This is a genomic window from Hymenobacter sp. YC55 (assembly GCF_029433095.1).
In the GTDB taxonomy this organism is placed as follows: Bacteria; Bacteroidota; Bacteroidia; order Cytophagales; family Hymenobacteraceae; genus Hymenobacter.
This window is the reverse complement of the sequence record NZ_JARNTX010000009.1, coordinates 56006-109992: the sequence shown is the minus strand read 5'-3', so window position 1 is coordinate 109992 and position 53987 is coordinate 56006. Positions and strand designations below refer to the sequence as shown.

At 57.6% G+C, this 53987-nt stretch carries 61 protein-coding genes (2 of these 61 running past the window's edge); 36 read left to right on the top strand and 25 right to left on the bottom strand.

Features of this window, described 5'->3' with window-relative positions; genetic code table 11:
• From P1X16_RS29480 to P1X16_RS29445, 8 genes are all read left to right on the top strand, one after another.
• A protein-coding gene (locus P1X16_RS29480; protein WP_089334411.1) for a hypothetical protein crosses the window boundary here: on the top strand, window positions 1-223 show its 3' portion. Its footprint begins 101 nt before the window's first position; only the last 223 of its 324 coding nucleotides appear in the window; its start codon lies off the left edge, out of view; its stop codon occupies window positions 221-223.
• Between the two features lie 27 nt (window positions 224-250).
• Window positions 251-577 carry a hypothetical protein gene (locus P1X16_RS29475; RefSeq protein ID WP_089334410.1) on the top strand — a complete coding sequence of 109 codons (327 nt, stop codon included), beginning with the start codon at window positions 251-253 and terminating at the stop codon, window positions 575-577.
• Window positions 578-657: 80 nt separating this feature from the next.
• Window positions 658-927, top strand: a complete 270-nt coding sequence (locus P1X16_RS29470) for a hypothetical protein (RefSeq protein WP_089334409.1) — start codon at window positions 658-660, stop codon at window positions 925-927.
• Between the two features lie 6 nt (window positions 928-933).
• Entirely contained in the window at window positions 934-1194 is a 261-nt protein-coding gene (locus P1X16_RS29465; RefSeq protein WP_143437258.1) for a hypothetical protein, read from the top strand.
• Window positions 1195-1243: 49 nt separating this feature from the next.
• Complete coding sequence (locus P1X16_RS29460) at window positions 1244-1492, top strand: hypothetical protein (protein WP_089334407.1); 249 nt, start codon at window positions 1244-1246, stop codon at window positions 1490-1492.
• Between the two features lie 49 nt (window positions 1493-1541).
• Complete coding sequence (locus P1X16_RS29455) at window positions 1542-1934, top strand: hypothetical protein (protein WP_089334406.1); 393 nt, start codon at window positions 1542-1544, stop codon at window positions 1932-1934.
• 14 nt (window positions 1935-1948) lie between these two features.
• Window positions 1949-2749, top strand: coding sequence for a hypothetical protein (locus P1X16_RS29450; protein ID WP_089334405.1), 801 nt, complete (start codon window positions 1949-1951; stop codon window positions 2747-2749).
• Between the two features lie 14 nt (window positions 2750-2763).
• Window positions 2764-3000 (top strand): hypothetical protein, encoded by a 237-nt coding sequence (locus P1X16_RS29445; RefSeq protein WP_089334404.1) that lies wholly within the window; start codon window positions 2764-2766, stop codon window positions 2998-3000.
• On the opposite strand, the gene P1X16_RS29440 is transcribed toward P1X16_RS29445, so the two are convergent.
• Window positions 3001-3318: a hypothetical protein gene (locus P1X16_RS29440; RefSeq protein WP_143437257.1), complete on the bottom strand. Its 318-nt coding sequence runs from the start codon at window positions 3316-3318 to the stop codon at window positions 3001-3003. It lies immediately after the preceding gene.
• A gap of 43 nt (window positions 3319-3361) precedes the next feature.
• Here P1X16_RS29440 and P1X16_RS29435 point away from each other — a divergent pair, with 43 nt between their 5' ends.
• The 9 genes from P1X16_RS29435 (at window position 3362) to P1X16_RS29395 (ending at window position 12564) form a co-directional block, all read left to right on the top strand.
• Complete coding sequence (locus P1X16_RS29435; protein WP_089334402.1) at window positions 3362-3784, top strand: hypothetical protein; 423 nt, start codon at window positions 3362-3364, stop codon at window positions 3782-3784.
• A 56-nt stretch (window positions 3785-3840) separates the two neighbouring features.
• Window positions 3841-4545 (top strand): hypothetical protein, encoded by a 705-nt coding sequence (locus P1X16_RS29430; RefSeq protein ID WP_089334401.1) that lies wholly within the window; start codon window positions 3841-3843, stop codon window positions 4543-4545.
• 274 nt (window positions 4546-4819) lie between these two features.
• Window positions 4820-5131: a hypothetical protein gene (locus P1X16_RS29425; protein WP_089334400.1), complete on the top strand. Its 312-nt coding sequence runs from the start codon at window positions 4820-4822 to the stop codon at window positions 5129-5131.
• Window positions 5132-5133: 2 nt separating this feature from the next.
• A complete protein-coding gene (locus tag P1X16_RS29420; RefSeq protein ID WP_089334399.1) occupies window positions 5134-6093 on the top strand; it encodes a hypothetical protein in 960 nt (319 codons plus the stop codon).
• Between the two features lie 5 nt (window positions 6094-6098).
• Window positions 6099-6701 (top strand): recombinase family protein, encoded by a 603-nt coding sequence (locus P1X16_RS29415; RefSeq protein ID WP_346771275.1) that lies wholly within the window; start codon window positions 6099-6101, stop codon window positions 6699-6701.
• 10 nt (window positions 6702-6711) lie between these two features.
• Window positions 6712-7647 carry a helix-turn-helix transcriptional regulator gene (locus P1X16_RS29410; protein WP_179225614.1) on the top strand — a complete coding sequence of 312 codons (936 nt, stop codon included), beginning with the start codon at window positions 6712-6714 and terminating at the stop codon, window positions 7645-7647.
• A 97-nt stretch (window positions 7648-7744) separates the two neighbouring features.
• Window positions 7745-8767: an aldo/keto reductase gene (locus tag P1X16_RS29405; protein ID WP_089334396.1), complete on the top strand. Its 1023-nt coding sequence runs from the start codon at window positions 7745-7747 to the stop codon at window positions 8765-8767.
• 171 nt (window positions 8768-8938) lie between these two features.
• Window positions 8939-11959: a Tn3 family transposase gene (locus P1X16_RS29400; RefSeq protein WP_277236358.1), complete on the top strand. Its 3021-nt coding sequence runs from the start codon at window positions 8939-8941 to the stop codon at window positions 11957-11959.
• A gap of 101 nt (window positions 11960-12060) precedes the next feature.
• Window positions 12061-12564 (top strand): M50 family metallopeptidase, encoded by a 504-nt coding sequence (locus P1X16_RS29395; protein ID WP_179225613.1) that lies wholly within the window; start codon window positions 12061-12063, stop codon window positions 12562-12564.
• A gap of 107 nt (window positions 12565-12671) precedes the next feature.
• Here the strand turns inward: P1X16_RS29395 and P1X16_RS29390 are convergent, their stop codons facing one another.
• The 4 genes from P1X16_RS29390 to umuD all read right to left on the bottom strand — a co-directional run bounded on the left by P1X16_RS29390 (window position 12672) and on the right by umuD (window position 15097).
• Window positions 12672-12872: a hypothetical protein gene (locus tag P1X16_RS29390; RefSeq protein WP_089334393.1), complete on the bottom strand. Its 201-nt coding sequence runs from the start codon at window positions 12870-12872 to the stop codon at window positions 12672-12674.
• Between the two features lie 90 nt (window positions 12873-12962).
• Complete coding sequence (locus P1X16_RS29385; protein ID WP_089334392.1) at window positions 12963-13223, bottom strand: hypothetical protein; 261 nt, start codon at window positions 13221-13223, stop codon at window positions 12963-12965.
• Window positions 13224-13269: 46 nt separating this feature from the next.
• A complete protein-coding gene (locus P1X16_RS29380) occupies window positions 13270-14622 on the bottom strand; it encodes a Y-family DNA polymerase (RefSeq protein ID WP_277236355.1) in 1353 nt (450 codons plus the stop codon).
• A 4-nt stretch (window positions 14623-14626) separates the two neighbouring features.
• The gene (gene umuD, locus P1X16_RS29375) at window positions 14627-15097 is read right to left on the bottom strand and encodes a translesion error-prone DNA polymerase V autoproteolytic subunit (RefSeq protein WP_089334285.1); all 471 of its coding nucleotides are present in this window, start codon (window positions 15095-15097) and stop codon (window positions 14627-14629) included.
• Window positions 15098-15329: 232 nt separating this feature from the next.
• On the opposite strand from umuD, the gene P1X16_RS29370 reads away from it, so the two are divergent.
• On the top strand, window positions 15330-16358 hold the full coding sequence (locus tag P1X16_RS29370; RefSeq protein ID WP_089334284.1) for a hypothetical protein: 1029 nt from the start codon (window positions 15330-15332) through the stop codon (window positions 16356-16358).
• Window positions 16359-16979: 621 nt separating this feature from the next.
• On the opposite strand, the gene P1X16_RS29365 is transcribed toward P1X16_RS29370, so the two are convergent.
• Window positions 16980-17609 (bottom strand): DUF305 domain-containing protein, encoded by a 630-nt coding sequence (locus P1X16_RS29365; protein WP_089334283.1) that lies wholly within the window; start codon window positions 17607-17609, stop codon window positions 16980-16982.
• Window positions 17610-17808: 199 nt separating this feature from the next.
• On the opposite strand from P1X16_RS29365, the gene P1X16_RS29360 reads away from it, so the two are divergent.
• The gene (locus P1X16_RS29360) at window positions 17809-18255 is read left to right on the top strand and encodes a DUF2141 domain-containing protein (RefSeq protein ID WP_089334282.1); all 447 of its coding nucleotides are present in this window, start codon (window positions 17809-17811) and stop codon (window positions 18253-18255) included.
• 95 nt (window positions 18256-18350) lie between these two features.
• Here P1X16_RS29360 and P1X16_RS29355 read toward each other — a convergent pair whose 3' ends face one another.
• From P1X16_RS29355 to P1X16_RS29340, 4 genes are all read right to left on the bottom strand, one after another.
• Complete coding sequence (locus P1X16_RS29355) at window positions 18351-18980, bottom strand: AraC family transcriptional regulator (protein ID WP_245855406.1); 630 nt, start codon at window positions 18978-18980, stop codon at window positions 18351-18353.
• 6 nt (window positions 18981-18986) lie between these two features.
• Window positions 18987-19364, bottom strand: coding sequence for a cupredoxin domain-containing protein (locus P1X16_RS29350; protein WP_089334281.1), 378 nt, complete (start codon window positions 19362-19364; stop codon window positions 18987-18989).
• A 6-nt stretch (window positions 19365-19370) separates the two neighbouring features.
• Window positions 19371-21644: a heavy metal translocating P-type ATPase gene (locus P1X16_RS29345; protein ID WP_089334280.1), complete on the bottom strand. Its 2274-nt coding sequence runs from the start codon at window positions 21642-21644 to the stop codon at window positions 19371-19373.
• A 220-nt stretch (window positions 21645-21864) separates the two neighbouring features.
• Entirely contained in the window at window positions 21865-22710 is an 846-nt protein-coding gene (locus P1X16_RS29340) for a hypothetical protein (protein WP_089334279.1), read from the bottom strand.
• 372 nt (window positions 22711-23082) lie between these two features.
• Between P1X16_RS29340 and P1X16_RS29335 the strand changes: the two genes are divergently transcribed.
• From P1X16_RS29335 to P1X16_RS29275, 13 genes are all read left to right on the top strand, one after another.
• Window positions 23083-23565 carry a hypothetical protein gene (locus tag P1X16_RS29335; protein ID WP_089334278.1) on the top strand — a complete coding sequence of 161 codons (483 nt, stop codon included), beginning with the start codon at window positions 23083-23085 and terminating at the stop codon, window positions 23563-23565.
• A 129-nt stretch (window positions 23566-23694) separates the two neighbouring features.
• A complete protein-coding gene (locus P1X16_RS29330; protein WP_262490744.1) occupies window positions 23695-23826 on the top strand; it encodes a hypothetical protein in 132 nt (43 codons plus the stop codon).
• A gap of 64 nt (window positions 23827-23890) precedes the next feature.
• Window positions 23891-24838, top strand: coding sequence for a heavy metal-binding domain-containing protein (locus P1X16_RS29325; RefSeq protein ID WP_089334276.1), 948 nt, complete (start codon window positions 23891-23893; stop codon window positions 24836-24838).
• 37 nt (window positions 24839-24875) lie between these two features.
• Window positions 24876-25604 carry a DUF305 domain-containing protein gene (locus tag P1X16_RS29320; protein ID WP_089334275.1) on the top strand — a complete coding sequence of 243 codons (729 nt, stop codon included), beginning with the start codon at window positions 24876-24878 and terminating at the stop codon, window positions 25602-25604.
• Window positions 25605-25644: 40 nt separating this feature from the next.
• Window positions 25645-26205 carry a heavy metal-binding domain-containing protein gene (locus P1X16_RS29315; protein WP_089334274.1) on the top strand — a complete coding sequence of 187 codons (561 nt, stop codon included), beginning with the start codon at window positions 25645-25647 and terminating at the stop codon, window positions 26203-26205.
• A 105-nt stretch (window positions 26206-26310) separates the two neighbouring features.
• On the top strand, window positions 26311-27546 hold the full coding sequence (locus tag P1X16_RS29310) for a TolC family protein (RefSeq protein WP_089334273.1): 1236 nt from the start codon (window positions 26311-26313) through the stop codon (window positions 27544-27546).
• A gap of 1 nt (window position 27547) precedes the next feature.
• Window positions 27548-28156 carry a hypothetical protein gene (locus P1X16_RS29305; protein ID WP_089334272.1) on the top strand — a complete coding sequence of 203 codons (609 nt, stop codon included), beginning with the start codon at window positions 27548-27550 and terminating at the stop codon, window positions 28154-28156.
• Window positions 28140-29285 (top strand): efflux RND transporter periplasmic adaptor subunit, encoded by a 1146-nt coding sequence (locus P1X16_RS29300; RefSeq protein ID WP_089334271.1) that lies wholly within the window; start codon window positions 28140-28142, stop codon window positions 29283-29285. Before P1X16_RS29305 ends, P1X16_RS29300 begins: the two co-directional genes overlap by 17 nt.
• A 20-nt stretch (window positions 29286-29305) precedes the next feature.
• Window positions 29306-29803: a nuclear transport factor 2 family protein gene (locus P1X16_RS29295; protein ID WP_089334270.1), complete on the top strand. Its 498-nt coding sequence runs from the start codon at window positions 29306-29308 to the stop codon at window positions 29801-29803.
• 87 nt (window positions 29804-29890) lie between these two features.
• On the top strand, window positions 29891-33112 hold the full coding sequence (locus P1X16_RS29290) for an efflux RND transporter permease subunit (protein ID WP_089334269.1): 3222 nt from the start codon (window positions 29891-29893) through the stop codon (window positions 33110-33112).
• Between the two features lie 4 nt (window positions 33113-33116).
• On the top strand, window positions 33117-33758 hold the full coding sequence (locus P1X16_RS29285) for an AraC family transcriptional regulator (RefSeq protein ID WP_143437243.1): 642 nt from the start codon (window positions 33117-33119) through the stop codon (window positions 33756-33758).
• A gap of 43 nt (window positions 33759-33801) precedes the next feature.
• Window positions 33802-34137 (top strand): four-helix bundle copper-binding protein, encoded by a 336-nt coding sequence (locus P1X16_RS29280; RefSeq protein ID WP_089334267.1) that lies wholly within the window; start codon window positions 33802-33804, stop codon window positions 34135-34137.
• Between the two features lie 184 nt (window positions 34138-34321).
• The gene (locus tag P1X16_RS29275; RefSeq protein WP_089334266.1) at window positions 34322-34531 is read left to right on the top strand and encodes a heavy-metal-associated domain-containing protein; all 210 of its coding nucleotides are present in this window, start codon (window positions 34322-34324) and stop codon (window positions 34529-34531) included.
• Between the two features lie 81 nt (window positions 34532-34612).
• Here P1X16_RS29275 and P1X16_RS29270 read toward each other — a convergent pair whose 3' ends face one another.
• From P1X16_RS29270 to P1X16_RS29260, 3 genes are read right to left on the bottom strand one after another with little or no spacing between them, the layout of a single operon-like run.
• Window positions 34613-35617 carry a tyrosine-type recombinase/integrase gene (locus P1X16_RS29270; RefSeq protein WP_089334288.1) on the bottom strand — a complete coding sequence of 335 codons (1005 nt, stop codon included), beginning with the start codon at window positions 35615-35617 and terminating at the stop codon, window positions 34613-34615.
• Between the two features lie 8 nt (window positions 35618-35625).
• Window positions 35626-36030 (bottom strand): hypothetical protein, encoded by a 405-nt coding sequence (locus tag P1X16_RS29265; protein WP_089334265.1) that lies wholly within the window; start codon window positions 36028-36030, stop codon window positions 35626-35628.
• Window positions 36030-36266, bottom strand: a complete 237-nt coding sequence (locus P1X16_RS29260) for a hypothetical protein (protein WP_089334264.1) — start codon at window positions 36264-36266, stop codon at window positions 36030-36032. Before P1X16_RS29260 ends, P1X16_RS29265 begins: the two co-directional genes overlap by 1 nt.
• Window positions 36267-36462: 196 nt before the next feature.
• Between P1X16_RS29260 and P1X16_RS29255 the strand changes: the two genes are divergently transcribed.
• The 4 genes from P1X16_RS29255 to P1X16_RS29240 all read left to right on the top strand — a co-directional run bounded on the left by P1X16_RS29255 (window position 36463) and on the right by P1X16_RS29240 (window position 41280).
• A complete protein-coding gene (locus P1X16_RS29255) occupies window positions 36463-36756 on the top strand; it encodes an antitoxin VbhA family protein (protein ID WP_143437242.1) in 294 nt (97 codons plus the stop codon).
• Between the two features lie 65 nt (window positions 36757-36821).
• Complete coding sequence (locus P1X16_RS29250) at window positions 36822-38249, top strand: Fic family protein (protein ID WP_277236342.1); 1428 nt, start codon at window positions 36822-36824, stop codon at window positions 38247-38249.
• 52 nt (window positions 38250-38301) lie between these two features.
• Entirely contained in the window at window positions 38302-38694 is a 393-nt protein-coding gene (locus P1X16_RS29245; protein WP_089334261.1) for a hypothetical protein, read from the top strand.
• 201 nt (window positions 38695-38895) lie between these two features.
• A complete protein-coding gene (locus P1X16_RS29240) occupies window positions 38896-41280 on the top strand; it encodes a hypothetical protein (protein ID WP_089334260.1) in 2385 nt (794 codons plus the stop codon).
• Window positions 41281-41451: 171 nt separating this feature from the next.
• Here the strand turns inward: P1X16_RS29240 and P1X16_RS29235 are convergent, their stop codons facing one another.
• The 12 genes from P1X16_RS29235 to traN all read right to left on the bottom strand — a co-directional run.
• Window positions 41452-41772, bottom strand: coding sequence for a hypothetical protein (locus P1X16_RS29235; RefSeq protein WP_089334259.1), 321 nt, complete (start codon window positions 41770-41772; stop codon window positions 41452-41454).
• Window positions 41739-41891 carry a hypothetical protein gene (locus P1X16_RS29230; RefSeq protein ID WP_179225602.1) on the bottom strand — a complete coding sequence of 51 codons (153 nt, stop codon included), beginning with the start codon at window positions 41889-41891 and terminating at the stop codon, window positions 41739-41741. The genes P1X16_RS29235 and P1X16_RS29230 overlap by 34 nt, the downstream gene beginning before the upstream one ends.
• An 87-nt stretch (window positions 41892-41978) precedes the next feature.
• Complete coding sequence (locus P1X16_RS29225) at window positions 41979-42770, bottom strand: transporter (protein ID WP_245855405.1); 792 nt, start codon at window positions 42768-42770, stop codon at window positions 41979-41981.
• Window positions 42767-43147, bottom strand: a complete 381-nt coding sequence (locus P1X16_RS29220; RefSeq protein ID WP_277236338.1) for a DUF3703 domain-containing protein — start codon at window positions 43145-43147, stop codon at window positions 42767-42769. Before P1X16_RS29220 ends, P1X16_RS29225 begins: the two co-directional genes overlap by 4 nt.
• A gap of 2 nt (window positions 43148-43149) precedes the next feature.
• Window positions 43150-45243, bottom strand: coding sequence for a heavy metal translocating P-type ATPase (locus P1X16_RS29215; protein WP_277236336.1), 2094 nt, complete (start codon window positions 45241-45243; stop codon window positions 43150-43152).
• Window positions 45244-45294: 51 nt separating this feature from the next.
• The gene (locus P1X16_RS29210; protein WP_089334256.1) at window positions 45295-45909 is read right to left on the bottom strand and encodes a hypothetical protein; all 615 of its coding nucleotides are present in this window, start codon (window positions 45907-45909) and stop codon (window positions 45295-45297) included.
• Window positions 45910-45991: 82 nt separating this feature from the next.
• Window positions 45992-46414 (bottom strand): transcriptional repressor, encoded by a 423-nt coding sequence (locus tag P1X16_RS29205; RefSeq protein WP_089334255.1) that lies wholly within the window; start codon window positions 46412-46414, stop codon window positions 45992-45994.
• A gap of 93 nt (window positions 46415-46507) precedes the next feature.
• Entirely contained in the window at window positions 46508-46840 is a 333-nt protein-coding gene (locus P1X16_RS29200) for a YnfA family protein (RefSeq protein WP_218823223.1), read from the bottom strand.
• 47 nt (window positions 46841-46887) lie between these two features.
• Window positions 46888-48078 (bottom strand): efflux RND transporter periplasmic adaptor subunit, encoded by a 1191-nt coding sequence (locus tag P1X16_RS29195; protein WP_089334254.1) that lies wholly within the window; start codon window positions 48076-48078, stop codon window positions 46888-46890.
• A gap of 24 nt (window positions 48079-48102) precedes the next feature.
• Window positions 48103-52497 (bottom strand): CusA/CzcA family heavy metal efflux RND transporter, encoded by a 4395-nt coding sequence (locus tag P1X16_RS29190; protein WP_089334253.1) that lies wholly within the window; start codon window positions 52495-52497, stop codon window positions 48103-48105.
• Between the two features lie 777 nt (window positions 52498-53274).
• Window positions 53275-53562 (bottom strand): hypothetical protein, encoded by a 288-nt coding sequence (locus tag P1X16_RS29185; protein ID WP_089334252.1) that lies wholly within the window; start codon window positions 53560-53562, stop codon window positions 53275-53277.
• 86 nt (window positions 53563-53648) lie between these two features.
• A protein-coding gene (gene traN, locus P1X16_RS29180) for a conjugative transposon protein TraN (protein ID WP_089334251.1) crosses the window boundary here: on the bottom strand, window positions 53649-53987 show its final stretch. Its footprint extends 711 nt past the window's final position; 339 of the gene's 1050 nt are visible here — the last part of the coding sequence; the start codon falls outside the window, past its right edge — the gene reads right to left on this strand; the stop codon is at window positions 53649-53651.

The window sequence follows — 53987 nt, the reverse complement described above, 5'->3', positions numbered from 1 at the left end:
GCGGCCAGGGGTGCAGGTGCTGCTGAGCAACGGCGAAGACCTTAGCGGATTCAGCCCCCAGGAAGCCGACCAGTTTTTGCAGCCGTTGGGGCCTACGGGCCTGACCTATCAGTTTCAGAACGTGACCCAGCTAGCCCGCGACTACGAGCGTGGCGTTTTTGGCCAAGCGTTCCACAACGCCCAGGTGCTCCAACTAACGCAGTCGCTCAACCCACCCGAGTAGCTTTTCCCCTTTTGTTCCTTCTTCGCTATGAGCACCAGCTACCAGAACAGCCAGAATAGCGCCGGTTTTGCCCCACAGTGGGCTTATCTAGCCGTAGAGCACCAACCGGCAGACGAGGCCGAAGCCGAGCGCCTAGAGCAGCTACGGCGGCTTATTGACGCGGCACCCGATGTAGCCGACCTACGCGACTTTGCCGAGCAGGCCCGCGAGGTAATGGGCAGCGGTTACACCATCCATTGCGGCAGCTCCCACGTCTGGCTGAAACGCGACGACCAGGCCGAACGCCTAGCAGTTATTGCAGACCGGCACACCACGGCTTACCGGGAGTGGAACGCCCCCACTGCAAATAGTTAAACCTTCAGCAAGCAGCGGGCCGTAATGTTGCTAAAATTGCATAGATTATTTTGCCTCATTACACCTAACGCTGCTGAAAAATGCCTAAGAAATTGCCTTTCGACAACATTGCCGAGTTTGTTCATTCACTTGGCGAACGCGGCAAAACGGCCAAGGCCCTCGACATTAACCCGCGCACCTTGACTACCCGCTTGGCGGACCCGGCCACCTTCACCTTGGCCGAGCTGCAACGAGTAGCCGAGTACGGGCACACCGACCTTATCACGGTAACAATGATGGCTGAGCACCAGATGAAAAACCCGATTGAGCCGCCCGCGCCCGCTTTGGGTCGGCCAGCTCGTCAGCACTAGCTGCCCATGAGCATCTTACCTGAGTATGCAGCCCCTACCGGCGTTCGGTCGATGCTCTATCAAATGGCTGAGCTACTGCTACGCTACCCCGACGAGGCCCAGCGGCTAGCCGCCGCTGAGGCCCTACCTACGCCAAACCCTTTTCTAGCCGAAGCCCCCGACCTTGAAACCGTGGCCCAATGGCTGCAATTTACCGGGGAGGATATAACCGCCGACGAACTACGCACGAAGTACCAGCAGCAGGGCTGGCTATTACGCCTATCCTAGCGCAATTTCTTAGCCAGTTGTCTTATTCTCTGTCTATAGCCGCCCGCGCATGAAGTACGCTCCCCGCCGCCGCCGCAATTCGCCGCCACCTATCGACTACATCATGCGAGAGCTACACGCTTCTAGTAAACGGTGCGATGAGCTGCTAGGCCCGGCCCTTCAAATGATTGACGAGCGCCGCAAGCTGAGCGAGAGGTTCACCACTGGCTTACTCGTCGTGGGTGTGGCCATCGTCTTTTTCTTGCACTGGCTGCATCCTGAGTGGCCGTGGCCAGTTCGTATAACTATCCCGTTCTAAGGCGTAGGAGCACACTTTCACCGCACCTTTTTGCAATTGTAAAGCCTTTATGAAAAACGAGTGGGATATGTTCGCCGCCGTGCAGCAGCAGTTAGCCGCAGGGGCCGAACTGGTAACAATCTATATGACCAGCGCCTCGACCAACCTGACCCCCGGCCAGAGTGAGCCAGTCCAGGCGCTCGATGAAGAAGGCCAAGCCTATGAGTTAGGGCCGGACTTCATGCAGGCGCTGCGAGTGTGCATCTTCGACAAGCGGATACCGCATAAAATCCACCACGGCAGCAAAACCCTAGCTTTTGGCCCAGGGCTACGCACTCTCCCGCCCACAGTGACGCTACCCGGTGAGGTCACGCTTGACCTACTCGATGAAAAGAACCTTGATACTCTCGATATGCTGAGCGACGACGACAGCAACGATGATTGGTGGAAGCCTAAGCCGTAACCTGCTACTTTACTATGGATAACATTTGGGGAAACATCGCGGAGATAGCAACTGCTGGTGCTACAATTGCAGCCGTAGTAGTGGCTATACGCACTATTCAGGCGAAAAGAGTAGACGACCGTCGGACAGACAGATTAAATCGCATCAACCAACAACTCAACCAACTTTACGGTAAGCTCTCCATTCTCTATGAAACTGGAATGAGAGACTGGTGCTCCTTTATAGAACAGCACGGAAACGACTCTAAACTATTCGCCAGAGAGTTTGTGGATTTTTTTCCCAGCGGGGAGAATGTAGATAACCTGCCTTCACCTACTGCTGAACAATTAAAAGCTTATCGTAAGTGGCTCAAAACACTTTTCACAAAAACCAATGAGAAGATGTTAGAGGTGATTTACGCTAACGCAGACTTAGTAATTGGAAAAAGTATGCCGCAGGTCCTTATTCTTTTCGCGCAGCATGTTTCATCCATGAGATTACTACAAGTCACATTAGACGAAGAGGAACATAAAGAAGAAGCTGGCTCAAAAAGCGCGATTCTTGATGATTGGAGAGAATATGTAAAACTCATGGCGCCGTACCCAGGGGATACAGGATTTTACATCGGAGCATGTTTTGAAGTGTTGAAGGAAGAACAAGAGAGGTTACTATCAACCTATGAAACTCCCCTTACAGAGATGGAAATAGCTCGAAAAATAGAAGATGCCCAACGGGGTAAAGCGAAGTTTTGGAATGAGCGCGGAGTAGAAATAAGAGCAAAGAGAGCAACATCTTCTGCTATAAGTTCAAATGCGACTTTTGAACCAAAATTGTAACCAATATCTATCTTATGGAAGTCTATTTTGCCAGTCCCGGCCCCGGCTCCCATGCCACCAGTGTTACCGTAACGGGCGCTAGCAGTGTTGATGAAGCAGTGAATGCAGCGCAGAACCGCATCTATGCTGAGTATGGGACGGACCGCTACGAGGTTGTAATCACACCCCCCAGCGGAGCCCCAGCCGAGGCAGACCGCTACGAAATGAGCGTGAGCATCACCGATTCACAAAACGGCAACGAGGCTAGCTAGCTATTCTGTTGGCGGCACTGCCTCAGCACTGGCTTCCTGTATCAGCTCCGAGCTTACTTCTGTCACCGGGAAAAAATCACTACGGAACAGGTTTGATTCCCGCTCTGCAATTGGAAAACGCCTTGCAATGGCTTCATAGGCAGATTCGGAAATCTTGAGATAGGCCACCTCACCCGTAGTGCCTTGGCCCCTGTCACCGAAGATGCACAGCAGCCGGTCGAATTGATTAAGCGGCGTGTACTTGAAAGTGCGGATATACGCCTTGTGTGCGCGGTAAGACCCTAATTCGTCAGGCGTAGAAAGCTTTTTTGAACTCATAGCAGTACAGGTAAGCCCGAAGGTACTCATTCACCGAATTTCAATGAAGAAGCCTGCTAGCGCCCCGGTTTTACCTCTCTATAATCCGGCTTTGCCTAGCTTCAACCGCTTAGTAGGGCCGGAAGAAGCCGCTACTTTCTGTCAGTATAAGTTTCAGGAGATGGGCGCGGAGCTGCCCGAGTGGGCCAGCCGCCACAACTTGAATGTAGAGCAGGCAATGCTTATGAGTACGCAGCCGGTTACCGTTCACGACCCTACCCGCAATAAGAGGATTTGGAAGTTCAAGCCCGAGTTCGCCCAGGCCGCACTTTCTGAGCTTGGCTTTCCCACGGAAACGATTTGGATTAAAACACCCGATTCCTGCGCACTAGAAGTCGTATTTGTCTTGCCACCACGTTCTGTAAAACAGTACCGCCAGGAGCAGCAAGAATACAGGCAACGCACAAGGCATACTGAGCAGGACTAGCACCAATTCACTACTTATAGGGTAGCTTTGAAGGAGGCAGTTCAGTAACAGATTATATGAAAACCAGCGAGATGCCAATCAAAATGCGCTTAGCAAATAAATTACTCTTGCTCGTTTTAATTCAACTGCTTCATATTGGCGTTTTTGCCCAAACTCCCAAAGCCATCAGGTACAGGATTACTGAAGTAGGGCTTATATCAATTGCACCTGAACTAGAGTTGATTGCCGGTAAAAACAAGAAGCTCGAAGATTCAGCTCAACTGAGTATGAGCCGCTTGTATGACTATGATATTTATGATAGTAGAGCTGTCTTTCAACAAAAAGGATTGAACGAGAGCCAACCCTCAAGCCTTCAAACTTATGTGCGAATAATCATCGAAACCTTTGTTGGCAAGCCCGGTGAGTATCCAAAATCAAGCAGTAGACCAGCGTTTAAGCCTGATGAATTGGCTGCTTACGATGCCAATTTCAAGCAGGAGGTTGTTGCGGGATTCAAAGAACAACGAACTGCCAAGACGAATCTATCCCTTGTAAAATGGTTGGGAAGCAATACTGTAATTGTTAATGACAAGGCTGCAATACAAATTACTTACATCCGGCAGTTGAATGATAGGCCGCCTGTCAAAGTGGAGATGTACCAATTCTTCAATAATGACAGGATGCACCAAGTCATTTTATCATACAGGATTAAGGATGAAAAACAATGGAAGCCGATACTGGCAAAGGCTCTATCAAGCTTCCAAATTACTAACGTTAGATAACCAACTTCCAAACTCTATTCTAAAGACGAGCCCCGCTAATGACAGCGGGGCTTTTTTCAGCAATTGTAAACAGTTAAGGCGGTTTTGTAGGTGTTGTAAAGATGTATTTTTTACAACTTTAACCCCTGTTTTTGCGTTAATAGTAGTGTAGTTTACTTCCCGTTAGAAGCCTATTATTATGCCTGGTCTTTCTCAATCACGCTCCTTGGCTAAGCGGCAGCATCGCCGGTTGTCGAACCCTGCTATCTTGCCGGTAAATCAACCTACTTTAGCTATGGGTCAGACCCTTGAAAAAGTGGCGCTTGTCGAGAAGCTACCGGATTCCCGCACGGCCCATTTACAGCCCATTATTGATTTTCTGAAAGCCCAAGGCAACGACCCCGCCAGCGGCGACGAGTTCACCTACAACCGGGATGGCTTTGGGGAATACCTGTTTCACCAGTCCCTCGACGTGGAGGCCTTGCGCCAACGGTTTACCTTCCCCCCAACTATTCTGCTGACCAAAGACGCGGTGCAGGATACCCGTAATTTTGTGGCCATTACCCAGGCCCTGCCGCCAAGCGCCCCGCTGACCTTTAATCTGTAAGTGTGGCCACGTCGATACCACCCGTTGATACCCCAGCCCGGAAGGCGTTTCTTGACCAGGGCACCAATCTATACCCCGGCGTTGACCAGTGGCACCACCCGCAGCAGGACTTGCCCGCTGGTACGCTGCTAGTGCAGTTTGACTTTCGGCCCGAGGCGGACATTCGGAAAGGAGAAGAAACTATTTCGCCTTACTTCACCGATGCCGCCACGCTGCTAAAGCACCTAACCCCGGACTTAGAAGTCAACGCTCGTAGTTTGGCCGAGGCCCTACAAGTAAAGCCGTATCGACAGGCTGATGCAGGCGAGCATCTTTACAGCCCCAGCGTAGCGATATACCGACTAATCCGGCCCATCAAAGCGGAGAACATCCAAGTAGCGCAACCGGCCGAGTTCGGCCACGGCCTGACCCGCAACAACCTTCAGTACGGAGAAGGGGTAGGGGCTCAATTCTTTCTGACGGAACCCAAGGATTCGATTCTGAAAGGGGTGAACCGGGCCTTAGAAGTTGCCGATGTGATGCCGTGCATTCAGCGGGAGCACCGCTTGGCTTGGTTACGAAAGCTGGAGGTAAGCCAGGTCGATAACAAAGCCATCGAAGCGGCCATTAAGCCACTCTTTCAGGATAAGGTAAATGAGATGCTGCGCGGCACCCCAGGAGAGCAGAAGCACGGCCGCGAGATAGCCGAGCTATACCAAGCCAACCAGGAGCTAAAGATGATGCAGCTGAGCAGCCCGATTGCGAAAGTGCCACCGCCTGATGCCACTACACGGGGTAGCACAAGAGTAGGAACAGAAAGTATCGGTAGGGAAAATCTGCGCAGGGAGCTGTCTCGCGAAACGGCCGTTTTAGCGGCCCACCTGCCTCGGCTGCTTAGCGCCCTGAAAAGCTACCACAGATTGTCTCATTTCCTGTTCTCAGTAATCAACGACTCGCTATCTTCGCCCTCGTTGACTTCTTGAGAAAAATGGCGATGATTTTCGGCTATGCCCGCGTGAGTACCTCCGACCAGCACCTGCATCTGCAGACTGATGCCTTGCAAGCCTACGGCTGCGTGGAGGTGTCCCAGGAAAAAGTGTCCTCCGTGAAAGAGCGCCCGGCCCTGCAGCACCTGCTGACGCGGCTGCGGCCCGGCGATACGCTCGTCGTCTGGAAACTCGACCGCTTAGGCCGCTCACTCAAAGACCTGGTCACGTTGGTGACGGGCTTTCAGGACGCAGGGATTCACTTCGTCAGCCTGCAGGACCATTTGGACACGACCACCGCCCAAGGCCGGCTCATGTTCAACCTGTTTGCCTCGCTGGCTGAGTTTGAGCGCGACCTTATCCGCGAGCGCACCAAAGCGGGGTTGACTGCGGCCAGAGCCCGGGGCCGGCAGGGCGGGCGGCCCAAAGGCCTCTCCAAAGAAGCCCTGTCCAAAGCCCAGGCGGCCAAAACGCTGTACCTGCAGCAGGACAAAACTGTCGCGGAAATCGCCCAGTTGCTCGGGGTCGGTCGGGCAACCATTTACCGCTACCTGGGGCAGCTGGGCGTACCAACGGGCACGCAGGCGACACACCAAACGACCTGATACGCGCCTTGTGATAAAGACTTGCTCTCAGCCACCCGCTGCCGCTATTTCCCTGCCCGAGTTTGAGCACCGCTACCTAGGAAAGGTGCCGTCGGTGGGCGGGCTGCAGGCGGGCCAGTTTGCGGCCTATTCCCGCGCTGACTTCGGGCAGGTATCCCTGCCCTACCAGCGGCGCGACTTCTACAAGCTCTCCTTGCTGACGCGCGGCACCAGCCAGCTGCACCAGGCCACGCGGGGCTGGGCCATTGCCGGGCCGGCCGTGGTGCTCTCGCACCCGTTGGTGCCGCACGCCTGGGAAACCCTATCGGACGAGCAAAGCGGGTTGTTTTGCCTGTTCACGCCCGAATTTCTGCACGGCGGGGCGACGGCCGACCAGGCCCTAAGCCCACTACTGGCCCTGGGGCGCGACCCGGTCTATATACTGGAGCCCGGGCAGTTGCCGGCGTTTGAATCGTTGTTTAGCCAGCTGCTTACGGAGCTGGGCACCGATTACCCACACCAGGCCACCGTCGTGCGCCACTACCTGCACCTGCTGTTGCACCAGCTCCAGCGCTTGCGGGCGCCCGCGCCCAACTTCGTGCACCCTACCGCCGCCGACCGGCTCGCTGCCCTGTTTCTGGAGCTGCTGGCCCGGCAGTTTCCGGTAGCCCGGCCCGACCAGCCACTGCAGCTGCGCGCCCCCCAGGATTTTGCCCCGCTGCTGGGTGTGCACGTCAACTACCTCAACCGGGCCGTGCGGGCGGTGACAGGCAAAACCACTACCGCGCACCTGGCCGAGTGGCGGCTGGCGGAAGCGCGGCGCCTGCTGCAGCACACGCCGTGGTCCTTGACCGATATTGCCGAAGCGCTCGGCTTTGCGTACCCCACCCACTTTCACAATTTCTTCAAGCACCACACCGGCCTCACCCCGCAGCAAGTCCGTCAGCCCCAGGCCCTGGTGGTTTGAATTTCGTAGCCCTTGGGCGCAAATTGGTTATGTAGCCCCAGCAGGTGCGCCGGACCTTTGCACGGCCGGGTGCTACATTTCCCCGGCGCTACGTCGTATGCAGTATCGCTTGCTGGGCCAGACCGGCCTGAAGGTGTCGGCCCTGTGCCTGGGCACCATGACCTTTGGCGGCAAAGGCCGTTCGGCCGTCACCGGGGCCCTCGACCAGACGGCCGCCGATGAGTTGCTGCGCCGGGCCGTGGCCGCCGGGGTCAACTTTATCGACACGGCCAACGTGTACTCCGAGGGCTTGTCGGAGGAAATTACCGGCCAGGCCATCCGCAACCTAGGCCTGGACCGCGACTCGTTGGTGCTGGCCACTAAAGTGCGGGGCAAAATGGGCGAAGGCCCCAATGAGGTAGGACTTACGCGCAAACACATCATGCAGCAGGCCGAAGCCAGCCTCAAGCGCCTGCATACCGACTACCTCGACCTCTACCAGCTGCACGCCTACGACCCGCTCACGCCGCTGGACGAAACCTTGCGGGCGCTCGATGACCTCGTGCGCCAGGGCAAGGTGCGCTACATTGGGGCCAGCAACCTGGCCGCCTGGCAGCTGATGAAGGCCCTGGCCACGGCCGATAGCCGCCAGCTGGAGCGCTTCGCCTCGCTGCAGGCCTACTACACCATCGCCGGCCGGGACCTGGAGCGCGAAATGGTACCGCTGCTACTTGACCAAAAGGTGGGCCTACTGGTATGGAGCCCGTTGGCCGGTGGCCTGCTCTCAGGCAAGTACACCCGCGATGGCCAAAACCAGGAAGGCGGCCGCCGCGACCGGCTCGACTTTCCCCTCGTCGACCGCAACCGGGCCTTCAATGTCCTCGACGTGCTACACCCGCTGGCCGAAACCAAAGGCGCCACGGTGGCCCAACTCGCCTTGGCCTGGCTGCTGCACCAGCCGGTAGTAAGCAGCGTCATCATGGGGGCTACCAAGCCCGAGCAGCTCGACGCCAACCTGGCCGCCGTGGACGTGACGTTCACGCCGGAGGAGTTGCGCCATCTCGAAGAGGTCAGCCAACTGCCAGCTGAATACCCCGGCTGGATGCTCAACTACACCACCAGCGACCGCACCATCAGCTAACGGGCAGACCCGGTGCCGGTTGTATCCTGAAACCTGTCGGTCTGGGGCGAGCAATGAAAAGGGCCAGCTGCTTATTTCACACGAGGTTCGGCCAGCTTACCAGACCGAGCGGGAAGCAAGCGACTGGCCCGAATAGGGCCGCCGCCAGCGGGGACACGCGACTATAGGACAATGCCGGTAGAATTTCTGAGCGACGAGCAGGCGGCCCGCTATGGGCGCTACCAGACAGACCCTAGCCCGGAACAACTGGCCCGTTTCTTTTACCTGAGTCCGCAGGACCTACAGTTTCTGGCCGACTACCGCCGGTCGTACACCCAACTCGGGTGTGCTGTGCAGTTGTGTACACTCCGGTTTTTAGGCACGTTTCTGCCCATCCCTACCCAGGTGCCGGCCGTCGTGGTGGCCACCTTGGCGCAGCAGCTTCAGGTAGGCACTGACGCGTGGCCTGCGCGGTATACCCGCCCGAATACGCTCTCCGACCACCAGGCCCGCATTGTGGCGTACCTGGGCTTTGCGGCCTATGGGGGCCGGCAAGTATTCCGCCTCACGCGCTGGCTCTACGCGCAGGTCCTCACCAGCACCGTGCGGCCCAGTGTGCTCTTTGATTTAGCGACCGCGCATCTAGTGGCCCAGCGCGTCGTGCTGCCCGGCGTGACGGTGCTGGCCCGCCTGATTGCGCGGGTCCGCGAGCGTACGGGCCGTCACCTGTACCACCAACTCCGCAACCGGTTGAACCCGGTACAGCAAGAGGCCTTGGAATCGCTGTTGCTGGTACCGCCTGGCCAGCGACTCACCCGACTGGAAGCGTTGCGCACCGCGCCGACCCGCGTTTCCGGCCCCGCTCTGGTGGCCGCGTTGGGACGGCTGGAGCACGTGCGCGTCCTCGGCGTAGGGAGCATTTCACTGCACGACCTGCCCGAAGCCCGAGTGGTGCGGCTGGCCCGCCACGCCCAAGTAGCCTGGGGGCAGACGTTGGCGCGGATGGGAGAAGAACGCCGCCTGGCTACCCTGCTGGCCTTCGCCCAGGCCCTTGAACGCACGGCCACCGACGATGTGCTCGACCTCTTCGACGGGCTGCTGACAGCGCTCGCCCTGCGGGGCGAAACCAAGCGCCGCCGTCAGCGGCTGCGCTCCCTGAAGGATTTGGACCAGGCGGCGCTGGTGCTGGAGCAAGCCGTGCGCTTGCTGCTCGACGAATCCGTGCCCGAAGCCCAGATTCGGGCACAGGTACTGAGCCGCATTGGCGAAGCCTCCTTGCGAGAAGCAGCCGAGACGGTGCAGGCGCTGGCCAGTCCCGCCGACGCCCCCCGGTTCCAAGCCCTGAGTGGTAGCTACGCGACCGTACGCCGGTTTCTGCCGGCCCTGCTGAACGGAATTGCGTTGGAAGGCTCCCCCTCGGCCAAACCCCTGCTCGATGCCTGGTACTTTTTACGAGCCCAGGAAGCAGGCGGCCGGTGCCGGCCCAAATGGGGGACTGCTCCCCGCACCTTTGTGCCCAAAAGCTGGGCGCGGCAGGTGTTTGCCAGTCGAGACGAGGTGAACCCCGCCGCGTACACGCTCTGCGTGCTGGACCGCCTACACCAAGCGTTGCGCCGTCGGGAAGTGTTTGTGACGACGAGTGATCGCTACGGCGACCCGCGCGCGGAAATGCTACGCGGCGAGGACTGGGACGCGGCGCGTGAATCGGTGGCGCGGGCGCTGGGCCGTTCGCTCGACCCGGCCCTGGAACTGGTGCGGCTCCAAGCGCAGCTGCGGTCGGCCTACGCGGAGGTTCGCGAAACCCTGCCCCACAACACGGCGCTGCACGTGCTGCAGCACGACGGCATGCCCTACGTGCGGGTAAGCCCGCTCCCCGCCCAGGAAGAACCCGCAAGCTTGCAGCAGTTGCGGACGCAGCTTACCCAGCAGTTGCCCCACGTGGAACTAGCGGCGTTGCTGCTGGAGGTGAACGCGTTCACGGGATTTGCCGACGCCTTCAACCACGTGGCCGACGGCCAGAGCAAAGCGGCCGATTTACCACTGAGCATCTGCGCGGTGCTGCTGGCCCAGGCGTGTAACATTGGCCTCAAGGCTGTGGCGCGGGCCGAGGTACCGGCCCTCACCTTGCCCCGCTTGTCCTGGGTGCAGCAAAACTACATGCGCGTGGAAACGCTCACCGCCGCCAACGCCCGGTTGGTGGACGGCCAGGCGCAATTGCCCCTGGCCCAGGCCTGGGGTGGCGGAGAAGTCGCCTCGGCCGACGGCATGCGCTTCGTCGTGCCCGTGCGCACGCTGCACGCCGGGTGGAACCGCAAATACTACGGCTCCCAGCGCGGGGTAACCTACTACAACTTCACCGGCGACCAGTTCACCGGCTTCCACGGCATCGTCATTCCCGGTACGCTGCGCGACTCCCTGTTCATCCTGGCCGGGCTGCTGGAACAGCAAACCAGCCTGGACCCGCGCGAAATCATGGCCGATACCCATGGCTACAGTGAGGTAGTCTTTGGCCTGTTCGCCTTATTGGGCTACCGCTTCAGCCCTCGCTTAGCAGACCTCTCCGACCAACGGTTCTGGCGCCTCAGCAAGGAAGATGATTATGGTCCCCTCAATGAATTAAGCCGGCACGTCGTCAACGCCCGGCTCATCAGTGACCATTGGGAGGATATGTTGCGGCTGGCCGGCTCTCTTAAATTGGGCCGGGTAAAAGCCACGGCGGTAATGCGCACCTTGCAGCGGGCGGGTTCGCTCTCGGGCCTGGGCCGGGCGGTGGCCGAACTGGGCCGGGTGGAAAAAACGCGCTACCTGCTAGCCTACGTCCACGACGAGGCCTACCGGCGGCGCATCCTGGTGCAGCTCAACCGCGGCGAGGGCCGCCACGCGCTGGCCCGCGCCGTTTTTCACGGCAAGAAAGGCGAGCTGCGCCAGCGCTATCGCGAGGGAATGGAGGACCAACTCGGGGCGCTGGGCCTGGTCGTAAACGCCCTGGTGCTGTGGAATACGCGCTATTTGCAACAAGCATTAGAGCGGTGGCAGGAAACGGAGGAGCACGTAAACCCGGAGGATGTGGCCCGCCTCTCGCCCTTGCTGCATGAACACGTGAATATGCTGGGCCGCTACGATTTTACGCTGCCCGAATCTGTGGCGGCTGGGCAACTGCGTCCCTTGCGCACCCTCACACCCTGGGAAGCATCGCTTGGTGAATGGGCCTAGCGATAGTTTCTGTTCCTACTCTTGTGCTACCCCTACACCTAAGCCTAGCCCAGCGCCTCAGCGCCGCCGAGGCCTACGCATCTAATGCAGCAGCTTGTTCTATGCTTGTCGATATACTGCTACTGCTTGTTCTTTTCCCCGTTTCATTCATAGTCAGCGGGCTGGCGCATGAGCTTGGCCACGCTATAGCTGGTAAGCTAGTAGGGCTAAGTATTCATCGGATTGTGATTGCAACCGACCTAAGAAAAAAAACTGTAAAGCCACGGTTTACGCTGGCGGGCACCGAGTTCTATTTTGCGCCCAATAGCTTGCTACACTATGTAACTACGTCAGGAGTTGCATTCAGTAAGCATCCGGTTAAGCAACTCATCTTCAATCTGGCAGGACCACTAAGCGGAGCTTTAACAGCAGCTGTATTTGCGTTCTATTCATTTGGCTTTACCGGAACTACCGTAGTCAACGGCATTGCTATCTGTCTATGGGGCTTCCACTTCGTAATGAACCTACTTGAGTTGCAACCTGAACTGCTGGCATACGATACCCCAAGTGACGGTTGGAATGTTCGGGAAGCGTGGCGACGGATAAAGGCAAGCAAGAAGAATTAAGCAAAGGCCAGAAAGAGAACCAGAGGGATAAAGGCCCGCACGACTTGCTGACAACAAAAAGCCCCCGAGCCGAAGCGCCGGGGGCTTTTCATTATATGGTGAGCACATTAGCGGTGCTGCTGGTCGTAGTAGTCGTTATCGTAGTAGCGGTTGCGCTGGTAACGAATTTTTGATTTTGAACTCATGCCACCCAACCAACCAAGAGCCGCGAGAAGCAACCCCCAATTGGCCACGTATTGCCCCCAAGTAGGAGCCCAGGAACTATGTAGAAAGAAGAATAGAGCGCCGAGGATAAGGAAAGTACGCATAAGAGTAATATGTAGTATGCTTCACAATATAGTAACTATCTATACTTCCACTACGCAAGTGTCCTGCTTTAAGTTGCAGTTTATACAACATTATTGCACCGGCATTTGGCAGACGAGGAAGCAGGTAGTTAGAACTAGAACCGTATTGAGGAAGTAGAAAACTTCGCGGTTAGCGAAGATGCCAGCCATCCACACGCCCCCAAACCCCATAAAAAGGGCATATGCCGGCAGCGAGTGCACTACTAAGCTCAGCACTAGAAAGAACAGTGCAGCTAGTAAGTTGTGCCCTTGCAGGTCAGTGAACAGATGCTCTTTGCGAATAACGCCAAATTTGAACTGTGTAGTAGTCATAGGGGAGTAGATGAAATGAGGTAGTAATATAACGAAAGCGTGAGGATTAATTTACCAACATTAAATCTTCCAGCCGAGTAGTGAAGGCCGGTGAGCGCCATTGAGCCTTTCCTTCCCACGGAGGGGGCGTTTTTCCGCTCGTTGTGTTGATGTGGCCAGCGGCCGGAATTGCCGTAGCAATTTGCACCGCGCCCCGGCCGAAACGCTGATTCAGTGCGTCCAGGCTGGCCATCAAAGCCGGCCGCTTGGTAACGAGTGCTGGCTTCTCGATGGGCTTTACCGCAGGGGCCGCAGCAAACAAGTCTAGCTGCTGGCCAGTACCGGGCGGCTCCAATCCGTCGAGCACCACCCCGGCCTTATGATAGGCTGTGCTCTTCTCCCACAGCCGCCCGAGCAGGAGGCGGGCATAGCTGAGCAGCACCGTAGTATCAGCCGTAGGCCCGATGGGTAGCGTCAGGGTAGCTGACTTCGAATAAGGCGGCAGCACGTTAGCAGCAAAGCGGTTTTTACTGATGTACACCGTTAGGACATGCGCCATGTCGCCCTGCGCCCGCAGCTTTTCCGCCGCCCGCGAGAGGAACGCCGCCACGGCCGCGAGTACATCATCAAAGGCAGACAGGGGCTTGCCGAAGGTGCGGGAGCAGCTGATGCTTTGGCGGCTGAGCGTACCATCTTCCGAAGGGTGCAGGCCCGCGCAGGGCCGACCTTGCAGCTCCTGCACCAGCCGTGCCCCGACCACGCCGCCCAGGTGCTTACGCGCCCAGGCATCCGACACGCGGGCCAGGTCGGCAGCAGAATCTACCCCGGCCGCAGCCAGCTTAGCCGCGTATTGCCGCCCTACTCCCCACACGTCACCCACCGGAACTTGCCGCAGCGCCCAGGCCCGCCGTTCGGGTGAATCCAGGTAAAGCACCCCGCCCAGCGCCGCATCTTTCTTGGCAATTCGGTTGGCCAGCTTGGCTAACGTCTTGGTTGGAGCAACACCAACGCAGGTAGGGATTCCCGTTCGGGCCTTGACCCCATCCCGAATTTTGCGGGCGTAAGCATCCAGGCTCCCTAAATAGGTTTCCATCCCGGCTAGGTCTAGAAATGCCTCATCAATAGAGTAAATTTCTACCGCTGGCGCTACTTGCTGAAGGTGATACATTACGCGGCGGCTCATATCCCCATAGAGCGCATAGTTTGAGCTGAAAACCTTCACGTTGTGCTGTTGCAGCACATCTTTTACTTGAAAATAGGGGTCGCCCATTTTCAGCCCCAGCGCCTTTGCTTCCGCGCTCCTACTTATCAGGTTGCCATCATTGTTCGAGAGCACCACCACCGGCTGACCCTCGTAGCGCGGCTGAAAAACCCGCTCACAGCTCACGTAAAAATTGTTGCAGTCAAGTAGGCCGAACATAGCTCTAATCAATACTTTGAATCAGAGCTTGCAGCCGCCCTGGAATCAGCTCATGCACGACATGCGTAACCACACCCCAAATGCGCAGCTCGTCCGTGTCGGTTATTTCATAGGGTTTAAAAGCAGGATTAGCAGGCATAAGCCACCAGCTTTGCCCTTCGCGCACCAGGCGCTTTACCGTGCATTCTCCGTGCACAACGGCAACGACGATATGGCCGTGGTCGGCTTCTAGGTGCTTGTCCACGGCTAACAGATCGCCGGTATGAATTTCCGCGCCACTCATGCTTTCCCCACCGACCCGCAGCATATAGGTTGCGTCAGGATGCCGGAACAGCAGCCGGTTCATATCAAAAAGCCCTTCCAGATGGTCAGAGGCCGGAGAGGGAAAACCAGCCGGAACTAGGTAGCTGAAAAGAGGCAGCAGAAAAGGATTCGGGCCGGGCTCAGGCACCCGGATTAACTCAACATCACTCATAAATCACCTGGTAGATGTACCACAAAGTAAACGTATGCCAATAAGATTAGTATGTAATTAACTAAGAGTGTTGGCAAATTTCCCAATTGCAAAAAGAACGAAAGGGAAAAAAGTACCCGCCGTGGTAGAAAAAAAGATGCAGAAAATACATAAATAAAGTTGTAAAAACTGCAACATTAAGGAGGTGAAAAGCGTTAAATAGTATCAGCAACGCAGTTTAACCCCCTTTTCTATGAGCACCAAAGCCACCCTTCTCGACCATGCTACCGAATGGGATAAGATTTGCTTTCCCATTGAAGTTGCCCCCTTGGTTAATCTGCTTAACGAGCCTTACTTGGTGCCAAGTGACCGCAGCCGGGCCGTTATCGGAGAAGTTACCCCAGGGCAGAAAACCATCTTTGCCATGCAAAGCGGCGAGTACACGTTGATACCAAATACGCTGGTGCGCGAAGTGGCCGAGCAGCAGCTACCCGGCCATAGCTTACGCGCTAGCTTCACGGACCGGGGCGAGTTCTGCCTTTCCATCATCATGCCCGACGAAATCAACGACGTGGCAACTACCGACAACTCGAAAGTACGGGACCGGCTATTTCGCTCCCTAATCATCAACAACTCGTACAGCGGCAAAACGCCCTTCTCGTTGCAAGGTTCGGCCGAGTGGGAGCGTGAGCAGACCAGCAGCCACAGCAAAATGCGGGTGAGCTACTATCGCGAAGTATGCACCAATGGCTTAATGGGATGGGCCGATGATTACTATACCGTCGATGAATACCTGAACTGGTTAGCCGCAGGCAAGCCCACCAAGCACCGCAAGATTCAGCAGGAGAAGGAGCATGAGTTAGTGGAAGTCACAGAGCGCGAGGTTAAGCGGGAGCACGAAATTTTGGTGGAGCGCAAGTTTGCGCACAAGGGCCTGAACCTACAGATTTTCAAGCAGCACTTGGAGCAGGCGTTTCAGCAGTTCGTGCAGCAACGCCACTCGTTGACCACCGAAGTTTACAAGCAGCTTTCCCGCCAAGCGGTTACCGGCGACCGGGAAAAGCTCTTTGCGGATACCAAACTCCCCAAGAAGCTAGCCTCCGCTGCCTTAGAGCGTCTTGCTTACGAGGAAACGCTTTTGCAGACGGACGCTAATTTGTGGCTGGCCTACAACGCCGCAAATTACGCGCTGTTTAACAGCAAAAGCTCACTGGCCATAAATGACCGTTTCCGCCAGGACGAGCATCTATTTCACCACTTTGCCGAGTTGGCCATGAGCTAGACCAGATCCTAAGGAAAAGCCCCCGGTGTAAATCACATTGGGGCTTTTTATAGGCTAAGGTTGTTGTGTTTTTGTAATTGCAATAATGTGCCGACCAATTCAGGCCCGTTTAAAACCGAGAGTGCTAAGTTGAATTGGTAAGTATAACTGTCCGCAGCAGGTACTTACATACTTTAACTCACGGCTTGCATAATTATGCGGCAGGCAACCTTCCAACCTAAAAACCTCGATTGCATAGTATCTGACTCCTTAGCTGAAGCCATTCCTACTATGCCAGTGCTCGACCATGATCTTGATGAACTATTCTGCCGAGCAGCGACCAAGTATCCAGAGCAACACGATACGGAAGCTTGCTGGCTGCGGCTCTCGTCCCGACTACATGGCTTGTGCAACTCCACAAACGGGATGTCACTTGATTGGTGCTTGGTCGATAAACCTGACCCCTGCATTACTTTTCGCACCGACAAAGACGATGAAACAGCCAAATAGATGATAAGTTAATAGAGTCGGGCATCTCTTCAGCACGGAAGCAAGAGGCTCTAAGTCTGGCACTGTAACCACAAAACAGGAAAGGCGGCCCCAAAGCCGCCTTTCTTGTATACTTATAGGGTTATAGGGTGATTAGTACTTCTTGTGTTCCAACAGCCACTCTTGTAGCTCCTGGATTTCCATTTCCTGCTCGTCAATGATACTGTGGGCCAGGTCTTTCATCGCGGTGGTGCGGCCGTATTCTATCTCAGCCTGCGAGTTTTCTATGGCGCTACGGTGGTGATCGACCATGAGCTGCGCGAAATCAAAGTCAATATTGCCGGTGAGCGGGCGCAGATCGTTGGCTTGCATCATGCGCTCCATGCTCTCCATTTGCTTCATGTTAAATGCTGGCACGGGGGGCTGCTGCGGTGGATGGCTGCTTAAAAAGGCATCCAATATCTTGATTTCAGCCTGCTGCTTGTCGATAATCTGCTGCGCCATGGCTTTCATTTCCGTGTCGGAGCCACTTCTTAGCTCTTCCTGGCTCATGGTAATGGCTCCTTGGTGGTGCATCTTCATCATCATGGCGAAGTCGTTATCGGGGTCCTGCGTCTTGGTCATTGCTTGCATCTGCGTCATCATCTCGTGCATTTGGCGCATGAAGATGTTATCGTCATGGGCCTGCAGTTCCAGCCCCTCGTCGTCGTTGTCGCAGGAGGTGGTCAGGGTTGCAAAGGTGAGTGCGAGCGCCAGCAGGGGAAAGCGAAAAAGCTTGTTCATAGGTCGTGGTTGAGGTTATGAGTAAAGTAGGTGCTTACCAAAACGGCTGACCAAAGGCAGGGATTTACAGCACATGCTATCCGGCTTGCATAATTTCGCTGACCCCCAGTTGCTGCCCTAAGACCGGAACGAAAACAGCAAGGCCTATGTATGCCCGCCCAGTAGGAAGACTTTTCAAGCTGCCCCTCACCTTTAACTTATGGGATCAACCTTTTCTGTTCTTGCCTGGCTGACTGCCTCGGCTTTTTGGCCCTTAACTAACCCGGCTGCGCTTTCCCCCGAAACAACTGCCGTCAACGTGGTGGTAAGCAATCTGGTCTCCGACAAGGCCACGCTCAAGCTGTACTTCTACAACGTGAAGGCCAACTTCTTGGTCCGCAATCACTACACCCTGCTCAAGTACGTCAAGCCCGCCGGCCGCACCAAGGTAGTCTACCCCATTCAACTGCCGCCCGGGGAGTGGGCCATTGCCCTGACTCAGGATCTGAACGAAAACGACCTGGTGGACCGCAACATGGTGGGCATCCCGACCGAGCCTTTCGCCTTGTCCAATAACGTGAAGCCCCGCTTTCGGGTCCCCACCTTCGACGACTGCAAGTTCACGGTCCAGGGGGCTGCTACAACCGTCGCCATTTCTATGAAATAAGCAAAACCCAGGTGCTACCAAAGCAACCGGGCGGACAAGTAAGCCCGGACCTGAGACTTACAGTTCAGGCGCTCTCACTTGCATAATTTTGCGGTTCAGATCAGCGAATCCAGGCTCCGCCGGGCGAGGCTGGCGGGCCCGTGCTTTTGGAATTCCGTGGGGGTAAGACCCGTTACCTGCCGAAACTGCCGCGAAAGGTGGGCTAAGCTGCTGTAGCCTAACTGTTCGGCTACTTCGGTAACACTCAGCTCGCCGTAGCCAATCAGTTCCTTCGCCCGCTCCACTTTCTGACGGATGATAAACTTCTCGATGGTCAGCCCTTCGTGGGAGGAAAACAAGTGCGAGAGGTGGTGGTAGTCGCGGCCCAGGTGCTCTTCCAAGTAGGCTGAGTAGTTCAGCAGCCGGGGACCGGGCGGGGGGTAATGAATCAGCGTCACCAGTAGGGTTTTGATTTGCTCCACCAACTGCGCCTTGGGGTCTTCGAGCAACGCAAAGCCCGCGTCCCGCAAGCTGGTGCGCACCGCGTCCCAGTTGGGCTCGGCCCCGTCGGGGGTAGTTACATCGGCTTCGCCCAGCGCGACGTGATGCACCTTCAAGCCTAGGGCCGCGAGATCTTCCCGGACTACCCGAATGCATTGGGGGCAGACCATATTTTTGATTAGCAGCCGGTGGGCGCCGGGGGCAGGTAGGGTGTGGGTCAGGCTCACGTCGTGGATCATTGCCATAATTCCTTATTTGACAACCAGACTGCCGCGCAGCATGCCCATGCCGCAGGTAAACTCGAACCGGCCCGGCTTGTCGGGCATCAATTCCACTAAGGTTGTTTTAAAGGCGGGCAAATCGCGGCGAACACTGAAATCGGGCATCAGCAACTCCTCCGAGCAGCTGTTTTCCTCGTCGCGGTAGAAGCTAAGCTGCACGGGCTTGCCCCGCTCCACTTCAATCACGTCGGGGGAGTAGCCGCCCTTGACAGTGATGTCCACTTCCTGCACGCCGCTGGAAGATGAAACGGCACTGGCCGTTTGCCGGGCGGAAAAGAAAAAGTACCACACCACGAACGCGGCCAACGCCAGGCCGCTCAGCGTAACAATGATTTCAGCGGTATCCATGACTACTTAATTCTTAAGGGGAGTGAAGCCGCGCAAACGCAGCGAGTTGGTTAGCACTGACACTGAACTCAGGGCCATGGCGCCAGCCGCCAGCATGGGCGAGAGCAGCAGCCCGAAGAAGGGATAGAGCAGCCCAGCCGCCACGGGAATGCCAAGCGTGTTGTATATGAAAGCGAAGAACAGGTTTTGCTTGATGGTGCGAATCGTTTGGCGCGATAGGGCAATGGCCGTCACTACGCCCTGCAAATCCGAGCGCATCAATGTGATACCCGCCGCCTCCATGGCAACGTCCGTACCGCCGCCCATGGCCAGCCCAATATCGGCCTGCGCCAAGGCGGGAGCGTCGTTGATGCCGTCGCCCACCATAGCAACTACCCGACCCTCGGCCTGCAGTTCCTTCACCTTACCAGCTTTGTCCTGGGGCAGTACTTCGGCGAAATACCGCTTGATGCCGACTTGCTGGGCCACCTGCGCGGCCGTTTGCGGGTTGTCGCCGGTCATCATGACCACCTCGATACCGAGGCGCTGTAATTGTTGGATGGCCGCCGCCGACGTTTCGCGGATAGTGTCCGCCACGCCAATTACGCCCGCCGCCTGCCCGTCCACGGCGACGTAGAGCACCGTTTTAGCGTGGGCCAGCAATTCCTCGGCTTGGCGCCGCAAGGTAGGGGCCAGACTCACGCCTGCCTCTTCCAGCAGGCGGAAGTTGCCAATCAGCACCGCTTGCCCGTTGACGGAAGCAGTGGCTCCTTTTCCTTCCACCGCCCGAAAGTTGGTGGCCGGTAGGGCAAACGCTTGGTGGGCATCGGCGTAGCGCACGACAGCTTCCGCCAGGGGGTGCTCGGACTGCCGTTCCACGGCGGCCACTAAAGGCAGCAATTGGCCGACTGACTGCCCTTCCCCGGAAACGAAGTCGGTAACGGCTGGCTCGCCGCGGGTGATGGTACCGGTTTTGTCGAGCAGCACAGTGTTCACCTGATAGGCTTTCTCTAAGGCTTCGGCGTTGCGCACCAGCACCCCGTGCTCGGCCCCTTTGCCAGTGCTGACCATAATGGCAGTCGGGGTCGCCAGACCGAGCGCGCAGGGGCAGGCAATGATGAGCACGGCCACGAAATTGACTAATGCCAGCGGTAACCGTGCTTCCACCGGCGCCAGATCAAACCAGAGCACGAACGTCAGAATGGCAATCACCACCACGGTGGGCACGAAGATGGCGCTGACCTTATCGGCCAAGCGCTGAATGGGGGCGCGGCTACCTTGGGCATCTTCTACCAGCTTCACAATCTGCGAAAGCATGGTGTCGGCGCCTACTTTGGTGACGCGGAAGCGGAAGGAGCCGGTTTTGTTGAGCGTGGCCCCGAAGACGGGGTCGCCTTCTTTCTTTTCCACCGGCAGGCTTTCGCCCGTGAGCATGGCCTCGTCCACGGCTGAGTGGCCTTCCTGAATAATGCCGTCAGTAGCCACCTTTTCCCCGGGGCGCACCACCACGGTGTCGCCCAACTGTACCTGCTCGATAGGCACGTCCACTTCCTGCCCATTGGACCGTACCACCCGGGCAGTTTTGGCCTGCAAGCCCATCAGGGTGCGGATAGCGGCTGAGGTTTGGGTTTTAGCCCGCAGTTCCAGCACCTTGCCCAGCAGAATGAGGGCAATGATGGTGGCCGTAGTGTCGTAATACACTTCCGGCATGAGCCCGCGCCGGGTGAAAAAGCCGGGCACTACGGTCGCGGCCAAACTGTAGAGGAACGCGGCGCCGGTACCCACGGCAATCAGCGTATCCATGTTGGCGGCGCGGTGCTTAAAGCCGTTCCAGGCGGACACGTAGAACTCGCGCCCGCTGTAGAGCAAGACCGGCAAGGTGAGCAGCAGCAGCCCGTAGTTGAGCCACTGCATGTTCACGCGTGCCATCATGGCCGGCCAGAGCATGAGCATGCTCAGGGGCATGATAATTAGGGCGAGCACGACGGCCACAGAGAAGCGGCGCTTGAGTTTTTGATACGCTAGCGCTTTCTGCTGGTCGATTTCCGCTTGGCGGTCGGCCGCGCTCGTGTTGGGGGCGCGCTCTACTACGCCATAGCCAGCGTTGACAACGGCTTCTTTTAAAGTAGCCGGGCTAGCTTGGGTCGGTACGTAGTCAACGGTGGCTTTCTCGGTGGCAAAGTTGACCACGGCCCGTTGCACGCCGGGCGTGCGGGTTAGCGACTTCTCGACGAATGAGGCGCACGAGGCGCATGTCATGCCTTCGATGTCGAGGGTCTCGGTTTTGGTGGTTGGTTCCATGAGAAGGGTATGCAACAAGCTGTTTCTGAACCAGAAATCAGGATAGTAACAGCTTAGTAATACACTACAAAGGAACGGCCCTCATCGCCCAGAGTTAGTACGGAATCCTTCTCTAGACTTGCATAATTTGTATGGTCAGCTTAGGCTAAATATGGTCGTCTTTAACCTGTATCTAACTGCTTGAGAAATGATTGTTAGTGTTAGCTACTCCCAGTCAGTGTCACTCAACGCGATCCGCGAGAAGGGCGAGCAGAGAAGCTTGATTCTCTCCTAGTTCTTGCCGGATAGGTTGTTGTACTTCTAGTAAGGCCATCAGCATACCGCTTACCTCAATCAAATATACTAGAGCCTCAAACCAGTAGCGGCAGTCTACAGCTGGGGGCAATTGTATGAAATCACGGTTTGCCGGAGCGTAATGGTGTTGCTGTGATAAATGGCGTTGTACGATGTAAAGGCGGGCTAAATGCCGTGTACCCGGATGCGCCTTTATTTGGTTGAACATATCTTTTTCAGATAACGGCCGGGTATGGCCTCCAGGGGCATGAAACAATGGCTGGTGCCGCGCTTCTCGTAGCATCTCCGGGCTTTTGAGTTGCTTGCTGCCAGGACCGCGCAGCAAGTGCTCCGCGTCGTGGTATAGCTTTGCCCAACGGGTTTGTTCTTCCTGCTCTACCTCTGCGGCACTGGCATCCGGCATTTCCAGCGCCGTATGCTCAAAGATGGTCTTGACGTACTTGAAGTATTCCAGGTCCAATATCATCAACTCGTGCTGAAAGGCATCAGCATCTTCATGGAAGGTTGCCAGATACAAGCCGGTCAGGGCATCGGTTGAAGCAGTGCGAAAAGCCAACGAGATAGAAAGCTTCAGCTCGATTATCTCTGGCCATCGTTCTAAGTGTATAATAACCCCCACGAGAGTAGACCGGATCCGACGCAGCAAATCTAGATACGTGTGTTGAGTGAGGTTGGCTTGCGTGAATGACCGGCCTGCCGCTTGAATACTGTCCGTCAGGACCTGGCAGTAATGCCGCAAAATGTCGCTGTCTTTTTTATCTCCTCGAATCATAATCGTATTTCTAAATTGACGATAAATTAAGCTTGCGACTGCAGGCTCCCTCTCTGCACTACACAGGCGTGACCATAACCGGAGTTAAAGTATACAAAGCTGATAGGATACACCTAATTCCTATGCTCTACCACTAAGCGACCTGTTTATAAAATAGCGCTCACGACTTGCATAATTTTGTGGTCTGACAAGTTGCCTAACTATGGGGGTTGCAAGATAAACCGGCTTATAGAGCAGATAGAGACTGTTTTACTCCTTTTCACGTCTTACCTAACCAAGCCTTGCTGGAACTCTTAGGTAGGAATAGTAGTAAAGAATTAGTCCTGTACTTTCCGCGCAGAAGTCTAATTTTGCAGTTGCTTAACGCCTGTCATGTTCCGTAGCCTGTTTCCTTTCCGACGCCTGCTGGCGACGAGCTTCCTGCTCGTCTTCATCAACGTGTTCGTCGGCCAGTGCTGGTGCGCGACCATGAATCCGGTACTGGCAGCCCCGGTTGCGAAGGCCTCGATGGGTAAGAAGCCCGTACATCCCGGCTGCCACGGCCACAACCGGGCGATGGCCAAGCAGGACCCTACCAAGGAAAAGAGGGCCCATGGCAAGCATGATTCCAAGCCGATGGGCAAAGAGGATTGCTGCAAGGATAACTCGGCCGCTATTCTCAAGTCGCTGACGCCACCTGCCGAGAAGCAACTGCTGACGCTCGCGCCGGCCCTGCTGCCGGCTGCCAGTGACTTCTATTTTCGGCCGGCTGCCGGCCAGTGGGACCGCACTAATTCCGTGGTGCTGGTACCCGGCGAGCACCTGCCGCCCAAAATTCCGGACATCCGTATTTTCATTCAGTCCTTAACGGTCTGATTACTTGACGTGCTCCAGGCTCGCCCCGGACATAGCAGCGCTATGTCCGGGGCGAGCCTTTGCTTTGGCATGTCGGCCCGGCGCCTAGTCGCCCCTCCCTTCCCATTTACTGGCTTTGCTTTTTCAACCATGAAGAGTTGTTGCGAGCAGGCCGGCGCTCCCGCCCCGCGTGGGCCGCTACGCCGCCTGCTTTCCTACCTGCTCTACGCCGTGGTGGTCGCCGCGCTGGGCTTCATGCTCTGGCAGCAGTGGCAGGCCTAAGCGAGCGTCCGCGTTTCCGGCCGCTTTCCTAAGCGCCGCTTAGTTCACCCCCTTTTTCCTCCTTATGTACCGCATACCGCTTTCGCTGCTGGCTCTGGCCGGCATGCTCTCTGCTACTAGCTGCTCGTCTAATACCGAATCAAGCAGCGCCACTAACACCGTTACCACCCCCACCAACGGGCCCGCTGAAGGCACTGCCGACCACAGTGGCGGGCATACCTATGCCTGCCCCATGCACCCCGAAGTTACCAGCACCAAGGAAGGGGAAACGTGCCCCAAGTGCGGCATGAAGCTCGAACACAACGATAAGGTGGCCAACGGCAAAACCTACGAGATGAGGCTGGTGCCCACCCCGACGGAAGTTACGGCCGGGCAGCCCACGACCTTGGCGTTCACCCCCCGCGAAACGGGCAACGAGTCAGCCCCCGTGCCGCTGGCTGTGGTGCACGAAAAGAAGATTCACCTCATCATCGTCAGCAAGGACTTAGGCCAGTTCTACCACGAGCACCCCGAGTACACGGCCCAGGGCGACTACAAAGTGCAGTACACCTTCCCCAAAGGCGGCGACTACGTGCTGTTCCAGGACTACACGCCAACGGGTTCCGGTCACCAGCTAGGCCGGCAGCCACTCACGGTAAAAGGTGCGGCCTATACGCCCGTCAAGTTCAAGAACGACGACATGCAGTGGGATAAGGACGGCTACCAGGCGACCCTTTCCTTCGACAAGCCGCTGACCGTCGGCCAGCTGCTGGGCATGAAGATCAACATCACCAAAGGCGGGCAGCCGGTCACCAACCTTGACAACTATCTCGGGGCGCTCGGTCACGTGGTGGTCATCAGCGAGGACACCGAGCAGTACCTGCACGTGCACCCCAACGAGCAAGCCGACAAGGGCCCCTCCATTGGCTTCAACACCAACTTCGAGAAGCCCGGCTTATACCGCGTGTTCCTGCAATTCAACCACGATGGCAAGATTCACACGGGCGACTTCACCATCAACGTGAAGGCCTAGTATCCCTTCTTTTCTTCCCTTACTCCCAACCACATTCATGAAAAAGCCTGCTTTTTTCCTCACCGCCCTGTGCGCCGGTACCCTGCTGCTAGCTAGCTGCAGCAATGAAAAAACTACGGATTCGACCGCAACCGCTACCGAATCCTCCACCCCCGAAACGGCCAGCTCTGGCGATATGGCGGGCATGGACCACTCGGCCATGGGGCATGACACGGCCGGCGCCGCCAGCACCTCCCCGCTGATGACGTCGATGAACGAGATGATGCAAAAGATGGAGGCCTCCAAGCCCAAGGGCAACACTGACCACGACTTTGCCCATCACATGCTAGAGCATCACCGGGGTGCCGTAGCCATGGCCGACATCGAGCTGCGCGATGGCAAGGACGCCACCATGCGAGCAATGGCCGAGAAAATCAAGGCCGACCAGCAAAAGGAAATCGCCGAGCTGGAAGCCGTCGCTACTCGCCTTGACAATGCCCCCACCAACTACAAGCCCCAAGACCCGGCCGACCCCTTCACCAGTAAAATGAAGGCGTCGATGGAGAGCATGATGAAAAACATGCCCAAAACGGTGGCCGACCCGGACATGAATTTTAACATGCTGATGATGGTGCACCACCAGAGCGCCACGGATATGGCCCAGGCGGAACTAGCCCACGGCAAAGACACCAAGCTCAAGGAAATGGCGCAGAAGATGATTACCGAGCAGCAGAAAGAAATCCAGCAGTTCAAAGACTGGCACGCCCAGAACGCCGACAAGATGTAAGCCCCACTGGCTAGCCATTTTTTCTTACTACAACTCTCTTATGAAATTCTCCTCTCTTCTGCTGGCCGCCGCGTTGCTGGCCGCGCCCCTCTCGCTTGCCGCCCAGCATCAGCATGGTGCCCAGCCCGGCGCGGCCGCCCATGGTCATCAGGCCGTCGGTGAAAATCACGCCCACACCTCCCCGCACGGGGGGATCGTGCGCACGGCCGGGGCTTACCACTTGGAACTGGTCCAACAGGCTGGCGCCCTGCACGTCTATCTGCTTGATGCCAAGGAAGCCACGGTAGCCCCAACGGGGACGACCGGCACGGTCATGCTGCTGACGAGTGCTGGTAAAAGCAGCACAGCAACCCTGACGCCCAGCGGCGACCATTTGGTAGCGACGCTGCCAGCCGGCACTTCCCTGCGCACGGCCATCGTGAGCGTGAAGGCCAAAGGCCAGTCGCTGAGTGCCCGCTTTGAGAAGCTGGACGCCAGCAAAGCCAAGCCCGGCAAAGCCGTTGGCGCTGCTTACAACTGCCCGATGCAGTGTGCAGGCAGTGCCAGTGACAAGCCTGGTAGCTGCCCGAAATGCGGAATGGCGCTGGTAAAAAACACCTAGGCCACGACTGAATGGGCGGGCCTGGTGCATGCCGGGCCCGCTTGGCCTTTGGCTGCCCACTACGGCAACCAGGGCAGCCCCTCGGGCAAGACTTAACCTGATTGTATGAAGTACCTAAAGATAAATGCCCCGGGTAGGTGGCTGCTGCTCGTGCTGGTGCTGCTCGCGGGCCCGGCGCGGGCCCAAACGGCGGTTCTGCTACTTGACAGCGCCGAAGCGCAGGCCCTGCGGCGCCACCCCCGTCTGCGGCAGGCCGAGCAGGAAATCAGCGAGCAGCGGGCCCTGAAGCGGGGCTCATTTGCCCCGGCCAACCCCGACTTTCTGTTTTCCGCCCCCACAGGCGAAATGTGGGCCCCGGGCGTCGTGCAGACCATTGACCTGCCCAACGTGTACCGGCGGCAGCGCCAGGTAGCCCAGGCTGGCCTCACGCTGGCCGAGCGCAACCGCGAGGTGAGCCGGGCCAGCGTGCTGCGCGACACCCGCTTGGCTTACCTGAGCTTGCAGTTCGCGGAAGCGCAGGTGCGGCAGCTTGCCTACCAGGACAGCTTGTATCAGGCCCTGCGGGTAGCCACCGAGCGACTGTTTGCGGCCGGGGAAGTCACGTCCCTGCAGCGCATCAGTACCGACGCCGAGGCCCGGCAGGTCGCCGTGCAACTGCAGCAAGCCACCGAGGACTTGCGCACCGCCCAGCGCCGCTTAGGCTTGCTGCTCGGTACCCCGACTGTGTTGGCTACCAGCACAGACTTGCGCCGGAGCGGCCCGGAATTAGCGCAAACCGGGGCGGCGCTGCTCGGCAGTCTGCCGGCCGAAGATAGTGCCGCCCTCGTGCGCAGCCCCGCCCTGGCCTACGCTACCCAGAATGTGGCACTGAGTCAGTCCGGCATCAGCCTCGTGCGGGCCCGTCGAACTCCGGCGCTAACGGTGGGCTATCAGAATCAGGCCTTTGAGAACTCCGCAATCAAGTACCGCTTTCAGTTCGGGGTATCCGTGCCCATCTGGTTCTGGACCTACCGCTCCCAGCTACAGGCGGCCACGGCCCGCTCACAGGCGGCAGGCTACCAACTGCAAACCCAGCGCCTGGAACTCGGCACCCAGTACCAGCAGGCGCTGGCTGACACGCGCAAGTTTTCCGCCTCGCTGGCCTATTACGAGCAGACGGGCGTGCCCCAGGCGCGGGCCATTATCAGCCAGTCGCAGCGCCTGTTTCGGGCCGGTGAAATCAGCTACCTGGTTTTGATTCAGAGCCTGAATCAAGCCTTTACCATTCAAAATACCTACCTGACCACCATTCGGGATTACCGGCAGGCGTTGGTCGAACTTAATTACCTGCGGGGTGAATAACATGAAACAGCTACTAATGCTACTGCTCGGGCTGCTGCTAAGTTGCCCCGCCTGGGCCCACGGCGGCGAAGACCACGGGGACGGCGCCCAAGGGGCAGCCCCTGCGGGGGCTACCACGTTTTCGGTGGCCGCCCTCTCTGAACAGTTCGAGGTGCTGCTGCGCTACGAGCCGCTACAAGGCGGAAAGCCCGCCGACCTGCGCCTGTTCCTGTCCGATTACGCCACCAACGCGCCCATCAAAGGGGCCAAGCTGACCTTAACCAACCCGGAAGATGCGGCGCTCAAGTGGACCGTCACGGAGCAAGAGCCGGGCGTGTACCTAGTAGAAGGCCAATTCCCGGCTAATAAAGCCTACAGCTTCGCCCTCAACATCGTGGCCGGGGACAAAGCCGACCTGCTGCTGCTCGATGGCATCAAGGTGGGCGCCAAGCTACCGGTAGCGGCCACCGCCGTGCCCGACGCGCCCGGTCTGTTTTCCTCCTGGAAAACCATGTTGGCCTTAGTCGGTGCCTTTGCCCTGGGCGTCGTGCTGACCGTCATGCTGCTACGCCGCCGTCCCGCGCTGCGTGTTTCCACCCCTACTCCCGTTGTCTATGAAAACCAAGCATAAACTCCTGGCGGCCACGGCAGCGGCGGGCCTGACGCTCGCCGTGCTATTGCCCCCACCGGCCGCCGTACTGGCCCATGGCGGCGAAGACCACGGCGGCACCGCCCAAGCCAATACCGGCGTGGCCCTGACCGATGAGGTGCTGCTGCCCAAAGAAAGCCAGTTTCTCTTTCAGGTGGGTACCCGCTTAGCCGCTTATTCCAGTACCTACAGCCGCGCCACGCTCTACGGCACCGTGTCCGCTGCGGCGGGCGGGGAAGGTCGCATCGTCGTGCCCCAGACAGGACGTATAGTCAGCCTCACGGCGCGAGTGGGGCAGCCCGTGCGGGCCGGGCAGACGCTGGCCGTCATCGAGCAAACGCTCGACGCGACCCAGCAGATTGGCCTCAGCACCGAGCGGGCCAACGCCCAGGCCGAGTTGCGGGCGGCCCAGCAGGATTACGCCCGCCTGCAAAGCATTGCCGATATTGCCGCCCGCAAAGACGTGGTAGCCGCCGAACTGCGCTTACGGCAGGCCCGCCAGAACGCTAGCATCTACAACGGGCAAGCCCAGCAGCGCCGCGTGCGCATCACCTCGCCCATCAGTGGCACGGTGGATGTATTCAACCTAGCCGTGGGTCAGCAAGTCAACCAAGGCGACGAGCTGTTTCGGGTCCTCAACCCCGGCAAGCTGCGCGTGGAAGCCCAGGTGTTCGCCCAGGACTTAGGCAAGATTACGCCGGGCGCCGAGTTTCGGGTGGAAGGCCTGCAGGGCCAGCCCGGCGCGCCCGCCCGCCTGGTCGTGTTCAGCAACGCGGTGAATCCCGTCAACCAGGCCCGACAGCTGATTTTGGAACTCGACGCACAGGCCGGCACCGCCTACCGGGCCGGGCAGGCCGTGAACGTGCAGGTGGTGGGGCAAAGCAACCAGGGAAAAAAGCAACTCGTGGTGCCTTCTTCGGCCGTGACTGACCTGAACGGCAAGCCTGTGGTGTTTGTGCACACGCAGCCCGAGCGCTTTAAAATCCGCTACGTGCAGCCGGGCTCCATTAACGGCGAGCAAACGGTGCTCTTACAGGGCGAGGTCAATGAAAATGACCGGGTCGTGACCACCGGCACTTACCAACTCAAGTCCATCTACCTCAACCAGTAGCCCTCGCTGTTCTCTCTGCTATGCGTGCTTTCCTCGCTGCTCTCGCTTCGCTTGCCTTAACTGCCTGGTCGGTTCCGACCCTCGCCCAAACTGCTGCGGCCCCGGTGGCTTTTTCGACCGATGAAGCCGCCGTGCGGGCCGTGCTCCACCAATACCAGCAGGCGGTACAGAAGCTGGACACCACCGGCACCACCCGGTTGTTTGTGCCCAACTCCGTGGTGCTGGAATCCGGCAGCCGTGAGGGTACCTACGCCCACTACCGGGACCACCACCTGGGGCCGGAACTTAAGGAGTTCAACTCGTTCACCTATGCTGATTACAAGGCGGACGTGACGGTGGATGGCAATTACGCCTTTGCTACGGAGAGCTACACTTATACCATTGGGTTAAAGAAAGATCCGAAGGCGAAGACCGCGCCGGCGCCCATCAAGCGCCGGGGAGTCGCCAGCAGCGTGCTGCGCAAAAACGCGGCGGGTCAGTGGCAGTTCGTGAGCACCCACAACTCGGCCCACAAGTAGCCCCTACCCCCTACCGCCCCGTCCGGGGCACCCCCCCAGAACCTGATCGGCCGTGGCTAACCCGCCGTCTGTTTTTCTTTTCCGACGATGCTTGATAAGATCATTCGCTTTGCCCTGCAAAACCGCCTGCTGATGCTGGCCTTTGCCATCGGGCTCTTGATTGCCGGCACCTACACGGTCCGCCAGTTGCCAGTGGACGTGCTGCCCGACCTGGACCGTCCCCGCGTAACCGTGTTCCTCGAATCGCCAGGCATGGCCCCCGAAGAAGTGGAAGCCCTGGTAACGCTGCCCGTGGAAACGGCCCTGAATGGGGCTACCGGCGTATCGGCCGTGCGCTCCAACTCGGCCATTGGCCTAGGGATGGTGTTCGTGGAGTTCGACTACGGCACCGACCTGTTTACGGCCCGCCAGATTGTGAGCGAGAAGCTGCAAACCGTGGGCGAGCAACTGCCCACTGGCATTACCCCAGTACTCGGGCCGATTTCCTCGGTGATGGGCCAGATCATGCTCGTGGGCCTCTCGGGCGGAGCGCAAACCAACGCCGCCGATTTGCGCACGCTGGCCAACTACACCGTGCGCCAGCGGTTGCTCTCCATCCCGGGGGTGGCCCAAGTGATTCCGATTGGCGGCGATAACCTGCAGTACCAGGTGCTGCTGGACATGCCCCGCCTCAACGCCACCGGTCTGACGGTAAATCAGGTGGAAGAGGCGTTGCGCCAATCCAACCTGAACACCACCGGCAACTTCTTCGACCGCAACGGCTCGGAAGTGCTCATTCGTAATCTAGGCCGGCTGCGCTCAGTGGCCGATATCGAGAACATCGTCGTGGGCTACCGTGAGCAGTCCCCCATCCGGGTGGCCGACATTGCGAAGGTGGAGTTTGGGGCCCGCTTCAAGCGCGGCGACGGCAGCGTGAATGGCAAGCCGGCCGTCATTCTGAGCATCGAAAAGCAGCCGGGCGCGGCCACGGTGGGCCTGACCCAAGCCGTGGAAAAGGCCCTGGTAGAGCTTAAGCCCTCCCTGCCCAAGGACGTGCAAGTCAATACGCGGCTGTTCAAGCAGTCCGAGTTTATTGAGTCCAGTATTACCAACGTCGAGGAAGCCTTGCGCGACGGGGCCATTCTGGTAGTAATCGTGCTTTTTGCCTTCCTACTCAACGTGCGCACCACCTTTATTTCGCTGGTGGCCATTCCCTTGTCCTTGCTGGTCACGGCCCTGGTGTTCCGCTTCGCGGGCATCAGCATCAACACTATGACGTTGGGCGGCCTAGCTATTGCCATCGGCGAGCTGGTCGATGACGCCATTGTGGACGTGGAGAACGTGTACCGGCGACTACGGGAAAACCGGCACCTGCCCCAGCCCCGGCCCGTGCTGCAAGTGATCTACGCCGCCTCGTCGGAGGTGCGCAATTCCATTGTATACGCCACCATCATTGTGGTGCTGGTATTCCTGCCCCTGTTTGCGCTCGAAGGTATGGAAGGCCGCATTTTCGCGCCCTTGGGCATTGCCTACATCACCAGCATCGTGGCCTCGCTGTTCGTGTCGCTGACCGTGACGCCGGTGCTCTGCTACTACCTGCTGCCCAAGATGAAGCAGATCAACCACGCGGAAACCGACGGCCCGCTGGTGCGCTGGCTGAAACGAAAGGATACCCATTTATTGGATTGGGGACTACAGCACCCGAAGGTGGTGCTGGCCACCACCGGACTGCTGTTTGTGCTGGCGGGGGCCATGGTGCCCTTCTTCGGTACCGAGTTCTTGCCGCCCTTCAACGAGGGCTCGCTGACCGTGAACTTCTCGGCCCCGGCCGGTACGTCGCTGACCGAAAGCAACCGGCTGGGCACGCTCGGCGAGCAGCAGATGCTCAAGATACCGGAGGTAGCCTACACCGCCCGTCGTACCGGCCGCGCCGAACTCGATGAGCACGCCGAATCAGTCAACAACTCGGAAATCGAGGTAGCTTTCAAAACCGAGGACGAGTTGGAAAAAGAAGGCAAAACGATGCGCAGCCGCGACGAGATTCTGGCCGACATGCGCGAGAAGCTGAGTTTGATTACCGGGGTGAACGTGAACATCGGGCAGCCCATCTCGCACCGCCTCGACCACTTGCTCTCGGGCGTGCGGGCGCAGGTCGCCATCAAGGTGTTCGGCAACGATTTATTGGAGTTGCGCCGCTACGCGGGCGAGATTCGCAGCGCGGCGGCCACGGTGCCGGGCGTAGTGGATCTGCAAGTGGAAAAGCAGGTGCAGATTCCCCAACTGCTGGTGCGCCCCCGCGACCAGGCGTTGCGAGCCTACGGCATGGAGCGGGGCGAGGTGGTGCGCGATTTGGAAACCCTGTTTCAGGGGGCCGTCGTCTCGCAGATGCTCAACGGCCAGCAGCGCTTCGACCTGATTGTGAAGCTGCCCGAAAACCAGCGCAACGACATTGCTGCTATCGGACAGACGCGAATTGAAACACCCTCCGGGGCCATGATTCCGGTGAGTGAAGTGGCCGACATCATCTATGAGCCGGGACCTAACACGGTCAACCACGAAAACACCCAGCGCCGCATTACCATCTCGCTGAACGTGGCTGAGCGCGATTTGGGCTCCACAGTGAAAGAGATTCAGCAGAAGATCAGCCAGCAGGTGAAGCTGCCGGCCGGCTACTACCTCACCTACGGCGGCCAGTTCGAGAGCCAGCAGTCAGCTTCGCAGAAGATTCTCTGGCTGAGCCTGTTTTCGCTGGCCGGCATCTTCCTAGTCCTCTACTCGCACTTCAAGTCCAGCTACATGGTGGGCCAGATCATGCTCAACATTCCGCTGGCGCTAATTGGCTCGGTGGTGGCCGTGCTGCTGACGGGCGGCACCTTCAGCATTGCCTCGCTGGTGGGCTTTATCACCCTCACGGGCATTGCCTCGCGCAACGGCATTATGATGATTTCCCACTACATCCACCTGGTGGAGCACGAAGGCGAAGTGTTCGGTGCCAAGATGATTGTGCGAGGCTCGTTGGAGCGTCTGGTGCCGGTACTGATGACGGCCCTGGTGGCGGCGCTGGCGCTCATTCCGTTGACGCTGGCCAAAGATGCGCCGGGCAAGGAAATCCTCTACCCGGTGGCCACCGTGATTTTAGGCGGCCTGCTCTCGTCCACGTTCCTGGATATCATCGTCACACCCGTGGTGTTCTGGCTGGTCGGCGATAAAGCGCTGGCGCAATACTTCACCGCTCACCAGGAAACCGGCTTGGACGCGCACCCGCAAGAATTGGATGCGCAGCCCCTCACCCCGGCCGGCGACCACAACCCCTTATTCCCCGTGCGGTAAGTGTATGTCAGTTGATCGCTGTTCCATTCCGCCTACTACTGTGCTGTACATCAAGCACATCGTCTGCGCGCGCTGTATACGGGTGGTACGGCAGGAGTTGGAGCAGTTGGGTTATCAGGTGCTGGAGGTGCGGCTAGGGGCCGCGACGATAGCGGCGGCGGCCGAGCAGATTGACTGGCCGCGCCTGCGGTTGGCGCTCACGGCAGCCGGGTTTGCGTTGCTTGAATCCGTGCATCAAACGCTGCTGGGCCGGGTGCAGACGGCGGTGCACCAATTGTTGCGCCAGCCGCCCGGTTTGCGGCATCGGGCGTATCCGGCGGCTGTCGCCCTGGAGCTAGGCTTACCAGTTGCTCAACTAAGCGCAGCTTACGCCCGCTTGGCCACAGGCGATACGCTGGCGGGCTATATAGTCCGCCAGCGCCAGGCCTATGCGCAGGAGCTACTAGTCTCGTCAGCGCTTGGGGTAGGGCTGATTGCCCGGAAACTAGGCTATAGCAGCTTAGCCCACTTCTCGGGGCAGTTTCGGCGGGCCGCGCAGTGCTCGCCGTCCACCTACCGCAAGCGGCAACGCCTTACCGAGGAGCAGCCAAATGATGCAAGCCTGAGCGCGTCAGATATAAAACCAGCAGTTCCTAGCGGGGTATAATTAGAAAAAGACAACCGACCCTTGTTCACTTGATTTCTTTATTATGCACCAGCAAAATCAAAGCCTGCTCGCCGCCCTCAACGCCTGTATTGCTGCCTGCGAGCACTGCGCCACGGCCTGCCTGCAGGAAGACGATGTTAAAATGATGGTCCGCTGCATCAGCTTGGACCGCGACTGCGCCGATATCTGCGCGTTGACCGCCCGCTTGGTAGCCCGGGGCTCCGAGCACGCCGCGCATTTGCTGCGTGAGTGCGCCGAGATCTGCAAGGCCTGCGGCGACGAATGCGAGCAGCACGCTGCGCACATGGAACACTGCCGCGAGTGTGCCGAGGCGTGCCGCCGCTGTGAGGAGGCCTGCCGCCAAGGGGTAACCGCCTAGCTTGCCTTTAGAGAAACGGCCACCGCCCGTTGGTATGGTACCAACGGGCGGTGGCCGTTTCCATGCCGTAGAAATCATGCAAGTTGCCGGCACAATTCTGTACCCGGTGCGGCGCACGAGCACCTACTTTTGGCTGTTAGCATGTCGAACTCGCCCGTAATGGGCCCACTTACTTTCAACTTCCATGAAAACGCTCCAGTTCAAAACCAATATCAATTGCGGCGGCTGCATTAAGGCTGTAACGCCGACCCTCAATCAGGAAGCGGGTGCCGGCAATTGGCAGGTAGATACCGCCAATCCCGACAAGATTTTAACGGTGACCTCCGATAAGCTCACGGCTGACCAAGTGGTAAAAGCGGTAGAGAATGCGGGGTTTGCTATTCAGCCAGCGTAATATCTTTTGCGCTTGTTTTACTCAAACGCCTGGCTCCGCCGGGCGTTTTTCGTTTGGCCTTGATTTGGTGAGTTCACCTCATCAAAGGCCGAGTGAGTAGGCTGCATTATATTTAATAACATCATCCAGTCGGGAGTAGCGGCTAATCATTACATCGGTTTTCTGCTTTGTTTGGTTCTTGATGAACTCGTTGGATTGGCCATTAAGCTTGGCCGTGGTAATAAAGGAGGCCCGCAAGGAGTGCGCCGAGTATTTCTCGCCCAGGTGCAGCTTGACCAGCCGGTTTACCCGCACATCGGAAAGCCGCTTCGTCGAAGGCGTACCCGGCTCCCCTTTTTTGCCGCGCAGCAACGATACGAACACCGGCCCGGACGTGCGCCCCAGCATCCGTTGCCAAGCCTGAAAAGCCCGGACCGGGCAGAAAAGCGGATTGGAAGCGTAGAAAACGGCTTTGTCTTCTACTTCGCCGGCTTGGTTGGTTTTGCTTTTGGTCAGGTGCAGTACTAAAGCCTCCTCTTTCAATTCGATGTGCTCCAAGTCGAGAGCAACCAGCTCCGAGCGCCGAAAGGCTCCCGCAAAGCCGAGTAGTAAAAGTGCCCGGTCCCGAACGCCGGCCGCGGATTCCAGATCGAGGGCACTTATGGCTTGCTTCAATTCCGCCACCGTAAACGCGGGCGCCTGCTTTTGGCGCTTCCCTACGGCGCGGGCTACTCCTTTCAAGAGCACTTCCAGCGCCGACGACCCCACGGCCGAAGGAAGCCCGAGCAGTTGATGCTTCTTGGCAATGGCCGACAGGTGGCGGTGGATGGTGGCCAGCTTGCGCGGCAGGTTGGCCATGTGCGCCACGTACCCGGCCAGCGTAGCTACAGCGGCCGGATAAGCCGTGAGCTGGTTGGTTGAGCAGTAGGCCTCAAAGCTGGCCAAGTCGTTCGAGTACGCCAAGCGGGTATTGTCTGAGCCTTCCAGACCCAGCGACAGGAAACGGGCCACGTCCGGTGCTACCTTCCCCGACAGGTCAGCTAAGGCCAGTTCCGGGATGGATTGCCCGACCACCGGCAGCAGCTCTTTCTTTCCCTTTTGTTCCATATCTAGCATTAGGTTAAGGGCGGAAGCCACGGATTAAGTGCAGCCGAATTGACTTGCTGGTAGTCTTGCCAGTCAGACGCAGAAAGCACCGTGCGCAGGAAGGCACTAAGGCCCACATCGTTTTTTTCCAGCACGTACCGGCGCAGCGGCAAAGAGTCGTTCATTTCCTCGAAGCCAAGAGCCCGCATCGTTGCTTGCGCTGTTTCGGGTAGCCCTTCCAGCCATTCCAGGTAGTCCGTTTTCGTTACTTGTACTTGGTTGTAGTGATAGTAGCAGTAGGTAGCATTGCCCCAGCGCAGCAGTTGCGCCAAGCGGTTTCGTTCGACAATGTTTGGTGCGTGCCTGAGCAGTTCCTTTTGGGAGTAGTGGCAATCGTCGTCCGGGTGCCGAGGAATCAACAAATCTTCCAGCATTATATACTGAGTGTTTGAGGCTGAGCAGGAGCCGCCCGGCGTGAAGGGTGCTGCAACGTATCGACTAAACCCCGGAGCACCCGAGCCCGTTTCTGTTGGTGCAGCAGTTCCGCTTTGAGCCGGGCATTTTCCCGCCGTTGTTGCAGCGGACCCCAGGCCAGGAACAACGACAGCCCGCAGCTACCGAGCAGCACGAGTAGCAGGCCGAGGCGAAGGAAGCGAGTAGAGGTGGCCATGCTGTTAGAGGGTTTTGCAATTGCAAAAAATAGTCAGGTATGTTTCTGAAAGCCGCTACAAACTTAGGTACGATAATTAACATTTATCGTACCTAAACTTACTCTTTGTACGTATATAGTAAGATCCAAGCCGAACGTTGGTAGATTTTGATGTGGTCGTACTGGTGCCTTCGCTTGCCTCAAACCTAGCTCGAATATGAAAACTTCCTCGACCATGCACCTCCGCCAAGTTATGCGCCCCATCCTTACAGGAAATAATACGTATTTTTCGGGTATGGAAAAGCCAACCTTCTTACCCCAGGAAGTTACCGAGGCCCAGCGCCGCGCCATCATGCAGCGGACCTTTGCAGCGGGTATTGCGCAGGGTGCCATCGTCACTGCTGAAACCGAGGCCGTATATAACCGCTACATTGTCGGTGAAATTACGCTAGAGCAGGCGACCAACCTTGCCATGAGCATTTACCAACGACAAGCAGCACATGCTGCTTGATACTTTCGACTACCGATAGCTACTACTTCTAGGGCCTACTGTTATCAGTAGGCCCTTTTTACTTTGTGGCCACTACCGCTGAATTGATAGCCCCGATGGATTTATTTCAAGACCCTCTGCACAGTCGGCCGAATAACGAAGTATTGATTAATAAGCTAGGCATCACCGCGCAGCAAGAGCTTCGAGAGGCAGAAGGTAGAAACCTTGGCCGAATGGCACTGCTAGTGGAAGGCATTAAACCCATTCCCGGCGACTTTGACGCGGCCCACCTGAAACAGATTCACAAGGAACTGCTAGGCACTATCTATCCATGGGCGGGAGAAACCCGCGCTTGGGGACAGTTCCAAGGGCAGAAGCACTTGCCCAACGGCAGCTTATTCTTTGCGCCCTACCAGCAGATTGATACGCGCCTGAATATGCTAGGTGACCAGCTACAGCAGGAAAACCAGCTTAGAGGGCTCGATAAGGACCAGTTTGTAAAAAGGCTGGCGTACTATGCCGACCAGTACAACTATGTTCACCCCTTCCGCGAGGGCAACGGCCGCACCTTGCAAGTGGTGCTGGCTGAGGTTGGCCGCCGAGCGGGGTATGACGTGCGGATCTCCGAGCAGCAGATAAAGGACTACAACCCGGCCCGGGATGCCGCCATTCTGCGAAAGAACGGGCTCAACCCGGACGAAAACCTTTCCCCGTTACGCCGACTGCTTACCCAGGCCACTACACCCGCCGAAGGCCCCCAGGCTGAGCAATTGCGCCACCCGGACCTTGCCCGACCCTTGCCCGCGACCTCACCGGCCATGCAGCAGGCCGAGGCCCTGCGCACCATTATAATAGGAAGCCGTGAGATTTCGGAGGAACTGGTAATGCAGCGCGTAACCAAGCATGACTTCAATGTAACGTCTGACTACATGCAGCAGGCTAAGGTGCAGGAGGCCGCTTTGGTTTCCAGGGCACAGGACGTGCAGCGGGAGCCCTCGACGTGGCCCGAGTTCCGCCAGCATCTACTAGCGCAGGTGAAGCAGGTAGAAACCGACCCCGGCATTACCCGAGGCTCATTGGCTCATCTTGCCAATGTGAAAAAGGCCAGTGCTGAACTCGATATGAACCAAGCGCTGACCCCAGCCTTTCGGGAGCAGGAAGTACCTGCCGACCAGTTGGCCCGGTTGGGCAAGCCCGTTGAGGAATTATGGAAAAGGGGCCAGATGGAAAAGCTCCTACAGGGCCAGCGCACCGACCAGCTGCCATTCCCGATGCCGAACCCCCAGGGCGGCCCACAGCAAGTGCCTATGCAGCTAAAGCTACACCGCGATGCAGCCGGGGCCGTAGGCGTTGAGGTGTACTTACCGGCCGCCGTGCGCGAGAGAATGGAGCAAGCCGCCGCACAGCAAAAGGCCCAAACTTCCCAGCAGCAACAGCCGCCCGCGCAGCAGCCCCCAACTCCCAAGGCGGAGACACCAACTCCACCCAAAAGGCGGCGCGGGCCAAAGCTCTAGTCATTACGCTTACCTTTCCAATACATTATTGCCCATTCCCCCCTATTAGACTATGAGAAAGAAACTGCTTACCCTGCTCCTGCTGCCCTTCTTAGCGGCTAGCTGTTCCGGCGACAAGGAAAATTCGGACCCACAGCCGAATACTACTCCCAAAGAGTACCAGGTAACCTACCAAGTAACGGCCGTAAACTACAACCAGGCCCGCATTATCTACCGTGACAATACCGGCACGCTGATTACGGACGAAAACGTAGCGCTGCCCAAAACCTACACTTTCAAGCGGACCATGAAATCAGCTGATATTGTAAGCGTAGGCGCGTTTCCTAAAGATGGAGATGCAGCCGCTAACGTGACGTGCGCGATTCAACTTGACGGAAAGACAGTCGATACAAAGTCAGGGCCCGGCCCTAACCCGCAACCAGTGGCCAGCTACATTCTGCCATAACTTCTTGAAACCAACTGATAGTTTCTATTGATTTTTATAACGCGAAAAGCCTTCTTGGTTAGATATACCGAGAGGGCTTTTTTTGCCTACTAATAGTAAAGTGGATATAAATTCACCGTAGCTTTTAGGAGTGGCAATTTTTGTAATTTTAAATCTAAACTGATACAACATCTAAACTGTCTCCCTGCTTTGGCAAAACAGATGAAGATTACCCGAAACACTGAAAGAATTATTGAGGTCTTAGACTTGTTAAATAATGAGCAGCGGCCAAGTACCATCAATAGTTATATAATTTATGTAATTTCTAGTTCGCGTGAGGCTTCGTTAAAAGATATAATTGAACTAACGCAAGTAGAGTTTGATATTAATCTTGAAGTAGAGGAAGTTTCAGATGCTGTTAATCAGTTGATGAAAGATGGTCAGCTTGTTTTGGTTGGTGAGAAGTATAAGTTGACAGAAGCAGCTAATGAAGCACATGCAAAACGTATTGAGGCCAGCGAACAGCAAGAAGAACAACTAAGAAAAAGTTTTTACGAAAAGGCTTCGTCTTTAAGCGAAACTGAATTAACTGACGATGAATTACAGAAAATATTCAAGGAGTTTAAAGGATATATTCACGAAAACTTTTTTTACTACGGAAAGTCAGCTATTGCTATTCTGGGGAAGAATAGCAGTGAAAATGCCAACTTAACGACCCAACAACTCTTTAAGTTGTCATCTGACAAGCTGCAGCCTAAGCTGAAAAAAGTATTTTATAGATACATAGAGAGCTTGACTGAGAACAGTTCGGCGCTTGAATTAGCATATTATGAATCCTTAGCTGATAGAGCAGAGCATTTCTTTGCTCTAGGTCTGTCGAAAGAGCTGGCCCAAGAGTTGGCTTCATTCCAACAAATTGATTGGAAAGTTTATGTTGATACTAATTTTCTATTGTCAGCTTTAAAGATTCGTGAAAATACAATGAATCCTGCTGTTGATTCTTTATTGAAAATTATTGAAGAAAATAAAGAGTACTTTAAAATTAAGCTTACTTATCTCAGAAGTACCTTTAAAGAATTAACCCAATTTAGGCCAGTATTGAATGGGCTCGTTCACAGTCAAAGGTTGACTGAGAATCAACTTAAAGCTGCTTTGAAAAGCGGTAATTTAGATAGCTTCACAGAAGCGTATTATAAATTGCAGTTAGCCCACCCTCAAGGTGCGCAACACCCTTCTGTTATACTTGACCAAGCTTCTTTTATTTTAAGAAGCAAAAAAATAGAAATTCATAATGGCGATATTAAAGGGGTAGATAAAGAATCTGAGGGTTTTGTTGATTTAATATCTGATTATTCTAAATACTATGCCTTGATGAACGAGGCTAGGATAGAGAAGCAGCAACTTGGTGAAGTAAGATATAAGGATACACCTCAGATAGAACATGATGTTGAACTAAGAGAGTCAATTCTTTGCGAACGTAATAAGAATGGTGAAACTGCTACACACTTTCAAGACTGTAAAATTTTCGGATTAACTCTAGATTTTGGTCTAATAGCATACGATAAATACGCAGGGCGTAGAGATAATGGTAATGAATTATTCATTCCTGCATTCTTTACTCCTACGTATTTGTTGAAAAAGCTATACAAATTATTGCCTGTTCAAAGCGATGATTATAGAAAGGCATTCTTGTCATCCATTGCAAGCCCCGTTTTTTCAGGCTCTCATGCTAAAAGTGAGGTTTCTCAATCAGCACTTGCGGTTTTTAATGCAATTGGTATTGATGATTTGTCATTTATGACGAAAAGCCTTGCCAGTAAGATATTCCTAGATGAAATCAAGAAAATCGGAGGTGATATTGAGAAAGCGACTGTTTTTGTCGAAAGTCAAATTAGTAAAGAACTGAAGGAGAAAGACCAGAAGGAGGCACGTCTTGCTAAAGAGCTAAAGAATAAGCAGGATATGCTAAAGAAAACTAGCGATGATTATAATTCAACTTTGCAAGACAATAGTGCTCTAGTTGATAAAAAGACATTGCTAGAGCAACAGGTAGAGGCTTTGACCAAAGGATTAAAGGCTACCAAAAAGGCACAAGACCGATTGCAAGGGATGCTTGTCAAAGCAGCTAACAACCCTCAGCAACAAATACCTTTTAGCAATGAACAGGATAAGCAGGAAATAGAACGCCTAAAAGAAGAACTCAGGCAAAGAGAGGAAGCGGACGCTAGAATTGCTCAGCAGAGGATAGACGAACAGCGTAGAATTGAAAAAGAGCAAAAGGACGCTGATAAGGAAACGTATATTCAGAATGCTGTTAAAAAGTGGCAGAAGGATTCAGTGAATCATTTGTTAATCGCATTGGCAGTGCTACTTGTATTGGGTATTTACTCATTGTTTCGTTATGATTGGAGTATTAAAGCTCTAATAGCTGCAATGAGAGGTATTAATAATAACCCTGATTTAGCTTTTTCAATAGCGCCTATTTTAACTCTACTGTTATTTGGCTTTAATTTATTGCTTGTCCAAAAGTGGTATAGCCGGCATTTCAACCACTCCAACATAAAAGCCTTTAGAGAGTTGTTGCCTATTCCTAAACATCTCAAATAGCTCTACTGGCTTACAATAAGCGTATAGGGGATATATCTACACCACAATACTAAAAAAGGCCCTACTTGCACAGTAGAGCCTTTTTTAGTATTGAATTAGGGTTTCCAGAACGGCGGGACATTCCGCAGCTTAGCAGCGAACTCCTTTACACCTTTTTGCAATTGTAAAACGTTATTTGGGGCGGGCCAGAGTTGAGGTAGCAAACAGCTCTACCCAACGCAGGTACTCTTTCTCCGACAGTCGTTGCACCAGGTAGTCGGCTAGGCTCATGCCCCGCGCCAAAAGTACCCATTCCTGAAAGGAGAGCAGACCCGCCGCCCAACAGTGCGCCCAGCCCTTCCGGTAGAGTCCCGGCCGCGAGGCCAGGGGCTGAGCATCGACCCAGCCCACAAATTCATCATCGGTAGGCGTGAGCCCCAGGGCTACCGCTTGGTGCAGGTAGTCTAGGGCCAGCTCGTCTATCCGTTGGGTGAAATCTTTTTCTTGGTCCATCGGAAGAAAGGGCGCAGATAGAAGCGGTAAACGTAGAGGGCCAGAAAGGTAGTGAGGCCCACGCAAAAGCTGAAGTACAGAGCGCCGGGCAAGTGGGCAAGAGCTTTCGAGAAATCCATGTTTGAGTATCAGGGGTAGTACTAAACTAGGAACAGAAATTCCCGCCAAGATGATACCCGCTTGCTGGCAACTGCCTGTGTTGGCCGCTAAGCAACCATGCCGAGCAGCAAAAACAGCAGAAAGCCAATAAAAAAGGCTAGGGTGAGCAGTGGGGTTTCGGTTTCTTCGTGGGCCTCGGTGAGCAACTCTTCCGTGACCAGAAACAGCAAGGCGGCCAGGCCAAAGGAAAGCACAATTTCCAACAGGTTGCCCGTGGCCCCTCGTAGCACGGTGGTGCCAATACCTGCCCCGACGAGCAGCATTAGGGACGTGCTGGCCACAATGACCACTATCCGCCCCTTGGCGTGGCCATCCTGCCGTAGCTCCACGGCCGTGGCCAGGCCCAGCGAGAGCAACTCGATGGTCAGGGCAATGGCTAACAAGGTGCCTTCCTTAGCGCCGGCGGCAAAGCCGATGCCGAGCAGCAGCCCGTCGATTAGAATGTCGATGCCGATAGCGACCAACAGACCCCAGGGCAGCGGGGCCGCTGGCGCCTGACCAGGGCCGGGTGCGTCAGCGGCTGCCGCAGCACTAGTCCCTGCCGACGCGACCCGTTTTTCCAGCCGTTGGGTGAAATAGCGCAGCCCGAGCATGGCCGCTACGCCCAGCCCAAAGCCCAGGGCTACTTCGTAGGGGGCATGGTGCTGCACGATGTCGGGCAGCAGCTCTACGGCCACCACCGAGAAAATCACGCCCGCTGCAAAGTGCAAAATGGCACTGCGCAGCTTCGGGCCGGGGGCGCGCCAGACGGCTAGGGCCGCCCCGGCAATCATAACCACCGCGGGCAGCAGCGAGAAGCCCAGCATAGTCGTCCAGGACGGGGGAACGGCGGGTGTCATAGGGCGTCGTTGAGTAGGGCCTGTAAATCGGCTGGAACCGGCATTTTCTGCTCAGCCGGCACGTTGGCCCCGCCGGTGTTGCCCGTGGGCACGCGGCCGACTAATGAGAGTAAAAACCCGAACACAATGCGCGGCACCTGACCCGCTAGTTCGCGCAAGTTGCGGGTGCGCCAGCCGTGAGCGAGCATGAGCAGGTGTACCTGCGTATGCGGCCAAGCCCACCGTTGCCCCAACACGTGGGCGCGCTCCAGGTGGGCAAATGCCTCCGGCCAATGGCGGCGGGCCGTGGCGGCGCGGGCCGCGTGCAGTTCGGCGCGATAGTGCAGACGCAGGCGGGCGGGGAGAAGCAGCGTGTTCACGGGAAAAAGATACGGCAAGGTTAAAACTTCATCCGTTGGATACGCACCGCGTTCAGAATAGCCAGCAGCGCCACCCCCACGTCGGCAAACACGGCTTCCCACATGGTGGCCACGCCCCCAGCGCCCAGGGCCAGCACCACGGCTTTCACTCCGAAGGCCAGCCAGATGTTCTGCCAGACTACCGTGTGCGTGGCGCGGGCAATGCGGCGGGCGGTGGCAATCTTGCTCGGGTGATCCGTTTGAATGACCACGTCGGCCGTTTCAATAGTGGCGTCCGAGCCCAGGCCACCCATAGCAATGCCCACGTCGGCTAGGGCCACTACGGGAGCATCATTCACCCCATCGCCCACGAAGGCCAGTTTGCGCCCTTGCGTGAGGTACTGCTGCACGTAGTGGGCCTTGTCTTCCGGCAGCAGTCCGCCGTGCGCTTCGTCAATACCGAGTTCCTTGGCCACGCGCTGCGTAATGCTGTCTTTATCGCCGGATAGCATCACCAGCTTGGTGATGCCATCCGCCCGCAGCTCGCGCACGGCTTGCTTGGCGTCGGCCTTCGGGGCATCCGCGACGGTCAGGTAACCGGCGTACTGGCCATCCACGGCCGCGACGACAATGCTGTCTACTACCTGATCCACTTCGGCCGGGTAGGCGACGCCAAACTTGGTGAGCAGCTTGGTATTGCCAGCCAGCACGTCTTTTCCCGCTACCCGACCGCGCAGACCGTGGCCCGCTATTTCTTCTACTCCCTCCACGAGCACGTCTGTCACGGCGGCCCCGACGTGCGTCACCACCGCTTTGGCAATGGGGTGCGTGGATTTGGTTTCCAAGGCCCCTACCAGTTGCAGCAGTTGCGCCGGCTCAGTGCCGGGAGCCGGCTGTACCTGCTGGACGGCAAACACGCCTTGAGTGAGGGTGCCGGTTTTATCCATCACCACCGTGTCGATTTCGCGGAGCACGTCCAGAAAGTTGGAGCCTTTGAACAGAATTCCCGCTTTGGAAGCCGCACCGATACCCCCGAAATAGCCCAGGGGAATGCTGATGACCAGCGCGCAGGGGCAGGAAATCACCAGAAAGACCAGGGCCCGGTAGAGCCAGGTTCGGAACACGTAGTCGTCTACCACGAAGTAGGGCACCAGCACTAAGAGCACCGCCAAACCCACGACGATGGGCGTGTAAATTTTAGCGAAGCGCGTAATGAACTGCTGGGTTTTGGCTTTGCGCCCCACCGCGTCCTGCACCATCGTCAGAATCTTGGAGAGCTTGGTATCGGCAAAGGCCGCCGTAACCGTGACGCGGGCCAGCGTTTCCAAGTTGATCATGCCCGCGAGCACGGCCTCGCCGGGCTGCTTGGTCTGCGGAGCCGATTCGCCCGTAAGAGCCGCCGTATTAAATGAAGCTGCGGCGTTTTGTAGCGTCCCGTCCAGGGCTACTTTCTCGCCCGGCTTGACCTCCATTACGTCACCAAGCTGTACCTGCTTGGGGTCGAGCACGAGGCTTTGCCCATTGCGCACCACCGTGACTTCGGTCGCCTGAATCTCAAGCAGGGCGCGAATGCTGCGCTTGGCCCGGTTCACGGCGGCGTCTTGGAACAGTTCGCCCACCGTATAAAACAGCATCACGGCCACGCCCTCCGGGTATTCGCCGATGGCAAAGGCGCCGAGCGTGGCGATACTCATGAGCAGGAACTCGTTAAAGATGTTGCCCGAGGGAATACTTTGGATGGCCGAGCGAATCACTTTCCAGCCCACCAGCAGGAAGGCGAGGCCATACCAAATCAGGCGCACCGGGCCGGTGAAAAAGGCTATGTCGAAGTAGTCCAGCGCGATGCCGCCCAGCAGCAGCGCCAGACTCACGCCCGGCCAGAGGTAGGGAGTAGCACCCGCTGGTCCGTGGTCGTGGTCGTCGTCCTCTCCCTCGGCGTGGGTATGGCCAGCATGGGCAGCCGAAGCGGGAGCCGCTGCCGGGGCATGGTCGTGGCCGGACACGTCGTGGCCTTGCGGCTCGGTTGCGGCCGCGGGCGTGAGCTGGTCCCGGCTGAGGGCGCCCACGTTTTCGAGCTGCACCTGCTTGGCAGTATTCAGCTCTTCGTTGGTGTTCTTGGATGAAGGATCAGGCATAAAGCAGGAAAGTAAAGCGGAAGAAAAGAAGACAGTCCCGGCAGCGAGTTGCTACCAGTCCAGGAAGAAGCTCGTAAGCCCCACCAGCACGAGCACCGCGCCGGTCAGCTGCCGTTCGTGCTGCGCGAGCCCCTCCAGGTTCAGGGTTCGCAAACTGCGGTGCGCCAGGGCTACCAGGGCGCACATCGCGGCCACCGTAACCAGTAAGTACAGGCTCATCAACAGGGCCAGCGCGGCGGGGCCGTGGGTGCCGGCAGCTAAAAAGAAGGTTTGTATTTCCAGGCAGGGCGCTAGAAACATGGTGGCGGCCAGTCCGAGTACCACCCGCCGACGCGGCGCTCGGCGGCTTATCGGTCGAGGGTCCGGGTGGGTATGACCAGGTCTAGAAAAGGCGTACAGCAGCCCCACAATAATGAGTAGCAGCGGCGCGGCCCATCCCGCCACTTGCTCGAAGCGGGCCGATAAGCGCCAGCCCAGCCACCCCAGTGCCACGCCCAGGGCTACCGTGCTCAGCACGTGGGCCATGCCGGCGACCAGCGTCACCCCCACCGCCCGCCGCAACGGCCACTGTTCGGCCCGGGCAATAGCGAGCACAGGCGCCCAGTGGTTGGGAATGAGCGCGTGGAGTAAACTCAGCACAAGGGCACCGGTGAGCAATTCAACCATGAGCAGGCAGGAACGGGGAACACACCGCCCTTACGAGCAAGCAAACTTCACTCGTAGGGCGATGCAATGGTATTGCATTGTTTCAGGAGGCGACGGCGCAGCGTTCGCAGAGGCCCTTCATCACTAAACTGGTCTCCTGCACCTGAAACGCGCCCGGCAGTGGAATGGTCGGTACGGCCACGGTAGGCAGGCAGCTGGTTTCGCGGCACCGGGTGCAGAAGAAGTGTACGTGCAGGTCTTGGTGCTGCTCGGGCGTGCAGCCCGGCTCGCACAAGGCAAACTTGACAGCTCCGCTCCCATCCTCAATGCGGTGCACCAGTCCTTTATCGGTAAAGGTTTTCAGGGTGCGGTGCACGGTAATGCGGTCGGCGTGGCCCAGCAGCTGCTCCACGTCGGCCAGACTCAGCGCGGCCGGGTGCTGTTGGAGCACGTCTAGTACCAGCAGGCGCATGGCCGTCGGTGTGATCTGCTTGGCAATGAGCGTATCTTCTTGCGGGTGAGCCATAGCGAGAGTTGGTTGGAGTAGCGATTGCGCAGACACCTTAGTTGAAGCAGCGAACTGCGAGGCTCTGGTGCTCAAGTAGAGTAGGGCGGCAAATCAGGGTCTGGGCCAGAACAGAATGACCCCCAGCCCCAGCAGGACGATAGCCCCGCCCAACACATCAAACCGATCCGGCCGGAAACCGTCGAAATACCAAGCCCAGGCAATGGACATGACCACGAAAATGCCGCCGTAGACGGCGTAGGTTTTACCGAAGGAAGTGGGCTGCCACGTCGCTACCCAGCCGTAGAACACGAGCAGTAACGCCCCGAGCAAGCCCATCCAGCCTGGACGGTCTGCCTTCAGCCACTGCCAGACCAGGTAGCCGCCCCCTATTTCGCAGAGGCCAGCCAGAATAAATACGGCCACGGGCTGTAGGTAATTCATCATCAGATTTTTTACGGTAGAAAGTGTAAACCGGAGATGCCCGTAGACGGCTACTCGTCTTCTTCGGCGTTTTTCATCTTGGCCAGCAACGAATACGCCGCGCCCGTAACGAAGGTGGTTGTCGCGGGCACCGTTTCGGGTAGGGTGACTTCCGTGAAGTTGTCTTCGCTGCGGCCCAGCGTGACGGGCACCATGCGGTAGCGGCCGGGCGCTTCCACGGCGTAGACGTAATTCTTGCCCTCGAAGCGCACCAGCGCCGCGTCGGGCAGGGCGGGCACCTCGGTGCGGCCGGTTTCAATCAAGGCCCGCACGTAGAGGCCCGGCAGCAACGCCGGGTCGTTTTCCTGGTCTAAATGACCGTGTACGCGCACCGTGCGGTCCTCTCCGATAGCCCGCCCGATTAGATACACATGGGCCGTCCGCTCGCGGCGGGAGCTGGTAGAATCGCTGGCCAGGGTGAAGCGAATCAGCTGGTTTTTTTGTACCCGCGCTACGTCACGCTCGAATACGGTCAGCTCGACGTGCAAGTGCTCGGGGTCCACGATTTCAAACAGGGCATCGGTTGGCGTCACCGCTTGGCCCACCGTTACGTTCACCGCCCGCACAAAGCCCGCCCGGGGTGCCCGGATAGGGGCCGTCGTGACCAGGGTGCCTCCGACCGGCAGGTTCGCCAAGCGCAGCCGGGCGGCCAACGCGTTGGTTTGCACGCGCAGCGCGTTGTAATCGGCTTGGGCCCGTTGGTAGTTCTTTTGGGGCGCTACCTCCTGCTCGTACAGTTCTTTCTGCCGAGCCAGTTCGGTGCGGGCGTATTCGAGGCGGGCACGGGTTTCCAAGTACTCCTGTTGCAGGGTCACGAACTCGGGGTTGCGGATGGTGGCCAGTACTTCGCCCTTGCGCACCCGCGTGCCTTGGAGGAGTTCGGTGTTTTCCACGAAGCCCCCCAGGGGAGCCGTGATGGAGACGGCGCTTTCCGGCGGCACGTCCAGCGTGCCGGTGACGGCCAGGCCCGCGCCCATCGGCCGGTTCGTCAGGTGACCGGTCTGGATGCCTGCCACCTGCTGCTGCGCCGGTGAGAGGGTAACCAGGTCGTTTGCCTCTTCCCCTTCTGCTTCTTCGCCTTCTTCCGTGGAGGCGGTTTCCCGACCTGCGGCATCCGCCGCGGCCGTTTCTGGTTTATCGGGGGTGCAGCCGAAGGGCAGGCTCAGGCCCAGCAGGAGCACGAATGATACGATCTTATGCATGATAAATACGTCGAAAAGAGAAGGTTACTGCGCCGGGGTACCCAATAGGTACTCCAACTCGATAGTGGTCTGGTTGTGCGCCAGCACAGCGTCGAGGTAGGCGGTGCGCACGCGTAAGGTGCGTTCCAGGTTGAGCAATAGCTCGGAGTAGGTGGTCTCGCCCGCCTTGTAAGCGCGCTGGCTAAGCCGGACAATGACCTCGGCCTGCGGCAGGCCGGTCTGCTCGTAGAACTGTACCCGCCGCTGCTGCTCTTGCAGGCGCAAACGGAGCTCATCGAGTTGGGCGGCTACTTCCGCCCGGTAGCGCTGGTAGGTGGCAGCGGCTGCCTGCTCCTGCAACCGGGCCGCTTGTACGCGGGCCTTCTGCGGACCGCGCAGCAGGGGGATGGCCACGCCCGCCTGCACGCTCTGGAACCGGTCGCCAGCCCCGTAGGTAGTGGCCTGCCCATCCACTTCGTACGTGCCCCGGAGTGACTGATTGGTGTAGCCCACTGTCACTTGCGGCAAGCCGGCCGCCTGTTCCACCCGCGTTTGCGCTTGTCGCTCCACTACTTGCTGTTGCAGCACCCGAGCCTGAGGCGTTAAAGCCAGCACCGTTGTATCCGAGGGGGCAGTTGGGGAGGGCAAGAGGCGCAAGGTGCTGTCGGCAATGACCACCAGCTGCGGGGCTTGCAGCAACGCTTGCAGCTGCCGTTGGGCGATGGCGTAGTCCGTTCGGGCCTCGGTTAGCAGGTTTTGCGTTTCGCCCTGCGCCAACAGGGCGTTGGCTGGTTCGAGCCGGGCGACTTCCCCCGTTTTGAAGCGCAGCTGCGCCGAGCGCAAAAACTCGGCGTAAATGCTGTCCTGGCCACGCAACATGCGCAGCCGGTGCCGGGCATGCACGGCTTGCTCATAGCTCAAACGGACCTGTCGGCGCAGCTCCGCCTGCACCTGCGCGAGCTGTTGCTCCTGCCCCTGCACCTGCGCCTGGTTCAGGGTCGCCTGCGCTTTGTAGTAGCCTGGTAAGGCCAACGTCTGCCCGATGCTGAGCACGTTGTCGGACAGGGGGGAGTTCACTTGCCCATAGGTTCCCAGGATTGTGGTGCGGCCTACGTCGCGCGCAGTTCGTCGCAGGGCCTGTTGCGCTTCCAACGCACTGCGGGCCGCTTGCACGGTGCCATTGGCTTGCAGGGCTTGGCCTACGGCCTGCGTGGCTGTGAGTGCGCTCTGCGCCCGGGCGGGCGGGGTGATGAGCAATCCCCCGAGTCCGAGCAGCAGCCAACTGGCAACTGGTAAGGGCCGCCGGGGCTGTTCCTCGGACTTGCTGTTTTTCTCGGAGAGAGCATAGAGCACGGGCAGCACCAGCAGCGTGAGTAAGGTGGCCGTCACCAGTCCGCCGATGACCACGGTGGCCAGGGGCCGCTGGACTTCCGCCCCGGCCGAAGTACTCAGGGCCATCGGCAGAAATCCCAACGAAGCGACGGTGGCCGTCATCAGCACCGGCCGCAACCGTACCTGCGTGCCTTCCAGAATGCGCTGATACAGGTCGATGTAGCCTTCTTCCTTGAGCTGGTTGAAGTAGCCGATCAGCACAATGCCGTTCAGCACAGCTACCCCGAACAGGGCAATGAAGCCTACTCCGGCCGAGATGCTGAACGGCATGCCGCGTAGCCACAAGGCCAGCACCCCGCCGATAGCCGAGAGGGGAATGGCCGTGAAAATCATCACCGACTGCTTCAACGACTTAAACGTGAAGAACAAGAGCACAAAAATGAGCAGCAGCGCCACCGGCACGGCGATGCTTAGGCGCTCGGTGGCCTGGCGCAGGTTCTCGAACTGCCCGCCGTAGGTGGTGTAGTAGCCGGGAGCCAGCTTTAGTTGTTGGTCCATCTTGCCCTGCAACTCCTGGACAATGCTTTCCACGTCGCGCCCCCGCACGTTGAAGGCCACCGAAATGCGGCGCTTGGCGTCGTCGCGCTGGATCTGGTTGGGGCCTTCCTGCAACTCCACCGTCGCTACTTGCTCCAACGGGAGTTGCTCGCCGGTAGGCGTGGCCACCAGCAGTTGCCGCACGTTGTTGATATTCTGGCGCAGTTCGGGCGCGAGGCGTAGCACGACGTCGAAGCGGCGCTCCTGCTCGAAAAGCTGCCCGGCGCTCTGCCCGGCAAACGCGGTCTGCACCGTGCGGTTCACGTCCTCGGCGTTCAGCCCGAAACGGGCCAGCCGGTTACGGTCTAGCTTCACCACGATTTGGGGCAGGCCGGTCACCTGTTCCACGTACACGTCTTCGGCTCCTTCTACTTGCCGTACCAGGCGGGCCGCCCGCTCCGCGTAGGCGGCGAGCTGCTGCAAGTCTTCCCCGTAGATTTTGAGCACCACGTCCTGCTTGGCGCCGGAAATCAGTTCGTTGAAGCGCATCTGAATCGGCTGCTGGAAGCCAAAGGTGACGCCGGGTATTACTGCCAGCGCTTCGGCCATCTTCTCGGCCAACTCTTCCTGCGTGCGCGCCGAGGTCCATTTGCGTTGGTCCTTTTCCAGGATCACCATGACGTCGGCCGCTTCCACTGGCATGGGGTCGGTGGGAATTTCGGCGGCCCCGATTTTGGCGACTACCTCCTTCACTTCCGGAAACTGCTTGGTGAGGATGGCGCCCGCCTCCTGGCTTTTATCCACGGTGTAGCTCAGCGACGAGCCGGTGAGCGTGCGCATCTCGATGGCAAAGTCCCCCTCGGCCAGTTGCGGGATGAACTCGCCGCCCAGAGTTCGGAACAGCAGCAGCGCCCCCCCAAACAAGGCCACGGCGGCAACCAATACCACCGCTTGGCGGCGCAGGGCCCATTCCAGTACCGGCCGGTAGCGGGCTTCCAGCCCGCTCATCAGCCGGTCCGAGAACGTGCGCTTCGTCTCGGTGGAGCGGCTCAAGGCCAGCGCCGACATCATGGGCACGTACGTCAGACTTAGCAGGAAGGCGCCGACAATGGCGAAGGCCACGGTTTCGGCCATCGGCCGGAACATCTTGCCCTCAATGCCGGCCAGCGCCAGCAAGGGCAGGTACACAATCAGGATAATGATTTCGCCAAAGGCAGCCGATGAACGGATTTTGCTGGCCGCGTGGTAGGTTTCCTCGTTCATCTGCGCCGCGTTGAGGCGGCCCCCGGGCACGCGCAACTGCCCGCCGTGCAAACGGTGCACGATGGCCTCGACGATGATGACAGCGCCGTCTACGACCAGCCCGAAGTCAATGGCTCCGAGCGAGAGCAGGTTACCCGAGACCCCGAACAGGCGCATCATACTGATGGCAAAGAGCATGGCCAGCGGAATTACCGAGGCCACGACCAGCCCGGCCCGCCAGTTGCCGAGAAACAACACCAGCACGAAAATCACGATCAGGGCGCCCTCCACCAGGTTTTTGGTGACGGTGCTGATGGCCCGGCCGACCAGGTCCGAGCGGTCCAGGTACACGTCGATGGTCACCCCTTCCGGCAACGACTTGCGCACGGTAGTCATGCGCTCTTTTACCGCTTGGATGACTTCGTTGGCGTTGGCTCCTTTGAGCATGAGTACCAGGCCGCCGGTGACTTCGCCCTCCGCGTTGCGCGTCATGGCCCCGTAGCGCACGGCTGAGCCCAGGCGCACGTCGGCCACATCGCGTACCAGCACCGGCATGCCGCCTTGGGTGCTGCGCACGACGATGTTGCCCAGGTCGGCCGTATTCTCGGCCAATCCTTCGGTGCGGATAAAGTAGGCGGTGGGCTTCTGGTCGAGGTAGGCCCCCCCGGCATTCTGGTTGTTGCGTGAGATGGCCTGATAGACCTGGTCAATGGTGACGCCAAGCGAGCGCAGCCGGTCGGGATCCAACCGGATTTCGTACTGCTTGAGTTGGCCGCCAAAGCTGGCCACGTCGGCCACGCCGGGCGTGCCGAGCAATTGCCGCCGCACAATCCAGTCCTGAATGGTGCGCAGCTCGCGGGCGTCGTACTTCTTTTCGTAGCCGGGTTTAGCCCGCACCAGGTACTGGTACACTTCGCCCAGGCCGGTGCTGACGGGCGCCAGTTCCGGACGGCCGATGCTGGCCGGGATCTGGCTTTCGGCTTCGCGCAGGCGCTCGGCTACTTGCTGGCGAGCCCAGTAAATATCAATCTTGTCCTCGAAGACGATGGTCACGACCGAGAGGCCAAAGCGCGAGAACGAGCGTACTTCCTCGCGGCCGGGAATGGTGGCCACACTCTGCTCGACTGGAAAAGAAACGAGGCGCTCGATGTCGCTGGCGGCCAGCGAGGGCGCTACCGTGTAGACGACGACTTGGTTGGTGGTAATGTCGGGGACCGCGTCAATGGGTAGCCGACTGAGCGAGTAGCCGCCCCAGGCGATCAAGGCCAGGGTCAGCAGCCCGATGATGAGCTTGTTGTGAATGGAAAAATAGATCAGCCGGTCGAACATCCGCTGGTTGGGGTTAGGTCTAACACTTCCGTGAAAACCCTGCGGCGAGGCGGTTCCGGCTAGCGAGTAGACAGGAACGGCGTGGCCAAGACGCACCCCGCGTCAATGCACGCGTTGGCAAGCCGAGCCGAGCTGCTCCATAGCGGAGCAGGCCGCCCGGTGGGGTGGTCAGCAGGAAAACGAGGGAAAGGTTAGGCCCGCGGCGGTTGCCAGATAGCCCCTGGAGCGCGAGTTGGCGCCGCTACCACAAGTTGGGCGTGGTGGCGGGCTGAGTTCCATACTTGGGTCCGGGCTTGGACAAGCGCTTGTAGTGGGGCGAGCGGTACGACGGCCCCGCCGCAGCAGTGGCACTGGCACAGGGGAGAACACCAGTCCCCCAAAGCATCAGCCCCACAATCCGAATGGGACGAGGCGGCCACGGTTGTTTGCGTCTGGTCTTTGCACACAGGAGTCTCGTCAGCGCAGGTTAAGCACGAGAGACACGCGAAGTACAAGGCAAAAAACAGAGCAGTCAGACGCATTCCGGGCAAATATAGCGACGATCAGTACTTGCCGCTACTGGCCTATACAATCGTACATAGGCCAGGGTTTCTTAAAAGCACGAAATGAATGTAGGACAGTAGCAGCACACGGTTGGAAGTACGTCTCAAGGCTAGCCTGCTAACCAAAACCCTAATGCTAACTGAACTCAGCTAGAATCCTCGCTTTGACTCTAGCGCTACCCCCTTATTGCTGCTATGAATAAAGCAGGACAGCAGCAATAATACGGCTTGCCAACTACATAAAGAGTATGGCTAAGTCCAAGACTAGAAGTAAGCTCATAATTCCCACAACTCCCACCCACGCCCAGCGCATCGGCTCAGGATTGAACAACCGGGCAATGCCTAGCATCACGGCCACCATAACAAGGTGCTTCGCTATTTCGGGAAAATTGTTGTCCGTGTAGACTACAAACCCGCCTAGCACAATGAAGATTATCGACAAGCCGACATAATTCTTCGAGATAGGTTGCTCAAACAGTGAAGCCGCTAGCGCGGCCAGACGAGGAAACCGTTTTTTGCTCATGGTAGTAGGCTTTAGAACGAGAAGTGCTAGCTACTATACCAAGAGCTGCCAGGAGCAATGCCCCCAGCAGCTTAGAAGGTCGCAGACTATCTAGCCCCAATAGCACCCGCCGCTACGCCAGTGGCTACGGCAGTACCCTTATACGTGCGGGCCTTCAACAAATCCGAGTTGGCCAGCGTGAGCTTGATGTTACGTCCACCCCCCTTTTCGTACAGCTCGATAACTAACTGCTTCTTGTCAGGAATGGTGAATTTTTTGAAGATGAATACCTTTTCTAGTTTGCCTTGTGCTTCAATCTTCTGCTGAGGCCCATTGTAGACGTAGATAGGCGAAATCTCAATGGCTTGTTCAGCCGTGCGTTTCGCTACCTTCTTATCTTGAATGTAGAACTTCACGAAGTCTATATCATACGTCACGTTCGACTT

What these genes read in the sequence shown, in the direction of transcription:
- P1X16_RS29395 (WP_179225613.1), top strand. Translation starts at nt 12,061, where the DNA reads ATGCTTGTCGATATACTGCTACTGCTTGTTCTTTTCCCCGTTTCATTC.
- umuD (WP_089334285.1), bottom strand. Translation starts at nt 15,097, where the DNA reads ATGAGTGATGTTGAGTTAATCCGGGTGCCTGAGCCCGGCCCGAATCCT.
- P1X16_RS29385 (WP_089334392.1), bottom strand. Translation starts at nt 13,223, where the DNA reads ATGACTACTACACAGTTCAAATTTGGCGTTATTCGCAAAGAGCATCTG.
- P1X16_RS29195 (WP_089334254.1), bottom strand. Translation starts at nt 48,078, where the DNA reads ATGCATAAGATCGTATCATTCGTGCTCCTGCTGGGCCTGAGCCTGCCC.
- P1X16_RS29225 (WP_245855405.1), bottom strand. Translation starts at nt 42,770, where the DNA reads ATGACACCCGCCGTTCCCCCGTCCTGGACGACTATGCTGGGCTTCTCG.
- P1X16_RS29425 (WP_089334400.1), top strand. Translation starts at nt 4,820, where the DNA reads ATGGGTCAGACCCTTGAAAAAGTGGCGCTTGTCGAGAAGCTACCGGAT.
- P1X16_RS29255 (WP_143437242.1), top strand. Translation starts at nt 36,463, where the DNA reads ATGAAAACTTCCTCGACCATGCACCTCCGCCAAGTTATGCGCCCCATC.
- P1X16_RS29335 (WP_089334278.1), top strand. Translation starts at nt 23,083, where the DNA reads ATGTTCCGTAGCCTGTTTCCTTTCCGACGCCTGCTGGCGACGAGCTTC.
- P1X16_RS29325 (WP_089334276.1), top strand. Translation starts at nt 23,891, where the DNA reads ATGTACCGCATACCGCTTTCGCTGCTGGCTCTGGCCGGCATGCTCTCT.
- P1X16_RS29345 (WP_089334280.1), bottom strand. Translation starts at nt 21,644, where the DNA reads ATGGAACCAACCACCAAAACCGAGACCCTCGACATCGAAGGCATGACA.
- P1X16_RS29430 (WP_089334401.1), top strand. Translation starts at nt 3,841, where the DNA reads ATGAAAACCAGCGAGATGCCAATCAAAATGCGCTTAGCAAATAAATTA.
- P1X16_RS29300 (WP_089334271.1), top strand. Translation starts at nt 28,140, where the DNA reads ATGAAAACCAAGCATAAACTCCTGGCGGCCACGGCAGCGGCGGGCCTG.
- P1X16_RS29230 (WP_179225602.1), bottom strand. Translation starts at nt 41,891, where the DNA reads ATGGATTTCTCGAAAGCTCTTGCCCACTTGCCCGGCGCTCTGTACTTC.
- P1X16_RS29185 (WP_089334252.1), bottom strand. Translation starts at nt 53,562, where the DNA reads ATGAGCAAAAAACGGTTTCCTCGTCTGGCCGCGCTAGCGGCTTCACTG.
- P1X16_RS29275 (WP_089334266.1), top strand. Translation starts at nt 34,322, where the DNA reads ATGAAAACGCTCCAGTTCAAAACCAATATCAATTGCGGCGGCTGCATT.
- P1X16_RS29305 (WP_089334272.1), top strand. Translation starts at nt 27,548, where the DNA reads ATGAAACAGCTACTAATGCTACTGCTCGGGCTGCTGCTAAGTTGCCCC.
- P1X16_RS29465 (WP_143437258.1), top strand. Translation starts at nt 934, where the DNA reads ATGAGCATCTTACCTGAGTATGCAGCCCCTACCGGCGTTCGGTCGATG.
- P1X16_RS29370 (WP_089334284.1), top strand. Translation starts at nt 15,330, where the DNA reads ATGAGCACCAAAGCCACCCTTCTCGACCATGCTACCGAATGGGATAAG.
- P1X16_RS29460 (WP_089334407.1), top strand. Translation starts at nt 1,244, where the DNA reads ATGAAGTACGCTCCCCGCCGCCGCCGCAATTCGCCGCCACCTATCGAC.
- P1X16_RS29350 (WP_089334281.1), bottom strand. Translation starts at nt 19,364, where the DNA reads ATGGATACCGCTGAAATCATTGTTACGCTGAGCGGCCTGGCGTTGGCC.
- P1X16_RS29215 (WP_277236336.1), bottom strand. Translation starts at nt 45,243, where the DNA reads ATGCCTGATCCTTCATCCAAGAACACCAACGAAGAGCTGAATACTGCC.
- P1X16_RS29235 (WP_089334259.1), bottom strand. Translation starts at nt 41,772, where the DNA reads ATGGACCAAGAAAAAGATTTCACCCAACGGATAGACGAGCTGGCCCTA.
- P1X16_RS29435 (WP_089334402.1), top strand. Translation starts at nt 3,362, where the DNA reads ATGAAGAAGCCTGCTAGCGCCCCGGTTTTACCTCTCTATAATCCGGCT.
- P1X16_RS29205 (WP_089334255.1), bottom strand. Translation starts at nt 46,414, where the DNA reads ATGGCTCACCCGCAAGAAGATACGCTCATTGCCAAGCAGATCACACCG.
- P1X16_RS29405 (WP_089334396.1), top strand. Translation starts at nt 7,745, where the DNA reads ATGCAGTATCGCTTGCTGGGCCAGACCGGCCTGAAGGTGTCGGCCCTG.
- P1X16_RS29355 (WP_245855406.1), bottom strand. Translation starts at nt 18,980, where the DNA reads ATGGCAATGATCCACGACGTGAGCCTGACCCACACCCTACCTGCCCCC.
- P1X16_RS29450 (WP_089334405.1), top strand. Translation starts at nt 1,949, where the DNA reads ATGGATAACATTTGGGGAAACATCGCGGAGATAGCAACTGCTGGTGCT.
- P1X16_RS29285 (WP_143437243.1), top strand. Translation starts at nt 33,117, where the DNA reads ATGTCAGTTGATCGCTGTTCCATTCCGCCTACTACTGTGCTGTACATC.
- P1X16_RS29330 (WP_262490744.1), top strand. Translation starts at nt 23,695, where the DNA reads ATGAAGAGTTGTTGCGAGCAGGCCGGCGCTCCCGCCCCGCGTGGGCCG.
- P1X16_RS29290 (WP_089334269.1), top strand. Translation starts at nt 29,891, where the DNA reads ATGCTTGATAAGATCATTCGCTTTGCCCTGCAAAACCGCCTGCTGATG.
- P1X16_RS29190 (WP_089334253.1), bottom strand. Translation starts at nt 52,497, where the DNA reads ATGTTCGACCGGCTGATCTATTTTTCCATTCACAACAAGCTCATCATC.
- P1X16_RS29240 (WP_089334260.1), top strand. Translation starts at nt 38,896, where the DNA reads ATGAAGATTACCCGAAACACTGAAAGAATTATTGAGGTCTTAGACTTG.
- P1X16_RS29365 (WP_089334283.1), bottom strand. Translation starts at nt 17,609, where the DNA reads ATGAACAAGCTTTTTCGCTTTCCCCTGCTGGCGCTCGCACTCACCTTT.
- P1X16_RS29310 (WP_089334273.1), top strand. Translation starts at nt 26,311, where the DNA reads ATGAAGTACCTAAAGATAAATGCCCCGGGTAGGTGGCTGCTGCTCGTG.
- P1X16_RS29415 (WP_346771275.1), top strand. Translation starts at nt 6,099, where the DNA reads ATGGCGATGATTTTCGGCTATGCCCGCGTGAGTACCTCCGACCAGCAC.
- P1X16_RS29260 (WP_089334264.1), bottom strand. Translation starts at nt 36,266, where the DNA reads ATGGCCACCTCTACTCGCTTCCTTCGCCTCGGCCTGCTACTCGTGCTG.
- P1X16_RS29340 (WP_089334279.1), bottom strand. Translation starts at nt 22,710, where the DNA reads ATGATTCGAGGAGATAAAAAAGACAGCGACATTTTGCGGCATTACTGC.
- P1X16_RS29470 (WP_089334409.1), top strand. Translation starts at nt 658, where the DNA reads ATGCCTAAGAAATTGCCTTTCGACAACATTGCCGAGTTTGTTCATTCA.
- P1X16_RS29380 (WP_277236355.1), bottom strand. Translation starts at nt 14,622, where the DNA reads ATGTTCGGCCTACTTGACTGCAACAATTTTTACGTGAGCTGTGAGCGG.
- P1X16_RS29280 (WP_089334267.1), top strand. Translation starts at nt 33,802, where the DNA reads ATGCACCAGCAAAATCAAAGCCTGCTCGCCGCCCTCAACGCCTGTATT.
- P1X16_RS29390 (WP_089334393.1), bottom strand. Translation starts at nt 12,872, where the DNA reads ATGCGTACTTTCCTTATCCTCGGCGCTCTATTCTTCTTTCTACATAGT.
- P1X16_RS29360 (WP_089334282.1), top strand. Translation starts at nt 17,809, where the DNA reads ATGGGATCAACCTTTTCTGTTCTTGCCTGGCTGACTGCCTCGGCTTTT.
- P1X16_RS29200 (WP_218823223.1), bottom strand. Translation starts at nt 46,840, where the DNA reads ATGATGAATTACCTACAGCCCGTGGCCGTATTTATTCTGGCTGGCCTC.
- P1X16_RS29475 (WP_089334410.1), top strand. Translation starts at nt 251, where the DNA reads ATGAGCACCAGCTACCAGAACAGCCAGAATAGCGCCGGTTTTGCCCCA.
- P1X16_RS29270 (WP_089334288.1), bottom strand. Translation starts at nt 35,617, where the DNA reads ATGGAACAAAAGGGAAAGAAAGAGCTGCTGCCGGTGGTCGGGCAATCC.
- P1X16_RS29315 (WP_089334274.1), top strand. Translation starts at nt 25,645, where the DNA reads ATGAAATTCTCCTCTCTTCTGCTGGCCGCCGCGTTGCTGGCCGCGCCC.
- P1X16_RS29295 (WP_089334270.1), top strand. Translation starts at nt 29,306, where the DNA reads ATGCGTGCTTTCCTCGCTGCTCTCGCTTCGCTTGCCTTAACTGCCTGG.
- P1X16_RS29320 (WP_089334275.1), top strand. Translation starts at nt 24,876, where the DNA reads ATGAAAAAGCCTGCTTTTTTCCTCACCGCCCTGTGCGCCGGTACCCTG.
- P1X16_RS29445 (WP_089334404.1), top strand. Translation starts at nt 2,764, where the DNA reads ATGGAAGTCTATTTTGCCAGTCCCGGCCCCGGCTCCCATGCCACCAGT.
- P1X16_RS29400 (WP_277236358.1), top strand. Translation starts at nt 8,939, where the DNA reads ATGCCGGTAGAATTTCTGAGCGACGAGCAGGCGGCCCGCTATGGGCGC.
- P1X16_RS29455 (WP_089334406.1), top strand. Translation starts at nt 1,542, where the DNA reads ATGAAAAACGAGTGGGATATGTTCGCCGCCGTGCAGCAGCAGTTAGCC.
- P1X16_RS29245 (WP_089334261.1), top strand. Translation starts at nt 38,302, where the DNA reads ATGAGAAAGAAACTGCTTACCCTGCTCCTGCTGCCCTTCTTAGCGGCT.
- P1X16_RS29265 (WP_089334265.1), bottom strand. Translation starts at nt 36,030, where the DNA reads ATGCTGGAAGATTTGTTGATTCCTCGGCACCCGGACGACGATTGCCAC.
- P1X16_RS29210 (WP_089334256.1), bottom strand. Translation starts at nt 45,909, where the DNA reads ATGGTTGAATTGCTCACCGGTGCCCTTGTGCTGAGTTTACTCCACGCG.
- P1X16_RS29440 (WP_143437257.1), bottom strand. Translation starts at nt 3,318, where the DNA reads ATGAGTTCAAAAAAGCTTTCTACGCCTGACGAATTAGGGTCTTACCGC.